We start from the raw sequence: 57,671 nt of genomic DNA, 5'->3' as shown, positions 1-57,671 counted from the left end.
GCAGGTCAGGAGACCTGATAATAATGCTTTGCCGCCGCGGCCCGATTTAGTCCCACCCGATCGGCCATAATTATTGAGGGCCAGTTGCTGTTGGTTACGCTCGTATTCGCCCCAACTAATGTAACCTTCGTGATGGTCCCGGATCATCACCTCCCAGGTACCGACGGGCTTGCCGTGCCCGTAACTGCGCCGAGCCCATCCATCGACGATGGCAGTCCGCTTCTCGCTCTTCCCATAGACGTAAACGCCGGCGTAGAAGGGGTTTTTGAGGATGCCGATCACATTGCGATAACGTACTGGCATCCATACGAAGTTGGTCATGCGCCCTTCATCCGACGGCCGAGGGAAGTGAATGTGATCTTTCGTCATCGACAGCAGCACCTGACGCGCGCTTCCAAGGTCGTGGAAGCGGGCGAAGATGGATCGAATTACCTCTTGCAGACGCAGATCAGGATCGAGCCCAAGCCCGGCCTCCCGATGCCAAATGTAGCCGAACGGAACAGAAAGTCGCAGTTCGCCACGGCGCGCCTTCGACCTGGCGGCATCGAGCATCCGGGCTCTCAGCACGCCCAGTTCGAACTCGCTGATACTGCCCTTCATTCCCAGCAGCAGCCGATCGTTGGGTCGACATGGATTGTAGACGCCGTCATGGTCAATGACGCGGGCTTCGACCAGGCCGCACAGTTCGAGCAGGTGATGCCAGTCCCGACCGTTGCGCGCAAGCCGTGAAGCATCGAAGCAGAAAACGGCACCAACTTTGCCGGCGCACAGTAGGGCGACGAGACGATCGAAGCCCGGACGGGCGACGGTTCCGCTGGCAGAGCGCCCGAGGTCGTCGTCGATCACCTCGACGTGGCTGAAGCCGTGGTGTCGCGCAATGTCAACAAGATCATACTGCCGTCGCTGGCTTTCCAGATTGGTTATAACCTGCGACTGAGTGGATTGCCGCACATAAACGACGGCCTTGCGCGCGAGCAGCGCTGTCGGAATCAAATCAGTGATGGTCATCGTTGAGCTCCTCGAATATCAGGTCGAGCTGCCGGCCCGACGCCGGCACCAGCGTATTGCGAGATCTCATCATGGTCCTCCTGAGTGATTCTACGTCCACTTCGGAAGGGTGCCGCTTTGCTGCCGCCAGAGACCAGCCTGTTCAATTCGATTAGCGTCGCAAGATCGACGCGTGGCGTTCCCATGGTCATGCCGCGGCAGACCACGGGATCGATCATCCACCCTGAGATCGCGATGACGACACCTGTCGGCCCCAGAACCTTCAAAAACCGGCCTGTCGCTCGTTCTTCGACGCGACGAATGGAAACCTTCTGGCCAAAATATGGATGCCAGCAATAGTGAACCTCGACTTCATCGCCGACATGGGCAGAATGAACAGGGCATTGCTCTCGGAAGAAAGGCATGGCTATTCGCCGGTTCCCAGCGCGGAGGCGAGCGTGCTGCCTTCATGTATTCCCTAATCGTCACGGCAAAGACGAACGATATCGATCCGCAGGCCTGGTTGGCGGACGTGCTCGCCCGCATGCCTGGCATTCCCGTATCACGGCTGCCGGAACTGCTGCCGTGGAACTGGCCCGCCGGAAGCGCCCGGCAGATGGCGGCCTGATGGCGCGCCCGACGCATGTCTACACGATCAACTACGTCGCCACGCTGATTGGCGAGAACCTCGAACTCATCCAGGAGGTCGCCAGCAACTCCGACAACATCGACTATGGTGAGATGATCCATGCCCATGACGGCAGCGAAGAGGGCATCACGACCTTCACCGACCGGGGCATCGAAAGCTTGAAGGAGTTCCTCGCCGATATCCGCACCTGGGAAGGAGGTGTTCGGCAGTTCCTTGTCGACGAGCAATGCGATCGCGACAAGATTCGAACGCATCATGGCAGACGAGCCGAAATCATAAGTGCCGCGGCCTTCGCCGGATGGATACTCTTGTACTGGACGTTGACCTTGCGGCTCAGATGGAGCGCCGCCATGCCCTTGGCGGCCGTGATTCCTCCCAGATTGCCATGATGATCTTCTTGAATGAAAGCTTGCGGTCGGCGAAAACCGAAAATTCGGCGCGGCATTCCGGCTCCGAGCATCAGAACGACGACGCCGTACGGCGCCAGGCAGCCACAGCGAGGGCAATATGGCTTCCCGACGTTCTTGGGCCAACGGAAGTCGACGAACAGGCCGTAGGTGTCGTCCTCGGCTGCCCGAAGCCTCTCTCGGGTCAGGCCAGGCGCACTGGTCGTATTTCGAACCTCCGGTCTCCTGCGGAGAAAGCGTCGTAGGAATTCGGTCTCAGGATGGAATTCGCTCCTGCAGCATGTTCAGGCTTCCGGTCCATACGCGAGACATAAGCAGACAACTCCGTCGTAAGGACGGAAGCGAAAGGTCAGTGCTCTATTCGTATCGATTTGAACATGAAAGGACCCTTACCAGGAGAACGAAACCACGTTCAGGGGTTAGCACTTTCGTAAGGTTGTCAAACCCGTGCCCTTATATCGGGAGAAAATTCAATGTCTCAGAGCCAGACTACCCAGCGCAATCTATAATCCAGTTCAGTGAATGGGTCCAGATCGTGAGAGCTGTCTTCGGGTGACCGCGCCTCATGACGACTATTAACGACTCGTTCCCAACAATCGAACATCCGCAAGGTAGATTCACGTTCGAGCATCTTGTGCCTACCTCTGTATGCCTTACTGGGCAGGTAACATTGCCGTTTCAGGCCCTGTCCTGACCTCTGGCCTTAATGATCTTGTTGTTTATTACCTTTTCCCGAGCAGATCAGACGAACACAACGTAGAACTGGTGGTAAAAAGCGCTGATCAGAAAGAAATTAATTTCAGCCGCATCAAGCGAAGGTGTAACGTCTGCCAACTCGTAAAAAAGGCTCATTTCCAGCAAATAAGGGTGCCCTAGAAACAAAAAAGGCCCCCTAAAGGAGCCTTCCCATGGCGTTTCCGCCGAACGCGTGTGCCCTACCGCGGTGTACCGACCTCTAAGGGTGCACCTGCAACAGCGACCTTTCGGAAGCCTCGTTGTCTGCTGCTCACAAAGATATAACCCTCACGGTCGACTATTTCAAGCCCTTTGTGTGGATGCGATAAGGTGGCGGCTTCGTTTAGCAAAGTTCACGTTTGTGGCACTTGCTCCATGATGCCGGAATTTTCAGAGAGCATCGAACCTACACGCTAGCGGGAGCGGTAACCGATATGGGTTCTTGGCTGAGTGATTTCCAGCACGGCGGAGCTTTCCCAGCTAGCCAAATGGGATATCGTGGGACGGGGAAATGGATCGGTTTTCGAGGATTATGTCTTATCGTCCTCAACGAAGACCGCTTAGAAGATGTTGAGCATTGAATGTGAATTTTCGCTCAAATTCGACGCAACCTAGATGTTTCAGTCGCGGGTGCGGCCATAGCCGACTCATCTTTCATGGAACTGGGCCACCGGTCTAGCGAGACTGTTTTGAATGCATTCATGAAGCAATTTGGCTAAACTCTCAAATATTTGCTATAACGCAAAAAATGCCCAAAATGGGTATTTAAAACGGTTGTAGTGTGGCGATGACAAGTGGTTCAAATCGGTTCAGGTTGGCTCAAGCCTACAACGAGTGGCAGGAAAACAGGGACGTGCGGTGACGGAAGATCTAGCAAGCTACAGAAGTTCGAGAGGCCTCGTCAGCACCGCCGATCCGGAGGTTGACAAGGCGATCTATCGAAAGCCAGGTTTCGGCGGCGAAATTACATCGTTGGGTCACATGGAGGAATTGATCAGCGCGTTCCTGAAAAAGACACGCGAAGCGCAGGGCCTGTCTCGCGCAGACGTTGCTCCAATGCTTGGTCTGTCCATCCCTGTATACGGACGCTACGAGCGGGCATTTTCCAAAATGACTGTTACTCGGATGATCCATCTGTGTGAGATTCTTGGCTTCATGCCTATCGATATGATCTTTGAAGCTGCGCCACATCTTTGGGGCCGCACATCGGAGGAGGCCGAGGATTGTCTCACACTGGCGAGGATTCTTAGGAGACTTCCGAACGGCACGACGCGCGATCTTATTCGGCTCCTGCAGCGAATGATCCCCGATGACGACGAGAGCGACAGAGGTATCAGTGATGTAGCGGAGCCCGTGAAGTGAGCTGGGTTTGTCTATGACGCCCCGACCAGTAGTTAGCAGTATTGGTGATAGCTGTCGCAGCCGACGCGCTGTCGTCGGTGTGCAGACACCCGCAATCTCACAACTTAGTTTTTCACTCGAATTTCCGTCTGATCAACAATACGCGCCGATTGCGCAATTTTTCGATGTTTGGTTGGCGTTGATCTCGCTCGATGCTCGAGCGATTCGTCGGCGAGCGACGCCAAGTCTATTTGCATGCGCTTTGCTTCGACAGTAGGGTCTGTGTTAAACTCCCTCGTTGGGTTTTCCCGCTCAATGCCATGTGGGTATTCGAGCTGCCGGCGCGCATGCTTTGATTTCGATTGCTGAATCTAAGCGCGTCCTCTCCGCGCCTCCGTTCCATCGCGCCGATCCTTTTTGCCATTCGGCTCGGAAACAGTCTTTTGACATCACGATCAGGTTCCGCGAAAACGGGGTCGAGTCGCTGAGACTGGAAACGCTGTTCATGGCTGTCGCCGTTCAGAGGTAAGGGCATCGCCTAGGTGTTTAGTCCCGGCATTTGATGGATGGGGTCGATGATGAATCGATCCGGCTCCAAAGTCCATCGTCTACAGATGAACTCGTAAGGCGTAAGGCCCTTTAACGTCTTGAGCCGGCGCCCGAAATTGTAGGCGTCGATAAAGTCGGCCAGATGTTTTTTCAACTGCGCATGATCGTCGTAGTGGAAGCGCTTGACGGTCGCCTCCTTGATCGTTCGGTTCATCCGTTCGACCTGTCCGTTGGTCCAGGGATGCTTCACCTTGGTCAGGCGATGCTCGATGCTGTGATCGTCGCAGACCCAATCGAAGATGTGCTGGAAGGCATTTCGATCACAAGCTCGGTTGGTGAACTGAATGCCATTGTCGGTCAAAACGGTGTGAATGGTGTAGGGCACTGCCGCGATCAGATTGCGCAAGAACTGAGCGGCATTCATCTTGCCGGCTTTGGTGTAGAGTTCCGCGAACGCGAACTTGGATGTTCGGTCAATTGCGACAAAGAGATAGAGCTTGCCCTCAGCCGTCTGCACCTCGTCAATATCGATGTGGAAGTAAGCGATCGGATAGCTTTTGAACTTCTTCTTCGGCTCCTTGTCGCCTCTGACCTCCGGCAGACGTGAAATGCCGTGGCGCTGCAAACACCTGTGCAACGACGAACGCGTCAGATGTGAAATGGTCGGCTGAAGAGCGTAGAGGCAATCATCGAGCGGCAGCAACGTGTGCCGGCGGAAGGCGACGATAGCGGCCTCTTCTTCGAGGGAAAGGGTCGTCGAGTGCGGGTCCTTTGGGCCTGTAGGAAGGTCGACCAACGATGTCCGCTTCTTCCATTTCGCCACGGTTTTCTGGTTGATCCCGTATCGCTTCGAAAGCGTTTTCAGGCTCTCTTCACTATTGCTCGACGGATTGCCTCTGTCGTCGTGGCGCTCCCGTGTAGAACCTGGCCCATAGTGCTTCCCTCCATGCCAAGGAAAATATTGCACCATCAAATGCCGGAACCAAACACCAGAGCAGCCAGCGCGCGGAGCCGTGATTGGTCTGCCGTGAACCGAGAGCTCCACGTGCAGGACAAAAGGCCACCATGCCCGCACACGACGTCCCGGGAGCTAGACGAGGAAATGAAGCGACCGTTATCACCAAAATCACTGAGGGTCATAGCCAATTTGGCGCAAGTGGATAATCCTTGCGTGAAGCGATTTCGGTATGATCTATGTCTATGTACTTGCGATCACTTATATATTTTGGTGAACGATAGCTATCGGGTGAGGTCCGCGTGGCCCAAAATGCGCCAAATTAGATCGAAACGAAACATTGGTGGTTCCAAGCACATCACTTTCCGTATAAAGAGCTTTGGCGCATTTACCTCAGTCGGAGCAATGTCAGGACCACCATTGAAGCAATGGATTAATGAACTCGGTTTGCAACAAGTCGATGATCCAGGCATAGACAAGCCGGTCTATCGAAAACCTTTTGACGGACGGATTGCACTTAGCGCCGAACTCGAAAACTTGATCAGCATCAGCCTTCGCGAAGCCCGCGATAAGCGAAAACTCCCGCGCTCGAAACTGGCGCCCTTGCTTGGCATCACTAAGCAGGTCTACGGCCGGTACGAAAATGGAGTATCCCGCTTGACCGTGAGCCGACTGATTCATCTGTGTGAGGTTTTGGATGCCACTCCGGAAGAGATTATCGCCCCGGCGGCACCTTATCTTTGGGGCGAAACTGAAACCAAAGCGGTTCTGCTGCTGGCTACTATCGTGAAGTTGCGGACTTTCGATGAAGAGATCTTGCAAGATATTTTCAGCTTACTAAGCCGCATAGACGAGACCGGTAGCGATAGCGGCGATCGTGCCATGAAAGTCGCGTCTACCAGCGCCACTGCAGACGATCGCGAATAGGACGTAGATCGCTAGCTTCAATAAACAGAACGTGCGTCCCTGATGAAGTTCCATCAGAAACCGCGAAGGACTAGCTGGCGACCGTTCATCGCCACTCCGGGACATAGGTGGGTAAACCGGGGAGGGCGCAGTTGGGTCAACTGGTCCAACGCATCCCTGCTTTCGGCCGCTGGAGGGGACGCGCGGTCGTCTTTACGCCGCGAGTGCCAGGGAGGTCACGTCAAAGTCTAAGAAACCCGTATATTCGACATACAAAGCATCGATAATTCCATTCATACAATCCATTTTACCAATCTCCCGTGATGATGCACTAGGAATGATCTCAGACGCGAGTGACGGCGAAACATTTGACGATCCGGACTGGCTATAGCGCGAACCCGAGCAACGGCGCCGACATGCATCGGGGCGGCCACTGCTTCGATCGCACAGTGCGGGCTTCAAAAACAGCAGCAGGAAATACCAAAGGAGGTCTTTGCATGCGTTCTGAGGTGCGGTGGAAGCTGTGCTGGGAAAACGAGCTGGAACTCATCGACCACGTCGATCCTCCCGAGCTCTTTCGCAAAGCCCAAGGGCCGACCGGGGTCTTCAATTTCAGTGGCAGCCAAAGCTGGGCAAGGCGCGCCGACAACCTGCATTGGCAGGCGACCGACGCTGACAAGGGCGCGCGCGGCGATGAAGAGTCAGCAGCCAGCCGTCCTTTTGTTCACTGGACTTTCCGGCTCCGGCAAGTCGACAATCGCCAATGCGCTCGACCGGCTGCTGCATGCCCACGGGAAGCACACCTACATCCTCGACGGCGACAACGTGCGCCACGGGCTCAATCGCGACCTGGCTTCAATCAACCCGATCGCGTCGAGAACATCCGCCGCGTTGCCGAGGTCGCCGAGCTGATGGAGGAGGGGAGCTTATTGAAATCCTCGTCGACACGCCGCTTGAGGAATGCGCGCGACGCGATCCGAAGGGGCTTTATCGGAAGGCGCTCGCCGGCAAGATCGCCAATTTCACCGGCGTTTCCTCGCCGTACGAAATCCCTGAGGGCGCTGAATTACATCTCGAAACGGTTGGCCACGACCCTGCGGCGTTGGCGTTTGAGATCGAACAGTTCCTCGAAAGGCGAATGGAGCAAGTGACGCATGAGTGTGAGAGTGGGGAGGCTTGACCATTGGCGGCTTGAAGCGGCCGCGGCGGTCCTTGGCCTATTAACTACGCGGCGACCGTAGCAGCCCGCAGGCGGCCCGCGCCAACGTCCGATGTGGCTTCAACAGGAGACGGCCGATCACGCGCTCACGACTCGGCTTACTGAAACGGAGAAAAGATATGGCTGATGCAAAGCTGCAAGCCGTGCTTTCGGCTCTTTCGCCGATGGCGAGACAGCTAAATGCGCTACCCTCCAATCAACCGGGGCGAGATGCGAACTGCGTTAAACTAAACACGAATGAGAATCCGTTTCCGTTGCCGATGATGGTGTTGCAAAGTGCGCTGGCGGCCCTCGAACGGCATTATCTGTATCCCGAAGATGACAATCTGAGCTTGCGCGACGCAGCCGCCAGCGCGTATGGCCTCTCCCAGGATCAGGTGGTCGCCGGGAACGGCTCGTCGGAGCTGCTTGGGCTCATCTACAGAGCATTCCTCGACCCGGGAGATAGCGTTGCGATGATATCGCCAGGTTTTTCCTTTAACCGCAAACTGGCCAAGTTGCAGGGTGCCAGATTTCTCGAAATCGAATGGGGCGAGTCTTATTCTCTGCCAATCGAGCAGCTGCTTCTTGGTCCAGCAAAAGATGCAAAATTCATACTGCTGGCCAATCCGAACAATCCAACGGGAACATTCGTTCCGGTGGCTGAAATCGACCGCCTCGTCGCGCAATCGGACCAGTTGATAGTGGTGGATGAAGCGTATGTCGACTTTGCACCCGATGATGCCCTGCGCCTAGTCGATCGTCATCCAAACCTTCTAGTATTGAGAACACTTTCGAAAGGCTTTGCAGCCGCGGGAATTCGCGTCGGTTTCGGCTTTGGTCATCCCGAACTTATTGGGAGGCTACGCAACCTGCAAAATGTCTTTAACATGAACGTGATCGGCCATGCGGTGGGCATTAGTATCCTTTCGCACCGCGCCGACTACGACGAGAACCACAGATATATTAAACATGAAAGACACAGAACGACCACTGCCTTGTCTCAATTGGGCTTTTCTGTCATTCCCTCCCACACAAACTTTTTGCTAGCTCGGGTGCCACCCGGACGAGATGGCAAATGGTGGCAAGCGTCTTTGGATAGGCAGAACATACTTGTAGCCGTCTTTCCCGATGCCGGTTTGGAAAATTTTATCCGCGTCAGCATCGGCACCAGAACCCAAATGGACGCGTTCCTTTCAGCCGCCAGGGACATCATTTCTGGAAGTATGAAGACGCAGAGCTAGGCGGTTAGAATTATTGGCCACACTGCTTGTCACTTGGAAACACCAAGTATCGAAGTCCATATTGTGGGATAAAGATCACAAATAAGCGCAAGACCGTAAAGCGTGTGCCGTCTCGATCCCGTTGATTACGCGTGTTATTGGCGCACGAGTGGAGCACCCGGTGGCCGATGCGAGGCTTATTTCTGGCGATTCGGCCGCGGCTCTGCCGCTGTATTGGGAATGGTTTAGGTTTCTTCATAATCGGTCCTTCGCATTGACATTGAGCGAACAGTAATCTGCGGTCGTCGCCGATCTTCCGTCGATCACCTGCGACAGAACCTCGATCCGCTAAAGATCACGCTCGCTCATCGCCATTGATCCCACCCGCAATCCCCTACGCCAGCAAACGTGGGCAGTATGGCATTCGAACTTGGCAGAAACAGAACTTTTTCAATCTGCGGCACTCTAGCCGCTACAGAGATTCGAAGCGGGAGCCGTGCGGCCATGGTCACCATCCGCCTTGCTACCAAATGGTACAAGCAGAGCCGCGGCTTCGCCGATCGGCAGGTCGACCACCGTGATTCCGCTTGCTGCAAGGAAACGGCGCTCGTTTTTGGTAAGGCCTTCCGCATCAAGTACTGCAAAGTGGGGGCCGTGAGAGCGCTTGATGATCTGTCGAGCGTAGATCCGGAGCATCTGATCGTTGAAGCGGCAGCCAATGAAAAGAAAACCGCGATCTATACGCCGTTCTTTCACCATTCCAGGTATTGGCGTCTGGATATCGATTTCGGTTAGGACTTCCACGTAATCGGAATCGGACACCAGAAAGTTCGAAGCTGGTATAACACTGCCGTACGGCGCATAGAGGACCGTCTTTGGCGCTGCGACGCATTCGACGTCTCTCCCGGACAGATCGTAAGTTTTTGTCCAAATGTCGCCGCCGCCGTTTGCACGCGTGACGCCCTGAATCTCGACGACATCCGTTCGACCGGTCTTCGCGAAAGCCGCACGCATTGTCCCGTCGTACCAACCGTCGACGATAAGGGAGAGCGGCAGCGTTGCGAGCCAGTCGTGGAGGGCGGTCGGCGCCACGGGTGCTCCAAATATTTCTGCCATCCAGGCCTGAAGCGTCCGGCGATGCCGTCGCTGTTCAATAAACTGCGCGACTGACCACATATTGCTGCGTATCCTGGAAGGGGCAGGTGTGCGTTCGTTGAGTGCCGCGGAGACGGCTTCCGGGGTGTCCGGTACAGGTGGTTCCGTGGATTGCAGCCGAAGGAGATCCGGACCGAGATAGGGAACGATCCGATCCGCAGCGAGCGCTTCCTGAAGCAGCCTAAGTCTTTCTTCGGCGTCACCGTTGCGAATGATCAGGAGACGGTCCGAGGTCAAAATTTTATTCATGCTGTTTTCTCTTACCTCTCGTTTGCAGCATCAGTCCTCGTCAGGAATCTTCCTTGCGTGGACGGTGATCGGCAGAGGCGTATCCCGCGATAGCTTGGGCAAGACGAGTCTCCAGCCGTTCCTGAGAGTGATCGTGCCGCCCCACATGTCATCAGCCTCGACATCTACGATCGGCTCTTCGAGATCTTTCTTTGGTACGTAAGCCGACAAGCCGGCGCTCGTTCTGCGAATCATTATCTTCATGTCGCTATTCCTTCGTTGGGGGCCCCGCGATTTCAGCAGCGCCGCAAGCAGCGGCGTTGTCTAGACTCGTCAGTTCACGGGCACGCATGCCGACGATAGTGCCACGTTCGACCCATTCGACGGCATAGATGTAAAACTGCTGGAGAAAGGTGCCGATGTCGCGCACATAGCCTTCGTCGCCCTTCCGCACCAAACTTTCCCCAATTTTTTTGCCAGCATAGGTGCCGTCATTCTTTACGTGAAGTCTGGCCCGCACCCGCTCGCCGGGTGTAAATCGTGGAGGCCTGTGGATTTCGACCTCCTGTTCACGTCCAAGGCCCATGGGCATTCCTCCTTGCAGGATATCATTGAAGGCTTCTCCGCAGGAGCCCCGACCATGCTGAAGGTCAAATCGCAGGTGCGGCGAGGACGCAGGTCTTCGGCACGGGGCAAACCTCCGCGCATTGCTGCGTTTCGAAGGTACCCTTGCATTCGGTGCATTTTTCCGGGTCGATAACGTAGATCTCACCTTTGAACCTGATCGCACCGGAGGGGCATTCGAACTCGCAGGCACCGCACTGGGTGCATTGGGACGCTATGATCCTGAAGGCCATTTTTAAACTCCTGAAGATGTTGGATTAAGAGCGCTCACGCCGTCGCCGCTTGTGGTTCGACGCCAAACTTGGCGGCGTAGAGGGTGCCGATGGCGGTCTCGATGTAGTCATAGCAATAAGCATCCGTTGCCCGAACCCCGGCCTCCATGAGCTTAGTCTTAGGGCACTCCCCGATCTTGGCGCATAGCACGACGTCAATACCGACCAGCGCAGTTATGATGCCGTCGAGGGTGGCTTCCTCGCCCCTGCCTCCGAGGCAATACTGTTCGATCTTGCGATGCCCGACGTAGGTGATGCCTCTCGACGAAGCTTCGTATACTTGGAACTCCTTCGCATGGCCGAAGTGCTCGTTGATGCGACCGCCACCCTTTGTCGCGACCGCGACGTGGAGGGACCCATCGCCGGCTGCTTTGACTGTCTCGATTGCCTCGCTCTTGGCGGTCGCGTGATCGCCGCGTTCGCGGGCGATCACTTCCCGATAGGCCTCGCGCTTACGGGCGTCATAGGTGATCTCTCCGGGAAGCTGGTCGAGTGCGAACTCCTGGCCCCGATCATCCCCAAGCAGGCCGACGGCATCGGCCCTACACTGCCGGCAATGGCGCATTAGCTTTGCGCCGCCTTCGAGACGATCCTGGAGCGCCTTCAATTCGAGCGCCCGCGGGCCGCGCTGTCCGGTCAAGCCGTAGTAGGTGCCATGGGCCGGATCGGAAATAAGCGGCATGACGTTGTGCAGGAACGCCCCCCGCTCCTTGACCCATTTATTTACCTCGACCAGGTGTTCGTCGTTGACACCAGGAATCATCACCGAATTGACTTTGGTGATGATGCCGCACGCGGTCAGCATCTCCAGGCCCACCATTTGCCGCTCGTGCAGAATTCTCGCAGCTTCGATGCCGGTGTAACGACGGTTGCGGTAAAAGATCCAGGGATAGATCTTTGCGCCGATTTCAGGGTCAACCATGTTGATCGTAATTGTCACGTGATCGACATTCATGTCGACAAGTTCGGCGACGTGATCCGGCAGCGCAAGCCCGTTGGTGGAGATGCACAGCTTGATGTCGTGGATCTCCCCCGCAACTCGTTCGAACGTTTCCTTTGTCTTCTTCCAGTCGTAACAGGCATCGCCCGGTCCGGCGACACCCAGCACGGAAAGCTGCGGCACTTCGTTGGCGACGGCAATGACCTTGCGCAGCGCCTGGTCTGGCGTCAACTTTTCCGAGACGACCCCAGGGCGGCTTTCGTTGGCGCAGTCATATTTACGATTGCAATAGTTGCACTGGATATTGCAGGCTGGTGCGACCGCGACATGCATGCGCGCGAAATAATGGTGAGCCTCTTCTGAATAGCAGGGGTGGTTTTTGATCTTCGCCCAGATAGCCTGGTCCACGTCGGCCGGTTTTGTGGACACGCCACATGACGAGGATGTGCAGCCACTCGGTTTCGCGGTCGCCAGCAATTGATACAAGGATGTCGTGCTGGTCGCACTTTCAAGCGAAATCATCGGTGCGGACATTGAGTGCTCCGTTGCTAGTTGACGTCGCCTTTCAAAACGCAAAAGCCATGCCATCCCAAGGACGGGATTTGCTTTAAGAATTTGCATTTATTGCCCGATTCCGACCGTGTTCGGACACAGACTTGTCAAGCTTCCGACAGTCGACAAAAGAGTTGTCCGTAAGCCACCAAACCAGGCATTGGAGATCGAGAAGGTCCAACATCACCCAGGCGCTTAAAGCTTTTTCACCTCGATGCGATGCTGGCGTAGAGCATAGCCGACCTGACGAGGCGTAAGGCCGAGAATACGAGCCGCTTTGGCCTGAACCCATCCGGCCTTTTCCATCGCCTCGATCAACCGGTCCCGTTGCGTGAGGCGCGACTCCATTGCGGGACAACCGGAACCGTGCGGATCACAAGCCTTGACGGAAGATACCTCGTCCGACGCACCGATGCTCCCGCCCGAGCGCGGCGATGAAGTCGGCATCACATTGCTCCGGGCATGCCCATCGACGGTGATGCCGCCGGGCGACCCGTCGGTTTTCCAGAGGAGCGACGAAAGGCACTGGCTGTTCTTGCAGGCAAAATCAGACGAAACGATCGAGCTTGAACGCGCAAGGGTGGCAGTCCTTCGCACGCAGTTTTCGAGTTCCCGGACGTTACCTGGGAAATAGCATTGCGACATCACCTCGATCGCCGACGACGAAAACGTCAGCTCGCGTTGGTTCTCCTTGTTGAATCGGTCAAGAAGAGCGTTCGCAAGGCGTGGAATATCGCCGGGTCGCTCTCGAAGCGGCGGCAGGACAATTGGAACTACGCTGATGCGGTAATACAGGTCGGCCCTGAATTCGGCGTTTGCAACAGCCATCTCGAGGTTCTTATTCGTGGCGCATATGAGCCGGACGTCGACCGCAAGCGTCTTGGTTCCGCCCACCCTCTCCAGTTCGCCTTCCTGCAGGACGCGCAGCAGTTTGGCTTGAAAGGCGGGCGAAATCTCGCCAATCTCGTCAAGTAGAAGCGTTCCGCCATTTGCCAGTTCGAAGCGTCCGGCGCGCTGCGCGATGGCCCCGGTGAAAGCCCCTTTTTCATGCCCAAACAGCTCCGATTCCAGGACGCCTTCGGGCAGCGCGGCGCAGTTCAATTTGACGAACGGCTTGTTTTTACGAGGGGAAAGTTCATGGATCGCCTGTGCAAAAAATTCCTTGCCGGTGCCGCTTTCGCCCCGCAGAAGCACGGTGGAATTCGTCCTCGCCACCACCGAGACGGTTTCAACCACCTGCTGGAGAGCCGGGCTATCCCCGATAATCCCGTCGATTTTGACGGGTGGATGTCGGCCCGGCGCGCCCCTTTGCGCGATGATCGGCTTCTCCGGTCTCTCTTGTTCGCCGATAGGTCGCCGACCCTCCAGGTTCAGGAAACGATGAAGCCTGATCGTCCGACTGACCAGATTGGCGACCATGGTCAGAAAGCGAACGTCCTCGTCGGCGGGGAAGGGGGCGGCGTCGTTCCTGACGCGATCGATCGATATTGTGCCAAGTATTTTATTATCGGCTTTTACCGGAACGCCAATAAAAGAAATTGGGACGGTGCCGCTGCTCCAAGGCGGTTGCGGCTCAGCCTGAAATAATTCGGACTTGCTGACATCCTTTACGATTAAGGGCATACCGGTCGTCGCGATATGGTCGATTACGGCCTTAGGTATAACGCCTCGAGCGGCTGATTGAGAGGATGGGGGGATGTCGCCAGTTGCGGCAATCTCGGGCTGACCTTCAGCGTCTAGAACAACGATTGCTCCGCATCGAATCTGCAGAAAGGAAGAGAGGACGTTCACGACGTTGGCAAGCGTAATCTCTAGCCGGGCGGGGGCAGTCAGTACCTTTGATATCTCGTAGATTCCGCTGCGCTGCGTGCCCGCTTGGCGCATAGGTCCAGCAGGTAGCGCAGATAGGGGTTCCGCTCCATCGACCGGTCGGGCGGGCATGTGGGTCATTATATGGCCTTGGGTTGTCTAACGTTTCTTATCACCCTTGCTTGCATGTATATATAGTAATTTCTAATACCAATCTGCAACGCGCACCTCTGCAAGTTTCCGATGCGCCCGTCTGCAAACCCAAGTTGGTTCTGAATCGTGGAGTTGCAAACCTTTATCCGAACTTGAAGAGAACGCCGAAACCGCCTCTCGGATAGTTCCACTCGATATCTCCACTTGCCTCGCAGAGTACGCGGCACGTGCCGCACTCCATGCACCCGTCGGCGATAACCTCCACTTGGCCCTGGTCATTCAATTCGTAGCACTTGGCCGGACAGACACTTGTGAGGGCATACAGATTTACGCTTGGCCAATCGTGTGGACGCACCCTAATATGCGGGCGTCCGGCATCGACCACGTATCGATTTTGGTAAAGCTTGTCCTCTACGCGTATGTTCGTCACTGCAACCGTCATCTCATCTCTCCTTTATCGCCACGCGCGCGCCAAGCGAACCGCGTCACCAAACAGCCCCCAGCGGGAGCGTGCCTTGATGAAGGTGCCCGTGGTCGCCCGTTCCTTGTCGATCTTCGGGGTGCCATCGACTCGCACAAAGTTCTGTGCGGCCTGCGACAGCAACCTTGGATAAGTCGTGAAGAAATTGCGGGAATTGGTGTGCAGCAGGGCAGGCATGTCCTTGTATTTCCGCAAGTCTTTGATAACGAACGACTTTTCAAGCATCGACTTGTAAAGGGAGAGGTTCTCCTTGACCATCGGCTTTTTGCGATTCTTGATCTGGACGATTGCTTCGCCGGCGATGCGCCCCGACGTCATGGCGAGGTTGGACCCCTCGCGGTGCACCGCATTATTAAGTTGTGCCGCGTCGCCGACGACGACCCAGCCGTCACCAAAAAGCTGCGGAATTGCCTTGTAACCACCTTCTGGAATGAGATGCGCCGCATATTCCTTGACTTCCGCTCCTGCGATCAGCGGCTTTACCGACGGATGGCTTTTGAATTTTTCGAGCAGATCATAAGGACTTTCCATTGTTGCCGCGAATTCGGAGACAAGGCAGCCAATGCCGATCGAGATCGATTCTTTGTTGGTGTAGAGGAAGGCAAGCCCGGCCATGTTGCGAGAGATCGTGCCAACTGCCTCGATGACGCAGCCTTCATTGGCCTGGAGGCCGAACCGCTGGTCAATTACCTCTTCGGCCAGGAAATGCATTTCCTTGACGGCGAGCGCGACAGTTTCCGGTTTTGGCGTGTCACGCAATCCAGCACGCGTGCCGAGCAGCCCATTGACGCCCTCTGCGAGAACGACCACGTCAGCAAGAATCACGTCGCCGGCGCGGTCGGTGCGAACGCCAATCACCTTGCCCTTTGGATCACGAACGAGTTCCGTCACGGTCGTCTCGCATAGAAGCGTCGCTCCGGCCTCGCGCACCTTGCGTGAAAACCATTTGTCGAATTGGGCGCGAATGACCGTGTAGCGATTGTGTCTCGACTCGTTGAAGTCGTCCGACCGGTATTGCATACCGATGTGGGACGAGTCGTCCATCATCCAGAAGCGCTGCTCGACTAAGTGCCGCTCCAGAGGCGCATCATCCCGGAAATCCGGCAGGATTTTCTCCAGCATGTCCGCGTACATGATGGCGCCCTGCACATTCTTGGAGCCCGGATACTCGCCACGCTCCAACTGCAGCACCTTCATGCCGCGGTTCGACATCGTGTAAGCAGCTGCGTTTCCGGCCATGCCGGCCCCGATAACTATGGCGTCGAAGTTTTCCTCAGTCATGGGGCGCCCTCAGTTTGCAAGCTTATCGCGACTGTGCGGCGACAGTCGATGGGTGAAGAGTTCCGTTAATGACGGCAGTAAACGGATCGCATCGGTGACGACGCCGAGGTGGGCGAAATCAAAAATCGGCGCGTTAGGATCGGTGTTAATGGCTAAAATAAGATCAGCTCCCTCGACGCCAACGCGATGCTGGATGGCGCCGGAAATGCCGGCTGCTATGTAAAGCTTCGGCCGGATAGTTTTGCCAGTTTGGCCGATCTGCCGATCAGCAGGCATCCAGCCCTTTTGGACGAGGGGGCGCGAACAGCCATAATCGGCCCCGATCGTCCGCGCGAGTTTCTTCATAAGCTTCACGTTCTCCACCGCGCCGAGACCGAGGCCTCCAGCAACCACGACGTCCGCATAGGCGAGATTCGCCGTCGCCGACTGGCCATCGGACAAGAAACCGAGGACCTTAGTGACGATCTCTTCCTCGATCATCGACACTTTGTGTTGAATGACGCGTCCGATCTTATTATTCCCGCGCGGAGGCATGGCCATGACCCTCGGCCGGACCGTTGCCATCTGCGGCCGGCAGTTGAGCGTGTAGATCGTGCAAAGCAAGGAGCCGCCGAAAGTCGGCCGGGTCGCCGCAAGCGAGCCGTCCGCATCCACATCAAGTTCGGTGCAATCCGCCGTGAGCCCTGTCAACAAGGTCGTCGCCACGGAACCGGCAAGGTCGCGCCCGAGCGTCGTTGCCCCTAAAAGAAGGATTTCCGGTTTGTAGTTAGTAACCAGATCCGTCAATGCTTTGGTGAAAGGCTCATTTCGGTAGTCGGCGAGCAGTGGGGCCTCGACGAGGTAGGCCAGGTCGGCGCCATAAGCAAAAGCCTCGGCGATGGCAAACCACGTGGCCTCTCCCGGTGGTCCGAGAACGACGCCGGCAAGCTGGACGCCCAGCTTGTCGGCGAGCTTGCGGCCTTCGCCGAGCAGCTCGAAGGAGACGGGATGCACCTGATCGCGCTCCAGCTCCATGAAGACCCAAACGTGCCGATGGTCCTTAAACTGATCGGGCAGCTCTTTCTTCATGGCGGCACGGCCAGCGGCTGGAGGAGGGCTCTCTCGATTCGTGCTCAACATCGTCGCTCCTTGCCTTCATTCGCCGTCAAAGGCGAGTTCGCTTTCGAGCGCCGGCTGGCGCAAAAAGATCCCAGCGATCAACTCCTCCGCGAGATCGCGCGGTGTTTTTTCCGCGGTGTCGATCTGCTCCGCCTTTTCCGCCCGCTCAGGAGGGGCAAAGACCCTCTTAACGACGGTTGGCGAGCCACGCAGGCCGCACTTGGTGAGGTCCTCTATGCCAGCGTCGGCCGCATTCCACTTCACGATCTGGCTGCGCGCGGCCCGTAGCGCGTCATCGAGCGAGCCGCGGCGGATTTCGTTTGTGCCTTCGAGCATTGTAATTAGGCAAGGGAGCTTGCTCATCAGCGTCTGCGTGCCCCCTTCCGAGCGGCGCTCCACCGTAATCTCGCGCCCATTGATGTCGACAGAGACGATTTTGGCAACGTAGGTGAGCTGCAGGAGGTCGAGGCGCTTGGCGATGCCAGGCCCAACCTGGGCGGTATCGCCGTCGATGGTCTGTTTGCCCGTAAAGACGATATCGGGCGTACCGAAGGCCTCTCCGATCTTCGCGATGGCTCGCGAAAGAGCAAACGAGGTCGCCAGAGTGTCGGAGCCGGCAAAATGACGGTCGGTCAAGAGTACGGCGCGGTCGGCGCCGTAGGTGAGCGCCTTGCGCAACGCGTCCTCTGCCATGGGCGGCCCCATGGTGAGCACGGTCACCTCGCCGCCATGGCGGTCGCGCAACTGGAGCGCCTCTTCAAGGGCGAACAGATCATAGGGGTTGATGATGGTTGGCACTCCCTGACGCATGATTGTGTTCGTCACCGGATGCACTCGTATTTGTGCGGAGTCCGGTACCTGTTTGATACAGATAACTATGTGCATGGCGGTTTCTTACTCCCTCCCTCTATGGGTGGCGGGCTTGTCAGTACACATGCTTGCGTGCATCATTCGTGCCAACCGTTTGGCGTTCTCTATCACATTGAAATGGCTTCGATTCCGACGTTGCTAGCATATGACTGAATTGTAAGCTTCCCGACATTGTCGTGTCGCAACCGTGCTCACTTCTTTTCGAACGGCTTCAGGAAAGAGTCTAACGGGACAACGGTGCGGCCGGGTGTGACAGGTCTGTTCGGATTGTGGTCCTTGAGCACCTTGAAGACCCGGTGCGAGAGCGGCGCGGAGGTCGCGAAATCACAGTAGGCCCTTTCCAGTATGGCACGGGCACGAGCAGCGATTACCCGGTCTGGGAGATGGGAGAAGTCCTCTGCCGCGAGGTATTGGCCCATACGCTTCATGATATGGAGTCGTGAGACATCGAGAACCTTAGGGTCATAGGGGACCCCTAGGGCTGCGAAGAACTCCTCCGCAGCCGAGAGAGATTTCAGCCGATTGAGGATGTCTTTGACATCGACGGGACTGCTGTCAGCGGAGCAACGGCACATAAGATTCCCCCTGGTCGTGAGCGGTGATCGCGAGATCGTTCTCCCGTAGCTTAAGCTGCAACGTACGGAATGCGTGGTTCGACGCGGCTAGGCGCAAGGCAGTCGCGTTGCAACTGGAGTCGGCATAGGCTGGTGGTCGGATGCGATCCACCGATGGTGTCGAGAGATTGATTAAGATGATATGGCGCTGGGCCCCCTCCACGAACACGCATGGGCGGTGAACCGGCGATCTATGTGACTGAGAGCCCCGGCTTTTACCTGATCGTTCATACGATGCCGGTGCCGTCATGCAGGTCGTATCGGTGAAAAGGAATTGCCGTTTCATGAGCGTGCCTGCTCCTACTCCCCTGAACGAACCCGGCTGCTCGTGTCGGCCACGTGGCCGGAACGGCATTGGCTCCGGAGCCTTTCAACGATGCCCGGTAAAACTTCGAGCACCCGGTCGACATCCTCGTCACAGTTATCGCGCGAGAACGAGAAGCGGATTGTTCCGTGCGCCATAGCATGAGGGATATCCATTGCCCTCAAGACATGGCTCGGCTCCAGCGAACCGGAGGAGCAAGCAGAGCCGGAAGAGCAGGCGATGCCATAGCGGTTGAGAAGAAGGAGCATACTGTCTCCTTCGACACGTTGAAAGGCGATGTTCGCCGTGTTCGGCAACCTCTTAAGCCTATCGCCGGTTACGAAGGCGCCTGGAACACGCTGGACAATGCCGTTCTCCAATCGATCTCGGAGCGACTTTAATCGGGTGCTCTCGTCGTCTATTGATTTCAGGGCGAGTTCGGCAGCCTTGCCTAAACCGACAATCCCGGCCGTATTTTCTGTCCCTGCGCGTCGGTCGCGCTCCTGATGACCTCCCTTGATCAGTGAGGAGAAAGATAAGCCCCGCCTGAGATAGAGTGCACCAATGCCTTTTGGTCCATGGAATTTGTGTCCGGACAACGAAAGCATGTCGATTGCAGTAGGTTGGAGGTCCATTGGAACCTTGCCGACCGCCTGGACCGCGTCGGTGTGGAAAAGTGCACCGATTCTCTTGGCCATCTCGGCAAGCTTAGCGACCGGGAAAATGGTTCCCGTCTCGTTGTTCGCCCACATGATCGAAGCAATCGCTACACGATGAGTGAGGGCGGTCTCATAGGCGTCAAGATCGAGACGTCCATGTCGATCCACTGGGATCCTGTGTACCTTAATGCCGCGCGTCTTCTCCAGATGGCCGCAGAGTGTCAGCACCGCTGAATGCTCGACTGCGGAAGTCACGATCTCTGTGCGCTCAGGCATCACCTCCAGCGCCGAAAGGATCGCCGCATTGTCGCTTTCCGTCCCCCCCGAGGTGAACACGATCTCATGATCGAACTCGGCGCCGATCAGCGCTTGCAATTGCCGGCGCGCCTTCCTCACCGCCTCGCGGATGGAGGAGCCAAAAGCGTGCGTCGACGAAGGGTTTCCAAACTGATCCGCAAAGAACGGCAGCATGGCTTCAACCACTTCAGGATCGACTCTGGTCGTTGCATTATTGTCGAGATAGATCGCTCTCATGGGTGGATCTCGACTGAGGGGAAGCGGTGACAATGCTGCGGCGTCTTGCACATGCTGTTGTTTGATAGCCTCGGGCAAGCAGCGCGGGGTGGAGTCGTGCGATGGCGCGTCACGCGATCTTGTTGGCATCGATAACGTCGCATAGCCGCCATCAGTAGGAAGGGAAGAACGTTGTGCGCTCGCGCCTTTTCCAACGGTTGGATTCGCCGCGGCTGCTTAACTAGATGGGTCGCCAGCTTAGCTTGTCGCTGAGAACTGAACTGTTGCAGGCTGCGGCGATTTTTAGACCCTGTCCTACGCGATTGCCGGCTACAACATCCATTTCGACCCTGCCAATTTCTCCAGGCCTCAGATTTCTGTTGTGACGGTCTGATCGTCCTCCTCTGCCGGAACGAGGCTTTCGACGACCAGTATTGTATAAACCGCTGACACGTCTTCGACGGCTTGAACGAGTGTCGTCCGTCTACTGCCAGATCTAGCGAAGTGAGCGACTTGGTCATGAAATCAAGCCTCTTGACACGCACGCGTCTTCGCTCACCTTTCCTCGGCGCGGAACTGCTTGCAGAGGGGGCGTCTCCTTTGGAATCCTGGCCCGGATGCCCGCCAAAAAATTTTGCTGCCTCAGGATAATCCGTTGATGAGCAGACCTTTCTCTCCGGCAGCAAACCGCTTAAAAAGCCTGCTGTCTCCTGACGGACGGTTTGAGGCGCTTCGGCGGGCTTTAGGGTTATGAGTTCGGCCAGCGCTGGCGAGAAGGCGGTCGCTGGGTTGGAACGCAAGGACGACGGCGTCACCAGAAACGCTTCCACCGTTGGATCGACTCCAATTATCAATTCAGGCCCTCTACCGTAGGAAACTGCCCCGGTCTCGCTGAGGGGATTTTCCTGCACGCCGTCGTTCTTCGGATTGAAAAAGGAAACCATGACCTTTTCGCAATAATTCCGCATGGCTCTCTCGCTTTCTCGGTGATCAGCCGAAGGATTTGCCGCAAGTGCAGTTCTGGTGCGCATTGGGATTGTCGAAGACAAAACCGGAGGTTTCTGGTCCCGTCACGAAGTCGATCGTCATGCCGTTGATGTGTGCTTGCGAGTCTGCGTCAACGAACACCTTGACCCCATTTGTTTCGATCACCGCGTCGCCCTGGCCCTGGACGCTTTCTAGCCCCACCAGGTATTTGTAGCCGGCGCATCCACCTGCCTCGACCGCGATGCGAAAGCCTTCCGCCTGCTCGGCTCGGGAAAGCGTTACGTTCATGATGGCGGCGGCATTCTCTGTGAGCTTGATCATGGGATGATTCCTTTTTGTTCGATGGCGCATTTTCGGATTACCGTGCATGCGTCGTGCCAAGCGGTGAGGAAGGCCAAGAGTTCGATCAGCCCGCGTGTTGTATTCCTGCGTCGTCGAACATCGGAGATCTCGAAAGCGCGCCAACTCCAGAACGTCTGCCCGCGTATCTCCGTCTATCATTTTCGGTTGAGGCTCTCGTTGCCGCCGCACCGAAATCCCAGCGGTTCGGCGAAAATGAATGGGAGGCGACAACTGCTTCTAGATTTGTCGCTTGCGCGACATAAAAATTCTGCACGAGTTTTCGTGATTAACCGCTTAGCCCCTAAGCGCTTGGGCTATGGAACAGACATCTAATCTTTTCTGGAACGTCAGCTTAAGCGGCCGGAACAACTTTTGAAGCTCCCGTGACGAGGCTGCGGTCGCCAGCCCATATGAAGTCGATCCTCCATGGAGAGGACTAAGCACAATGTCACATGTGCCTCAGTTCCGCGGTTTTTGGGAAAAGGGCATCACCTACGGTACAAAGGACTTATCCCTCCGCGGCCGCCAGTACAAACCGTTTCTCCCGCCGGCGTTGCGCGGACGAGGGGATGTTCATCGCCTCGCGATATTTGGCGACTGTGCGGCGAGCAATGTCGACGCCTGTTTCCTTGAGCTTGGCAACGATGCCATCGTCGGACAGCACATCATGGAGCGTCTCTGCGGCAATAAGTGCCCTTATCTGATGGCGCACAGCTTCGGCCGAGTGCGCGTCACCGCCTTGTGAGGACGGGATCGCGACGGTGAAAAAATACTTGAGCTCGAACACGCCGCGGGGCGTGAGAATGTATTTGTTCGACGTTACCCGACTTACAGTGGACTCGTGCATGTCGATCGCGTCAGCGATGGTCTTAAGATTGAGAGGGCGAAGATGAGCAATGCCATCTTCCAAAAAGACATCCTGGTGGCGCACGATTTCGGTCGCCACCTTAAGGATCGTCGTGGCGCGCTGATCGAGACTCCGAACCAACCAGCTCGCGCTCTGGAAGCATTCGTTCAGGAATGACTGATCTTTCGAGCTTTGGGCGGTTAGGCGAGTAACTTGCGCAAAATAGGTTTGGTTGATCAGTACCTTGGGCAAAATCTCCCGATTAAGCTCGACGTGCCATCCGCCTCCCGGCGAGGGTAGGACGAAGACGTCGGGTATGATGGATTCCGACCTTGCGGACTGGAACTGGTTTCCAGGCTTTGGGTCAAGTGCACGAATTTCGTTCAACATATCGAGAAGGTCGTCTTCATCGACCCGGCAACGTCGCTTCAGTGCTCGAAAATCGCGTCGCGCAAGCAACTCGAGATTTGCGACCAGAGCTGCCATGGCCGGGTCGAACCGGTCTCGTTGGCGCAACTGAATCTCGAGGCATTCGCCCAGACTTCGCGCAAATATGCCCGGCGGGTCAAATAGCTGCAAAGCCTCAAGAACCCGCTTCACTCCAGCCTCAGGGCTATTTAGCCTCTCTGCTAGCTCCAGAAGGTTCACTTGCAGATACCCAGTGTCATCCAGATGGTCGGCAAGCGCGCCAGCAATCAGCCGCTCCTGGGGTGTGAAGGCAGTGAGGGCGATCTGATGGGCGACATGTTCGTGCAATGTCTCAGTTGAGGCGGCGAACTCATCCAGGGAAGGCCTTTCCCCCGGCGAAAGGTTGCCTGTGTCACGGATTGATTTCCAGGGACTAGACAGCTCAGGCATGTCCGTCCTGGCCGGTCCATCAACGTGGTCTTCGCGTGCGCTGATATTTGGATCATCCGCCGCAGTTGGCGATACGCCAGAAGCCCCGCCGTCATTCGACGCCAGGTCGAGAAATGGGTTCTTCTCGATTTCCTGTTCCACGAACTGATTCAGTTCGGTGTGCGCCAGCTGCAGCAAGCGAATAGACGCGATGAGCTGGGGCGTAATAACCAGCGATTGCTGCTGACGCTGATGAAGGCTTGTAAAGGACTTCATGGTTCGAGCAAAACTCCTATCATTCGGCGCAGGTGTGCACGACAAGTCGTAGCTGCTGGTCGTTGGCTTCAATGCTCATACGAAGGCTGGGGCCTTAAGGCATTTCAAAATGTTTTGCGGCGAAGAAACGCCATACGGATCGGTCGCGCAGTTGTCGCCAAAGCCTTCTTCCTCGAACCACCCCTCCACGACGCCATTATTGATCACGGCAGCGTAGCGCCAGGAGCGCAGACCGAAACCGAGATTGTCCTTGGCGACGAGCATACCCATTTTCCGAGTGAATTCTCCCGAACCGTCCGGGATAAGCTTGACATTTTTCAACCCCTGAGACTTGCCCCAAGCATTCATGACGAAGGCATCGTTGACGGAGAGACAGTAGATGTCGTCAATGCCATTCTTCTTAAACTCGACATAAAGACTTTCGAAATCAGGCAGTTGGAAGGTGGAGCAGATTGGCGTGAAGGCGCCCGGCAGCGAAAAAAGGATTACCCGCTTACCGCTGAAATAGTCGTCGGTCGTCTTGTCTTCCCAGCGGTAGGGGTTGGGACCGGATATAGACTCGTCGCGAACCCGCGTGCGAAAGGTGACAATAGGGACCTGCTTTTCCATGGTCATCAATGAAGCTCCTCTAGGAAAATTTATTTGCGGCCTCTCAGTCACGGCTAACACGAATCCGACCTCGGCCCACACGCCAGGGCAAGCAAGCGTCATGCCATTTGGCCTGAAGGAGATGGACTTGCGGTCAGCACAGGGCCTTCGTCGCCGCACTCGTGCGCTGCTCGTGCGGGCGAGCGAATTGTGAAGCCGTTGTGCCGCGCTGACGGCCGGGCGCTGTTTCGGCTACTTCCGACCGCATCTCGATCAAGGTTTCTCTGCCGCCTTTTAGAACCTTAGCATACTGCCCGCCAGTCCGGTCGCGGCGGGAAGGCGCGGGTCACGAGGTTTGAGGTTCTGCTCGTGCGTATGTCTACCCGCGCACGTTTTCTTGTTTGAAACTGCACAAGAAAGTTTGAGGTCCGACAAAAAGGGGGCGCCAGGCTCGGACCGCGCATCGAAAAATGGTGAAACGCAAACGGCTCCGATAATTTCGTCACAGAAGACGACGATGGCGGATATCCGCAGGTTGGGGGCGTGAAGAGCTCGCAGCCGCCAATATCGATCGGCTGATGCCGACCGGCACCCGGGTCGCGCTATGTAGCCTTTGGCCTACGAGCATTTGTTGCTCGGCTGACGTCGCCGCGGAGCTGATATTTTGTTCCTCTCACCGCTCACCGCTCAGCTCGCTGGCGACCTGCTGGGCGCCCGGCGCCGATGGCGACGCCACCCACCTGCCCGGCGGCTATCCCGAGCTGCAAGCCGGCGGCTCCGGGACTAGAAGTTTTCTCGCCCGGAATGCTCGATAGCGCCCGGCACGTCCGTCTGCATCCCGACAATGCCGCCTAGTTCTTTACGCTGGCGCGCCAGGCTGGCCTTTCCAATACGCGGGTGGTAATTACCCGCTGATTTTCTTTGCGAGCGCATCCATGTCGGGCACGGTGATATGCCGGATGTTCTCGATGCGGATGACGCCCTCTTTGCGAAGCCGGGTCAACTGGCGGCTGACGGTTTCGATCGTCAGCCCGAGAAAGTCGGCAATCTCGGCACGCGATAGCGGCAGATCGAAGGCAGTGCTCGTCGCCGTCTCGGCGTGGGCGGCAATGAGGTGGAGCAGGCTTGCGACCTTCTCCTCGGCGGTCCGCCGGCCGAGCGTCAGCATCCATTCGCGCGCGGCATCCAGCTCGTTCAGCGCCTGAGCGTGCAGGCTACGCTGCAATTCCCTAGTCTCCAATATCATGCGTTCGAGCAAATTGCGGGGGAACACGCAGATCTCCGCATCGGTCGCGGCCTCGGCCGACAGCGTGCTTTCGCGCACGAAGGGGCGGCCGACGAAATCGGGGGCGAATTGCAGGCCAACGATCTGCTGGCGCCCGTCCGACATCACCTTGCAGAGCTTCACCACGCCGCGCGTGATGTTCGAATAGAAAGAGTTTTCCGATCCTTGTGCAATGATCTCGCAGCCTGCGTCGACCTTGCGGCGCAGCGAGTGGCGGCCAAGTTCGCTAAGCTGGCCAGCCGACAAGGCGCCGCAAACGACGCCGTGCCGCGCCTGGCAGGAACGGCAAGCGACGGAAGTGCCAATCACGAGAACCTCACTGCGTGCGACGTCCATGTCCTGATCCCTTCGAAAACCGCCTATGCCGGACATGCCCGAGACGACCACGCGGCCGTTGCGACTTCGGCTATCCCTATTTCTTCCAGCGCGTCTTTGATGGCTATCAATTTCATCGGGATTGCGATTTGATCCAGATCAAATCTCCGTACCCACGCTCTTGCCGTGCCAGGCAGGGTAGTTTGTGGATTTGTTTCGGACGGCATTTTCGGCCCGCCGCTTGAGCGGGCTTTCTGCGGCCATCGCCTTCCGTCTCGGCGGACGGTAGGCCACCATACCCATTGCTGTCAGGCAACACCCAATCGGCAGATTGCCGCCGACTCTTAGGGTGGTGTCGTCGGGCTGGTAGAACTGACATTCAGGACAAAGGAGTAGCACGCTTCGAGCTGTTCCCGGAATTCCGCCGCTAGCTCGATGCCACAATTCAAAGCTACCCACCCTCAAGCTATCCCACTGCATCGCAGTACATCAGGACATTCGTTACTCGTCGCGCTGTCTCTGGCCCCCGGCTGTGGTGGCTGGAAAAAAGTCGCACCTGAATAGATGGCATCCGGCACCTGATGTCGGGTTTTGTTAGATACGCGACACGGCCTTGATCAGCCAATCTTTAGTTCTGCCTTGAGCCAAAGCGCTGAAAGGCAATTGAAAAATTTCTTTCCGGCCAAATCAATCAAATTGGCATGAACTTTGAAGTTCTTCTTGCGGGGCGGCAAGGACTGTCGGCCGGTTTCTTTGGTGACCGCCATGGAGCGGAGGAAATCAAAATGCATCTGTGCTCAGAACGCATTTACCGGAAGAGAGGTACCCGTGAAAATCCGATGTCGACCGGAAGGGCGGGCGAGGCATCCAAGAAATTTCGACTTCGGCCAACAAAGCAGCGTGGATTTCGAGCCGCACGGCGATCTGATCGCTGCATCGCATGTCATTGGCGCCTCGCGCTGCTGAGATTGGAAATCTGGCGCTCAACGATTTTGCTCGCTCCCTCTCCGAGGAGAATTCGTTCTCGGCGAAGGGGCTTTGATGACAGGAGAAAAGCAGTGGCTACCATTAGGGTTCCAGAACATGTCCCTCCCGAAATGGTGAAGGACTTCAGCCTGTTCACGTCGCCCGGCATGGAGCGCATGCCAAATGGGGATCCGCACGCAGCTGTCGCTTGCCTCCATAATGGACCGAGAATCTTTTATTCTCCCTGCAATACGCGCGATGGCCGAGGTACCTGGGTCATCGTTCGCGCTCAGGACCAACGCAAATTGCTGCAGGACACCGGAACCTTTTCCAGCCATCGGAGCCTTTTCGCCTCGGCGCTTGGCGAAAACTGGCCGCTGATCCCGCTTGAACTCGACCCCCCGGCTCACAGCGTGTTTCGCTCACTTCTCAATCCGCTGCTTTCGCCCAGGCGGATAATGGAGCTTGAACCGGCGGTCCGTGATCGGGCGATTGCGTTGATTTCCAAGATTTCCGCGTCGAGCACAAGCTGCGACATCTTGACGGACTTCGCCTTTCCTTTTGCGGTTAGTATCTTCCTCCGTTTGCTCGGCTTATCCGATGAGCGCCTCAATACATTCGTGGGCTGGGGGAAGGACCTGCTCCACGGCGACGGCATCAGACGAACCGCAGCCGCCCGAACAATTTTGGCGTTCATCGATGAACTTGCAGCGATGCGCCGCAAAGAACCGGCCGACGATTTCATGACCTTCGTCGTGCAGGCAAAGGTCGACGGCCGCCTGTTGAGAGACCAGGAAATCCATGGAATAGGCGTGCTTCTATTCGTCGCGGGACTGGACACCGTGGCAACGGCGATCGGCTTTGACCTGGCCTATCTCGCGCGCAATCCGACAGAACAGGAATTGCTGCGGAGCAAACCGGATCGAATTGTGCTCGCAGCCGAAGAACTGCTTCGCGCCTATTCGACCGTGCAGATGATCCGTGTGGCGACGAAAGATATCAATTTCGAAGGCGCGCCGATCCGTAAGGGGGACTACATTTCCTGCGCCACGATGATTGCCAATCGTGATCCGGTGGAATTCGAAAATCCGAACACGATCGATTTGGCACGAGAAGACAATCGCCACACCGCTTTTGCGTACGGTCCCCATCGCTGTCTTGGATCACACCTTGCCCGGCGAGAGATCGTCATCGGCCTGGAGGAGTGGCTGTCGCGCATCCCTGACTTCCGTATCAAGGATGGTACGGCGCCCATCACCTATGGGGGCCACGTGTTTGGAATGGAGAATCTGATCCTGGACTGGTCCTGATAATTGAGAGGAGGAAAGACATGGAGTACCGTATGCGCGTCATAGTGCACACTTCCAAATGCCAAGGTCATGCAAGATGCTGGGCCCAAGCGCCCGAAATATTCAATCTTGACGACGAGGGATACATACTGCCCGGTGCAATCGATGTCGAGGAGAGGGACGAACTGTTCGCGTCGCGAGGCGCTCGATCCTGCCCTGAACGTGCGCTGGAGATAGATTGCGTTTCGGATGCGTTGCTCGATCGCCTTTTGTTCAACCAACATTGTGGGGGTTGAAACGCAACGCAACTGGTGCATGACGGCGCCGTCGCTGTCCAAACACCTTACCCGCAGCTCTCCCATTGATGTCTACTTCTAAGGGCAGTTGTTTACATGCATGCCTAAGCAGAGGGAGGGTTTTTCCTTACGTCAGCCGAGCAGTTGAAAGCTGGCTGCGTCACTGGATGGGTAAGCGCCCCGATATCAGATGTGCGACAAGCGATGAAACACAAAAAAATTACCGAATTGCTCGACCGCGAGGCGCTCCGCGACTGCCTCTATCGGTATTGCCGCGGGATAGACCGCGCCGATGAAAGGGCGCTGCGCAGTTCCTACTGGCCCGATGCACGTGACAATCACGGGACCTATTCCGGTTCGGCCGAGGGCTTCATCGAGTTCGCCCTTGGTGTCTTCAAGACGGGACCGCGCAACATCCATCAAATCACGAACATTCTGATTGAGTTCAAAGCCGACTGATAATGCTTTCATCGAAGCGTTCAATGGCCGCTTCCGTGCAGAATGCCTGAACCAGCATTGGTTCCTGACCCTTGCGGATGCCCGCGAAAAGATGGAGGATTGGCGTAGATACTACAATGAGGAAAGACCTCATGGTGCGATCGGCAACAAGGCGCCGATCTCGTTGGTGAATTCGGGAGGCGCAACCAGCCCGCCTCCCTGAATGAAGCCGGAAAACTCTAGCATCCGGTGGTCCAACGTTTGGGAGCGGTTCAAGACCGCCGAGGCTCTAATCGCCGTCAGCGGCAGGTCAGGATCGAAAGCTTCAACATTTTTCGATTGGGAGCTGGGTGCGATTGTCTCCAGTTTTCGGATCCGTTGTCCTGCTGATAGTCGCGGTCGACCTAGCGGTGCAAGTGATGCCATCACGACACCGTCTGTCGGCTTTGTCTGATCGGCGACATTAGGTTTGTTTGGCAGTTTCCTGTGGTGGTTCGGAGTAACTTTCTGAAACCCAACAAAAAGATCTTTCCTTTGGCTCGATCGGCCCACATGGCACGGGTTTTGAAGATTGCCATGCGAGGCGGCGCGAGCTGCCTGCCTTTTACTCAGCGATGGATGGAACGAAAGAAGGAAGGCGATATGTCAGATTTGCGTCAAATCGCATTTTACGGCAAAGGGGGGATCGGCAAGTCCACCACCTCCCAAAATACGCTCGCAGCGCTTGTCGACCTCGGGCAGAAGATCCTGATCGTCGGATGCGACCCGAAAGCCGACTCCACCCGGCTGATCCTGAACGCCAAAGCACAGGACACGGTTCTGCATCTGGCAGCGCAGGAAGGTTCGGTGGAAGACCTTGAGCTCGAGGACGTGCTCAAGGCCGGCTACAAAGGCATCAAGTGCGTGGAGTCCGGCGGTCCGGAACCGGGCGTCGGCTGCGCCGGGCGCGGCGTCATCACCTCGATCAATTTCCTTGAAGAGAACGGTGCATATGACGATGTCGACTACGTCTCCTATGACGTGCTCGGCGATGTGGTGTGCGGTGGCTTTGCGATGCCGATCCGTGAGAACAAGGCCCAGGAGATCTACATCGTGATGTCCGGCGAGATGATGGCGCTCTATGCCGCCAACAACATCGCCAAGGGCATCCTGAAATATGCCCATTCCGGCGGCGTGCGGCTCGGCGGCCTGATCTGTAACGAGCGCCAGACGGACCGCGAGCTCGACCTCTCCGAGGCGCTGGCTGCCAGGCTCAATTCCAAGCTCATCCACTTTGTGCCGCGTGACAACATCGTCCAGCACGCCGAGCTCAGGAAGATGACGGTGATCCAGTACGCGCCGGACTCCAAGCAGGCCGGGGAATATCGGGCGCTAGCCGAGAAGATCCATGCCAATTCGGGCCAAGGGACCATTCCGACCCCGATTACCATGGAAGAGCTCGAAGACATGCTGCTCGACTTCGGCATCATGAAGAGCGACGAGCAGATGCTGGCCGAACTACAGGCCAAGGAGTCAGCGGTGGTTGCGGCTCAATAACTGCCGCTGTCGACAGGACGCGCTGGCCCTTGCGCCAGCGCGTCCTTCCAAGAAAGCCGCTTCGGCGACGACGACCTAACCCGAACCTTGAAAGGGGGCAGGGGCCCATGAGCCTTGATTACGAGAATGACAGCGTTTTGCATGAACAGCTCATTGCGGAAGTATTAGCGCAATATCCAGACAAGGCGGCGAAGCGCCGCAAGAAGCACCTCAGCGTCGCAACGAGCGGCGACGAGCCTGGCGATGAGCCGAAGGCCCTTTCCGAATGCGACGTCAAATCGAACATCAAGTCCATTCCGGGCGTGATGACGATCCGCGGCTGCGCCTATGCCGGTTCCAAAGGCGTGGTATGGGGGCCGGTCAAGGACATGGTCCACATCTCGCACGGGCCGGTCGGTTGCGGTCATTATTCCTGGTCGCAACGCCGCAACTACTACGTCGGCCTGACGGGCATCGACACGTTCGTGACGCTGCAGTTCACCTCAGACTTCCAGGAAAAGGACATCGTGTTCGGCGGCGACAAGAAGCTTGAACAGGTCATCGACGAGATCGAGGAGCTTTTCCCCCTCAACAACGGCATCAGCGTGCAGTCGGAATGCCCGATCGGGCTGATTGGCGACGACATTGAGGCGGTGTCGCGCAAGAAGGCCAAGGAGCACGAAAAGACGATCGTGCCGGTGCGCTGCGAGGGCTTCCGCGGCGTCTCGCAATCGCTCGGCCACCACATCGCCAACGACGCCATCCGTGACTGGGTTTTCGACAAGAACGAAGTCGAGTTTGAGACCGGCCCTTACGATGTCAACGTCGTCGGCGACTACAATATCGGTGGCGACGCGTGGGCTACGCGCATTCTATTGGAGGAGGTGGGGCTGCGCGTGGTCGGCAACTGGTCGGGTGATGCCACGCTCGCTGAGGTCGAGCGCGCGCCAAAGGCCAAGCTGAACCTCATCCACTGCTACCGCTCGATGAACTACATCTGTCGGCACATGGAGGAAAAATACGGCATCCCGTGGATGGAATACAATTTCTTTGGTCCGTCCCAGATCGAAACCTCCCTGCGCGAAATAGCCAAGCACTTCGGTCCGGAAATCGTCGACAAGACCGAGGCTGTCATCACCAAGTACCGGCCCCTGGTCGATGCTGTCGTCGATAAGTACCGGCCGCGCCTCGAAGGCAAGACGGTGATGCTCTATGTCGGCGGCCTGCGTCCTCGCCACGTCATCACGGCCTATGAGGACCTCGGCATGCGGATCGTCGGCACCGGCTACGAGTTCGCCCACAACGACGACTATCAGCGCACCGGCCATTATGTGAACAAGGGTACGCTGATCTATGACGACGTGACCGGTTACGAGCTGGAAAAGTTCATCGAAGGCATCCGCCCCGACCTTGTTGGGTCCGGCATTAAAGAGAAGTATCCGGTGCAGAAGATGGGCATCCCCTTCCGCCAGATGCACTCCTGGGATTATTCCGGCCCGTATCACGGCTATGACGGCTTCGCCATATTCGCCCGCGACATGGATCTGGCCATCAATAATCCGGTGTGGGATCTCTACGACGTCCCCTGGAAAAAAGAGGCCGCGCCAGCTGAGGCGGTTGCGGCCGAATGAGAGCCTGGCCTGTCTTGGGAAGGGGCAGGCCAGGCTCTTCCCATCGGACTTGATCCGCACTCGTGACAGATGACATCCCATTGCCGCCACCGGTGCGGCGCGATGAAAAGAAAGGTGCTTACTATGCCGCAGTCGGCGGAAAAAGTTCTCGACCATGCTCCCCTGTTCCGCGAGCCGGAATACAGGCAGATGCTCGCCGAGAAGAAAGCCAATTTCGAATGCCCCCACCCGGATCAGGTCGTTGCCGATCAAAACGACTTCACGAAGACCTGGGAGTATCGCGAAAAGAACCTGGGCCGCGAAGCCCTGGTCGTGAACCCGGCCAAAGCCTGCCAGCCGCTCGGTGCCGTCTTCGCAGCCGCAGGCTTTGAGCAAACGATGTCCTTCGTCCATGGCAGCCAGGGCTGCGTCGCTTATTACCGTTCGCATCTGTCGCGTCACTTCAAGGAGCCTTCATCGGCGGTCTCGTCCTCGATGACGGAGGACGCGGCAGTGTTCGGCGGGTTGAAGAACATGGTCGACGGGCTCGCCAATACATACAAGCTCTACGATCCGAAGATGATCGCCGTCTCGACCACCTGCATGGCCGAAGTCATTGGAGACGACCTCCACGGCTTCATCGAAAACGCAAAGAACGAAGGGTCGGTCCCGCACGACTTCGATGTTCCTTTCGCCCACACGCCTGCCTTCGTCGGCAGCCACGTCGATGGCTATGACGGCATGATCAAGGGCATTCTGGAGAACTTCTGGAAAGGCAACGAGCGGAAGGAGGTTGCTCAAGCCATCAACATCATTCCCGGCTTCGACGGCTTCTGCGTCGGCAACAACCGCGAACTGAAGCGCCTGCTCGACATGATGGGCGTATCCTACATCTTCATCCAGGATGCCTCCGACCAGTTCGACACGCCGTCTGACGGTACGTACCGCATGTATGACGGCGGCACGAAGATCGAGGACTTGAAAACGGCGTTGAATGCCGAAGCGACCCTGTCGCTGCAGCACTATAACACGCGCAAAACGCTGGAATATTGCAAGGAGGTCGGTCAGGTTACGGCTTCGTTCCATTATCCGCTGGGTGTTCAGGCGACCGACGAATTCCTGATGAAGGTCTCGGAGATTACCGGCAAGGAAATTCCTCCGGCAATCGGCCTGGAACGCGGCCGTCTCGTCGACGCTATGGCAGATAGCCAAGCCTGGCTGCACGGGAAGAAATACGCGATCTACGGCGATCCTGACTTCGTCTACGCCGTTGCCCGGTTCGTCTTGGAAACCGGCGGTGAGCCGACCCACTGCCTTGCTACCAACGGCACGTCGGCCTGGGAAGCCGAGATGAAGGCGTTGCTCGCATCCTCGCCCTTCGGCAAGGATGCCCAGGTCTGGGCGGGCAAGGACCTGTGGGCGTTGCGCTCGCTGCTCTTTACCGAGCCGGTTGATCTTATGATCGGCAATTCCTATGGCAAGTATCTCGAGCGCGACACCGGCACCCCATTGATCCGGCTGACCTTTCCGATATTCGACCGGCACCATCACCACCGTTTCCCGCTCATGGGCTACCAGGGCGGCCTGCGCGTCCTGACGACGATCCTCGACAAGATCTTCGACAAGCTCGATCGCGAGACGAGCGAGCCGGGTGTGACGGACTATTCTTACGACCTGACCCGCTAGGAGCGGCGGCGGTCGGCCTTGTGAGGCCGGCCGCCTTCATCTGAACTTGGAGACCGCAATGCCCTTGCTCAATGCTAAAGTCCAGGATGTCTTTGACGAGCCTGCCTGCGAGAAGAACCGCAGCAAGGATTCCAAGGCGCGCAAAAACGGCTGTTCGAAGCCGCTGATCCCCGGGGCGGCAGCCGGCGGATGCGCTTTCGATGGCGCCAAGATCGTGCTGCAGCCGATCACCGACGTCGCGCACCTGATCCATGGGCCTCTCGGCTGTGAGGGCAATTCCTGGGACAACCGCGGATCGGCTTCCTCAGGTCCAACGCTCTGGCGCACCAGTTTCACGACCGACCTCACTGAAACCGAAGTGGTGATGGGGCACGGCGAGCGGAAACTTTTTAAAGCAATCCGCGAGATCAAGGAGGCCTATGCTCCACCGGCGATTTTCGTCTATTCGACCTGTGTGACAGCATTGATCGGCGACGACATCGAGGCCGTCTGCAAGCGGGCCGCGGAAAAATTCGGCCTTCCGGTGGTGCCGGTCAACGCACCGGGCTTTGCCGGCTCCAAGAACCTTGGCAATAAGCTCGCCGGTGAAGCGTTGCTCGATCATGTGATCGGCAGCGTAGAGCCGAACGACGTGACCGCCTACGACATCAATATCATTGGTGAGTTCAACCTATCCGGCGAGTTTTGGCTGGTAAAGCCGCTTCTTGACCGGCTGGGGATCAGAGTAAGGGCCTGCATTCCAGGAGACGCCCGATATCTTGACATTGCTTCTGCGCATCGCGCCAAGGCGTCCATGTTGGTGTGCTCGACAGCACTCATCAACCTCGCCCGCAAAATGGAGGAGCTCTGGGATATCCCGTTCTTCGAAGGCTCCTTTTACGGAATTACCGACACCTCGGAAGCACTCAGACAGATCGCCAAGCTGCTCGTGATGCAGGGGGCGGATCCCGAAATCCTCGAGCGCACCGAGGCATTGATCGCGGAGGAGGAGGCGATTGCCTGGATGAAACTCGCAGCATATCGACCAAGGCTTGAAGGCAAGCGCGTGTTGCTCAACACCGGCGGCGTCAAGTCCTGGTCGGTTGTCCATGCGCTGATGGAGGTGGGCATCGAGATCGTGGGCACCTCGGTCAAGAAATCCACGCCTGAAGACAAGGAACGTATCAAGCAACTCCTGAAAGACGAAAAACACCTGTTCGAGTCGATGGCGCCGCGCGAGCTTTATAACATGCTCGCCGACGGTAAAGCCGACATCATGTTGTCTGGCGGGCGCACGCAATTCATCGCGCTGAAGGCCAAGACACCTTGGCTCGATATCAACCAGGAACGCCACCACCCCTATGCCGGCTATGACGGCATGGTGGAGCTCGTTCGCCAGATCGATCTTGCTATTCACAATCCGATCTGGATGGAGGTGCGGGAGCCGGCACCGTGGGAATGCCAGCATGCGGTGGAAGAAGAACTGACGAATACCAAGAGCGAGAACGAGACTGGGTACGTCTTGCAAAACTTTGTCGGCGCGGTCGCCGGCAGCTTCGGCAAGCGTTGAGGAAAGCCGATGGTTCAAGTCTTTCCCCAGACCAAATCAGCTGCGGTCAATCCGCTGAAATCGTCGCAGCCGCTCGGCGCCGCGCTCGCCTTTCTTGGCGTCGAGCGTGCCGTGCCGCTGTTCCACGGCAGCCAGGGCTGCACCAGCTTGGCGCTGGTACTTTTAGTCCGGCACTTTAAGGAAGCCATTCCCTTGCAGACAACGGCATTGGACGCAGTGGCGACCATTCTTGGCGGCGCAGGCAATCTGGAAGAGGCGATCCTAAATCTCAAGAGGCGCGCAAAACCCAAGCTGATCGGAATTTGCACGACAGCCCTGGTGGAAACCCGCGGCGAAGATTTCGCAGGCGATCTCGCCAACATCAAGCGGGATCGTGCCGATGAGCTCGCGGGTACGGAGGTTGTGCTGGCGAATACCCCGGATTTCGAGGGAGCGATCGAAGAGGGATGGGCGAAGGCCGTCATCTCTATGGTCGAGCGCATCACCACTCCAGGCGAGCAGAGCCGCCACCAAAAGAAGATTGCGATCCTACCAGGATGGCATCTGACAGTCGCTGACATCGAGCTTCTGCGCGAAACGGTCGAAAGCTTCGGTCTGAAGCCGGTGATCCTGCCGGACATTTCCGGCTCTCTCGACGGCACGGTGCCCGGCGATCGTTGGGTTCCGACCACCTATGGCGGTACTCCCGTCGACGAGATACAAGAGCTTGGCACGGCGGCGCAATGTATCGCGATCGGCGAGCATATGCGCCGCCCCGCAGAGCTACTGCGGACCCGGACGGGAGTCCCTTACGCATTGTTCCAGTCGCTGACAGGATTGAAACGAGCCGACCGGTTCGTCTCGTTTCTTTCTGAGATTTCTGGTGCGCCGGTGCCAGCAAACATCCGCCGTCGCCGAGCACAGCTGCAGGACGCCCTGCTCGACGGACATTTCCATTTCGGAGGCAAGAAAATCGCAATTGCTGTGGAGCCGGACCAGCTCTACCAATTCGCTACCTTCTTCACCGGCATGGGCGCCGAAATCGCGGCAGCGGTCACCACGACCGGCACCTCAAAAATACTCGCGGAAATGCCGGCCGAATCGCTCCAGGTCGGTGATCTTGGCGATCTCGAAGAACTTGCCGTCGGCGCTGATCTTCTCGTCACGCATTCGCATGGACGACAAGCGGCGGAGCGCCTTGGGATTCCGCTCATGCGGGTGGGCTTCCCGATATACGACCGACTCGGCAGCCAGCATAAGCTCACAAGTCTCTATCAGGGAACGCGCGACCTGATCTTCGATGTTTCCAACATCTTCCAGGCCAATCAGCGCGCGCCGTGTCCTGGATCGCTTGATCCCTCCCGCAAAGGAGAACTGCCTAGATGATCGCCGCTCGTCGCCTTTCCCTCGTCCCTGACGGGGTTCACTCGTCAGCTCCAAAACGGAAGGCTGGCGCGTTGCGCGTCGCAATCGCCACTCAAGATATGAAATCTCTCGACGCCCATTTCGGATCGGCAAAACGTTTCGTCGTCTATGATGTGAGTCCCGACGACTGGAAACTGGTGGAAGTCCTGGACTTCGAAGACGTTTCCGACCAGAGCGGAAAGCATCGGAACGAGGACGTCGATCGTATTAACCCGAAGGTGAAGGCGTTGGAAGGTTGTCACTTATTGTTCTGTCTGGCGATCGGTGGGCCATCGGCAGCCCGAGTTGTTTCGGCCAAAATCCACCCAATTAAAGTATCCGATCCTCAACTGATCGAAGATGTTTTGTCGCGAACTCGGGCGATGCTCAGGACTACTCCGCCACCCTGGTTACGCAAGGTGCTAACCGAAGCAGGCGCCATTGAAAAGAAGCCTTTCGATGAGGAGGACTAAGAAATGGGTACATTGACAGGAAGTACGGATGGCCCTGCTGTCAACGAGGATGGGGATCTCGCCACCCCTTTTCTCAGATGCCTGATAAGGCTCATTCGCGCTCAGGATGCCCATGGGGCGTGGGAAGGCAAATCGGACACTGACCTGCTGGCCGACTTCATCCTCACCAAGGAGCAGCGCCGTAAGATCCCGATCATAGGCGATCCGGATCCGTATGTGCTGTGGAGGCTACAGAACTTTTACAGTTGCGTGGGGCTTGTGATCGAAGAGTGCACAGGCCTGTTGGCATCGCCGATCATGACGATCGGCCATGAGGGCTTCGGCCGCTTGCTTTTCACGACTGGACGGTTGGTCGTTCTGTCGAAGACCCTGCGCGATGTCCACCGGTTCGGCTTTGAGACGCTAGGCAAGCTCGCCGAGACCGGCACGAAAATGGTCGATGACGCTATTGAAGTTATCGAAACCTATCCCGACGTGGCGCGGGCATCATGAAATCAATTTTCGAGGAAAGAGATCATGTCAGACATTGTGGAGCAGCTGAAGAAGGTCCGCAAGCTGCAGTCCCGCGCCGCCGCTGCCAAAATCTCAGCATTTGCAATGGCCAGAACGAGAGTTCGATGGTGAGCTCACTGGCATGATCATGGCTCTCAACCACGCGGCGGTTGCCGCCTGAAGAACTGCCAGACTCTCGTTGCCGCAGACGACATTGCTGCGCAATCTCGCGAACAAATCAGGAGAACGGTGTTGCGTTTCACAATCTTTTGCGGCCTCCTGCTGCTCGTCGTCTGGGCGAAGGCACTAACGAGTTACTTCGTCTGGCATTCCATCCACGAAGTCATCGTTGCAATGGTGGCTAGTTTGTTGCTTCTTCAGTGGGCGTATATCGCAAGCCTGCTCTTTTCCATCTGGCAATCCAGCCGTAATTACAGGAGTCGCCAAAGGGCTCGACGATCCGATCATCGCTAGACTAGAACGTGGTGTCAGCCACAGCCTATCATGAGGGCGAAAACCTCGGCGTTCTTTGGAACGCCTCTCATCAAATCAGATCCAACCATGAGTCAACGGAATTCGAACCTGCCGGATGACGTGGATGCGTCGAGAGCCCTATCGCCGCGCAAGCTCTGCAACCTCGGCCGTGCCATGATGACGTGTAACAGGTGGCCTGCTCATGCCCTATCTGTGGTGGCTCCGACTTCATTCGCGGCGGCGAGACCGTCAGCGAAGTGCTGGACTATGTTCATGCGTCCTTCCGTGTCGTGCATCATGTCCAGCCGTAAGCCCACGGTGAAGGCCGTCTTGCGATAGAGGGCTTCTGACTGCCAGTCCTAGTGGTAACACTAGGAGTAGTCATATGACGAAGCATCCAATTGAGGTGATCACGTCTGTAGAGCGCCGTCGGCGCTGGTCACGCGAAGATAAAGAGCGCCTTGTCGCTGCGTGCTTTGAGCCAGACGCGGTCATCTCCGAGATTGCCCGCGCGGCCGGCATCCATGTCAGCCAGTTGTTCCGTTGGCGCAAAGAGCTTTGCCGGATCGACGAGCCAAGGTCTGATACGGCGACTTTGGTGCCGGTGATCGTATCCGAGGCCGCTTCGACAGTCTCTCCCGTTCAACCGGAATCGCCCACCACATCCCACCCTCGTCGGAAGCGTAGCGATGTGACAATCGAGCTTGGACGGGGTCGGCGCGTGCGCGTGGATAGCGACATCGATACGGATGCCCTTGGCCGGATTCTCGATTGCGTGCTGGGGCTGCGATGATTCCGGTTCCGAGTGGCGTGAAGGTCTGGCTGGCGACAGGCCACACCGATATGCGAAAAGGCTTCCCCGGTTTGTCGTTGATGGTGCAGGAGGCGCTGAAGCGCGACCCGATGTGTGGACACCTGTTCGTATTCCGCGGCCGCGGTGGCGGTCTGATCAAGGTGATCTGGCATGACGGCCAGGGCGCTTGCCTGTTCACGAAGAAGCTGGAGCGCGGCCGCTTCATCTGGCCATCAGCGGCCGATGGCACGGTGGTGATCACGCCTGCGCAGCTCGGTTATCTGCTGGAAGGTATCGACTGGCGGATGCCGCAAAAGACCTGGCGGCCGACGTCGGCCGGATAAGCAAAAACACTGGAATGACAGGGTCGAATATGATTCCATCCTGTCATGAGCAATGCGACCGAAGAGCTTCCGGACGACCTTGCCAGTGCGCTTGCACTGCTGGCCCAGGAACGCGCTCGACGTGTCGCAGCCGAAGCAGAAGCAGCGACCGCCAAGGCAGAAGCCGCCAGCGCAAAGGCACTCGTATCGCATTCCGAGGCGCTGATCGCGCGGCTGAAGCTGGAGATCGACAAGGTTCGCCGTGCACTCTACGGCAGCCGGTCCGAGCGCAAGGCGCGGCTCCTGGAGCAGATGGAACTGCAGCTCGAGGAGTTGGAAGCGGACGCCGGTGAAGATGAACTGGCGGCGGAGATCGCAGCCAAAGCTTCAGCCGTCAAAGCCTTCGAGCGCAAGCGTCCGTCACGCAAGCCCTTTCCCGAACACCTGCCGCGTGAGCGCGTCGTAATCGCCGCTCCCACGAATTGCGCCTGTTGTGGATCGGTTAAACTGTCGAAGCTTGGTGAAGACATTACCGAGACCTTGGAAGTCATCCCGCGTCAGTGGAAGGTCATCCAGACGGTGCGGGAGAAGTTCACCTGCCGCGAGTGTGAGAAGATCACGCAGTCACCCGCACCCTTCCATGTGACACCCCGCGGTTTTGCCGGGCCGAACCTGCTGGCGATGATCCTGTTTGAGAAGTTCGCCCAGCACCAGCCGCTCAATCGCCAGAGCGAGCGCTACGCCCGCGAGGGCGTCGACCTCAGCTTGTCGACGCTGGCCGATCAGGTTGGAGCATGTGCCGCGGCGTTGAAGCCCATTCACTCCCTGATCGAGGCGCATGTCCTTGCTGCCGAACGTCTGCACGGCGACGACACGACCGTGCCGATCCTGGCCAAGGGAAAGACCGATACGGGCCGCATCTGGACCTATGTCCGGGACGATCGGCCGTTCGGAGGGCTCTCTCCGCCGGCGGCCCTTTACTATGCCTCGCGGGACCGACGGCAGGAGCATCCGGAGCGCCACCTGAAGACCTTCAACGGCATTCTGCAGGCGGACGCCTATGGCGGCTACAATCCGCTGTTCAAGGTTGATCGCGATCCAAATCCTCTAAGGCAGGCGTTTTGTTGGGCACACTCGCGGCGTAAGTTCTTCGTGCTCGCCGACATTGCCGCAAATGCCAAGCGTGGAAAGAACGCCGCGCCGATCTCGCCTATGGCGCTCGAAGCCGTCAAACGGATCGACCGCCTGTTCGATATTGAGCGCGAGATCAACGGGCTTACGGCCGATCAACGCCTGGAGCGTCGCCGGAGAGACTGTCTGCCACTCGTCGATGATCTGCAGGTCTGGCTTCAAACCGAGCGGGCAAAGCTCTCACGCAGTTCTCCGGTGGCGGAGGCGATCGACTACATGCTCAAGCGCTGGGATGGCTTCACATCATTTCTGCAGGACGGCCGGATTTGCCTGACGAATAATGCGGCAGAGCGAGCGCTCAGAGGCTTTGCGCTCGGCAGAAAATCCTGGCTCTTCGCCGGATCAGACCGCGGTGCAGATCGTGCGGCCTTCATGGCCACATTGATTATGACGGCAAAACTCAACGACATCGATCCGCAGGTGTGGCTGGCCGACGTTCTTGCCCGCATCGCTGATACGTCGATTACCAGGCTGGAGCAGTTGCTTCCGTGGAATTGGACGCCGCCGACCGTCAACGCTCAAGCGGCCTGACCTGCGGCCTTCACCGGAGCCTTACGTCCAGCCCCGCTTTACCTGCAAAGCAAAATTGGCCCTTGTTTAGATAGTCGAGGCCGCACTGCCAGAACACAGCGAGGCGATTTTGTCTTGTGGCCAGGTATGTGAAAGACGCTCATGCGAGCCCACTGGACAGGAGAGGTCAGCATTTGAATTTAAAAAGGTACCTTGATCCAAAAGTGGATGTGCTCGCTTCAGTAGCTGAATTGGATGGTCTGTACCGCGTCCAGAGGACCATAAAGAAACGTAAGTTATAAGGCTGAGCCTATGAATTTCATGAGAACGGAGCAGGGGCTTCTCTGCGTTTCAATTGCCGTTACCATCCTCCTTGCCTGCATCGGCATTTTGTTCGGGATCATTTCAGGTTCGTTCGCAATCATATTCGATGGTGTCTACGCATTGACGGACGCTGCTATGACTGTCGTAGCTCTGCTTGTTACAAAGCTCATCGCGTCATCCGAAGCGCCCTCCAGCAAAGGAAAACTTATCGAGCATTTCACGATGGGGTTCTGGCATCTTGAGCCCATAGTCTTGGCTCTCAACGGCATTCTCATAACCGGGTCGGCTGTTTACGCACTTGTCAACGCAATCGGCAGCATTTTGCATGGGGGACGTCCGCTCAACTTTAGTCAAGCGATCGTCTACTCCGTCGTAACACTCGGTGTGACAGCCACCATGGGGGTTATTGGTGATCGAGCTAATCGTAAGATCAAATCTGATTTCGTTGCCCTGGATACGAAAGCTTGGCTGATGTCCGCCGGGCTAACGATCGGGTTACTCGTCGCGTTTGCCATCGGATATTTCATTCAGGGGTCTTCTTACGAATGGATCTCGCCGTTTATTGACCCGGTCGCGCTGGCATTAATCTGCATTGTGATCATTCCCATTCCGGCGGGCACGGTTCGGCGAGCGCTCGCCGACATACTGCTTGTTACGCCATTAGATCTCAAACAACAAGTTGACGCGGTCGCCAAAACAATCATCGAACGACATGGATTCATATCCCACCGGGCTTATGTGGCCCGGGTCGGCCGAGGCCGGCAAATCGAGCTACATTTCGTTGTCTCAGAGGACCTCCCGGCGAGGAAATTGCAGGAATGGGATAAGATCCGTGACGAAATCGGGCTCGCGATTGGTAACGAGGGTCCGAGTCGTCGGCTCACCATCGCCTTTACAACCGATCCTGAGTGGGCGGATTAGGATTTTGAACCGAATTTGGAGCCCTGTATCGCAGGCATTCCATAGCGGGCGTGATCCTCGAACCGGATGCATAGCTCGGCGTTTTTTCCAGCCACCATGCGTCAATTTGTAAGCGACAAGCCGTGGCCGTTCAGGCGGCGTAGTTCCATGGCATGAGCGCGTCGATTTCACTGCTGGGCCATCCATTCGCAAGGCGCTCAAGCGTCTGGGTCAACCAAGCTTGCGGATCGACTGCATTCATCTTTGCCGTTTGCAGGAGCGTCGCGATGGTCGCCCAAGTCCGGCCGCCACCGTCGCTTCCAGCGAATAGACTATTTTTTCTCGTGATCGCTTGGGGTCTGATTGCTCGCTCGACTATGTTGGAGTCGAGTTCGATGCGGCCGTCGGTCAGGAAGCGCTCGAAGATGTCTCGACGCGAGATGGCATACCGCAGAGCTTCGGCGAGTTTGGATTTTCCAGAGACCCGTGGCAGGGTCGCCTGCCAGAGAGTGAAGAGGTCACGGACGATCGCTGCGGAGATCTCCTGGCGTGCAGCGACACGAGCTTCAGGGCTTTGGCCGCGCACACGCTCCTCGATCTCCCATAACCTCGCCATACGCTCGACGGTGTCTGTAGCGACCTTCGAGCTCTTTGCGACATGCAACTCGTAGAACTTTCTCCGGCTGTGCGACCAACAGCCGGCCAGGATGGCGCTGTCATTGCCTCCATCTTTCCGGACGAGCTTGTTATAAGCGGCATATCCGTCGACCTGCAGGATTCCACGATAGCCGCTCAGGTGTCGTGCGACACACTCGGTGGCTCGACTGTCCTCGAAGCGATAGGCTACCATCGGTGGACCGCTGCCCCCAAAAGTCCGGTCATCCCTGGCATACGCCCATAGCCATGCCGTCTTCGCTGATCCGGAACCAGGTGCAAGTGTGGGCAAGGTCGTTTCGTCGGCAAAGATCCGTTCGGCCTTCTTGATCTCATCGAGGATGTAGTCGGCGAGGATATTGAGCTCGAACCCCAGCTTGCCCATCCATTGAGCCATCAGCTTGCGGTCGAGTTCGACCTTGTCGCGTGCGTAGATGGCTTCCTGGCGATAGAGTGGCAGCCCGTCGGCATATTTGGAAACGGCGATCTGGGCCAGAAGTGCTTCCGTTGGAATGCCACCTTCGATGATATGTGCCGGAGCCGCCGCCTGGACGACACCATCCTCGTTCCTAAAGGCATACTTCGGCCGACGGGTGACGATGACACGGAACTTCGCTGCCACGACATCCAGCCGCTCGGAGACGTCTTCTCCAATCAGGATTTTGGTCTTACCTGCATGTTCTGGAAGCTCTTCCGGTTCGATCACGACCTCGACGCGCTCAAGATGAGGCGCAAAGCCCTTGCGTGGCCGCGGAGCGCGTTTGCTGTCCGCGCTACCGCGGCCTTTCGTGACCTGAGCCTTGATCGTCGCAATGCCGGTCTCGATCTCTTCGAAGACAAAGGCGTGCTGCTCGTCATCGACGGTGGATGATGCAAGCCTTTCCGAGCGTCGGCCAAATCGGGCGCGATCGAAAGCCTTCAGGATCTGCGTCAGCCGCTCGATGCGCTCATCGGCGTCCGCGTTGCGGGCCTCTAGATCGTCAACCTGCTTCTCCAAAGCCTCGACGCGGGCTGCTTTTGCGGCCATGGCAAGAACCATGGCTTTGAGAGCCTCTACATCATCCGGGAGCTCAATCTCGGGCCGCGTCATGGGTATGATCAGAGCATATTTTGCCGCGCTCCGCCCATGCTTTCAGGGACCTGATTCACTTCGCCGCAGCGGTTTTACCCAACAATCTCGGGAGGCTTCACCGGCGTGGATCGAACCCGCTTCCAGTCCATTCCGTCGACTAAAGCCAGAAGCTGGGCATGATTGAGCTGGACGCGATGATGGCCGATCCGGGGCCAGCAGAACTGGGCTTTTTCCAGCCGCTTCGCATAGAGGCAAACGCCGGAGCCATCCCACCACACGATCTTGACTCGGTCTGCTCTCTTGGCCCGAAAGACATAAAGTGCACCGTTGAACGGATCACTGCCAGCATCCCGTACCAGCGAAAGCAAGCTGTCCGGCCCCTTTCGGAAGTCGATGGGATGGCTCGCAAGAAAGACCTTCACGCCGGACGGGATCATGCCGACCGCACCGCTCGGATCACCCGCTGCAGGTGTGCTTCGCCGATATCTGCGTCGGCCCGGATAACGACGTCGCCGATGATAAGCTCGATCATCGCACGTGTGCCAATCGTCCCAGTCTCCGTCTGACCAGCCCGATTTGCGAGGAAGATCGTTGTCCGTCACGAGCATCACGACGCCAGCCAAATAGCTGCGAGGGATGTATGCCGATGCGATGCGCAATGGCTGAGACGCTTGCGCCGGGCTCCATTGCCTCAGCCACAGCCCGCGCTTTAAAATCATCGGACCAGCGGCGCCGAAATTGCCGTGGGGCGCCCTCAAGCCGTTCCGGAACAGCCTCGATCATATGGAAGTTTCTAGTTCCAGAGCTAGGCGCAGACATAGAAGCTCACAGTTTGTGAATCGTCTGTCCGCAATACAGCGGCCAACGCTACTGACGCCAGATGGGGTCAGCTTGTCGCTTACGTCAATTTCACGGTTCGTACCAATCTTCGATCAATGCGGCCAGTTTCGATGCCGTAGTTTTCCGTTATGCCTCCAGGCGCGATACTCGATTCAGCGAATAGGGTTGGCTGAACCCAGATCGCGCCTTTGCGTTCAAGCTCCACAGGCGGTTTCGCCGTCTTGATCTTGTTGAGATCCTGCCGGAGGCCGATTGTCTCGCGTTCTTTGAAACGAGCGACGCCTATGTCCTTGTACTGGCTCAGGAGGGCGCGGCCCAGCTGCCCAGGTTCCGATAGATGTCATCGCGCAGCTGTCGGACCTGTCGATTGAGCTCACCAAATTGCGCAGGCGTATGGTCGGAAATTTCCAGAAGAGCGTCGCCCAGGCAGCCAGCTCGCGACCTCAGCTCCGGCCCGCGTAACCCGCCGGGTGATGCTGCGGGCGGCAAGGGTCATCAGCGACTATGGTTCCGCGAACGCGACGAGGCGCCCGCGGATAGCCGTCGGCAACATGAAGTCGCCTCGTAGGTCAGACCTTGTGCAGAAAATCGACCACGCCGGTATCGAGATCATAATAGGCGGGCACGATCTTCACCTTGCCTTCCTCGACCAGGCGAGAAACAATCGCACTTTCGGTGAGGATGCGCTCGGCGCCGTTGAAGGCATTGGCATGGACGGTCTTGTCGACAAAATTGTCGCCGCGATCGGTCTCCGCCAAAGCCACGGGCAGGATCGGCTGGGTCATCTTGCCGATTGAGCCATCGAGCTTGGTGCCCTTGGACACGACCTCGCAGGCGGCGGAGACCGCCCCGCAACGCTTGTGGCCCATGACGACGATCAGCGGCGCATGCAGATGTTCGGTGCCATATTCGATCGTGCCGAGCACATCGGTGTCGACCACGTTTCCGGCATTGCGGGCGACGAAGAGTTCGCCGAGCGTCACCCCGCCGAATACAAGTTCCGGCACGACACGGCTGTCGGAACAGGTCAGCACGATCGCCCAAGGTGCCTGGCTCTTGGCGACGTCCTGCCGGCGCTTGGAAATATTGGCGGCGCAGGCTTCCGTGTCGGTGACGAATTTCTTGTTGCCTTCCTGGAGTTTTGCCAGTGCTTCATCCGGCAGGAGGGCGGGAGCGTTCGAGGCGAATGCCGGCATGGTCATGTCAAAGCCTGCAGTCATGACGGCCACGCCTCCGATGCCGGCAAATTTCAGCAGGGAGCGACGGCTGAGTGGGGAGGAATTGCATTCAAAGCACATGGTATCGGTCCTTTTGCAATATCCGGGATGGCTGCGGAGAAATGGCACCTGCTCCAAGTCATGTCCGGCAATTCTCCGGGAATCGGAGAATGGCCGATTGGTTATGCCTTGATATGGCACTCATCAAGCGGAATTTTGACGCATCGGAGGAGCTAAGCCAATCCTGGAGTATTGCCCCGGCCGTACGGTAGATCAACCCGGCCCTGACGGGTTCTGGCGAGGGATGCTCATGCGCGGCATATTGGGTTGCAAGGGACCCTTTGGGCGCTGCCTTCTGCTTCTTTAGTGGCTCCGCTGCCGCCGGCGGGATCGCATTCATTAACTCACTCGGGAACCTAGGAGCATTTGTGGGGCCGTTCGTTATAGGGTATCTCCGTAGTCAGCCCGGAGGTTTTTCTACAGGCCTATACGCTTTGGCAATCATGGGCCTAGCCGCGACAGTCATGTTGATTTTCCTCCTGCGCCTCCTGCGCCAAACTTGATAGAAACAACCAGATGTTCTTGTGTTTGTTGTCACGTGAGCCGAGCCGGTTAGGTGCACAACGAGATGCGGCTCGGGTCCGCGAGGAACCAACAGCAAGAGCTCGCAAAATTCCTCAGCGTCACCGGCCGCCGTCTTCGCACCCAAGGCCGAACCCGGCAATGCCGCTCATGTCGGCGCACCGATGCCGGGCGCCATCTCGCGCGTCTTTATGTCGCCCGGACAGGCGATCAATGCCGACGATGTGCTGGTGTCGACCGAAGCGATGAAGGTGGAAACGGCAATTCACGCCGAGGAGAACGGCACGATCGCCGAAGTTCTCGTCAAAGCCGGCGACCAGATCGATGCCAAGGACCTGCTTGTAACTATCGCGGCCGGTTCAGCGTAAAGTTCCATAACATGCATTATGCTATTTGGTGTTGTAGCCGCAAAGTTGAAGTGTCCTGTTTCTGCAAAGTTGGAATGTCACTCTCCCCGCGTTTGATGGCGCGGGAGACAAGCGGATGGGACTGATTGCGATGAGCGAGCGTGACCTGCAGCGGATCGAGGTTTTGTCGAAGGTTGCCGACGGGCGGATGACGATGGTGTCGGCGTCACATGTGCTTGCTCTCAGCGAGCGCCAGGTGCGGCGGCTGTTGGATCGCATCAGAACGACCGGTGCGGCATCGATCCGCCACAAGGCGATCGGCCGGCCGTCGAACAACCGGATCAGCGATGGTGTTCGCGATTATGCGGTGACGCTGGTTCGTGAACGTTATGCGGATTTCGGTCCGACGCTGGCGGCCGAGAAGCTTGCCGAGCGCGATGGATTGCGTGTGTCGCGCGAGACGTTGCGCGGCTGGATGACGCAGGCCGGATTGTGGCTGTCACGCAAGCAGCGGCGGACGTTTCATCAGCCGCGCTTGCGGCGCGAAGCCTATGGCGAGCTGGTGCAGATCGACGGGTCCGAGCATCGCTGGTTCGAGGATCGTGGAGATCCGTGCTCGCTCCTGGTGTTTGTCGACGATGCGACGGGCCGGTTGATGCAGTTGCGGTTCGTGCGCTCGGAAAGCGCCTTCAGCTATTTCGACGCACTTGAGCTTTATCTGAAGCAGCACGGGGCGCCGATCGCCTTTTATTCCGACAAGCACTCGGTCTTCCGGGTGACGAAGAAGGAGGCCAAGGGTGGTCAGGGCATGACCTAGTTCGGACGGGCACTCTCGGAGCTAAATATCGAGATTCTCTGTGCAAACTCCAGCCAGGCCAAAGGCCGTGTCGAGCGGATGAACCGGACGCTGCAGGATCGTCTGGTCAAGGAATTGCGACTGGCAGGCATCGACACCATGGAGGCAGGCAATGCGTTTCTGCCGGGCTTCATGGTGGACTACAATGGGCGGTTTGCGATTGTCCCTGCCCGATCCGATGACCTGCACCGGCCGGTAAATCTTGCACCGGATCGGTTGAAGGAGATCCTGTGCAAACGCGAGCAGCGCTATGTCGGGTCGCAGCTGACGTTTTCGTTCGAGCGTAAGCGGATCATGCTGGAGGAGAGCGACGTGACGCGCGGATTGGCCGGCCGCTATGTCGAGACCTATGCCTATGCCGATGGCCGCCTCGATGTACGATGGAAGGGACATTCCCTGCCCTACAAAACCTTCGACAAGGACCAGCGGGTGACGCATGCGGCGATCACCGAGAACAAACGGCTCGGCGACGTTCTGACTTATATCAAGGAGCGTCAGGAGCAGCCGTCGAAGCCGGTGGTGATGACCAACAGCGAGAAGAACGGCTATGTGCGACGTGCTCACGGTCCGGGGCGACGGAAGGATTTTACGAACGATCCGGCCGTCATCGAACGCCATAAAGCTGCGCTGGCAAAGCGCGATGCTGCCGAGTGAGGCGTCGATCGCATCGTCTTAAAGCTAAAGCCGATGGTGCCACAAACCCGCCCCGATCTGATCTTGCAACCCGGACCAGCCGCTCAGATCGGGGCTGGTCGGCCTGCCGTGCGGCTGCCGCCAGTGACATTTCTACTTTGCGCAACCGCGGACATTTCAACCTGACCGCCACAGGTGTTGTAGCCGGGTGGGTTCAAGGATGAAGTGCGACTTGCGATAGATACCAATGGTTATCACTCGCAAGGAATGGCTGATGAGACGCACCTACTCCCAGATCGACATGGATGAACGTCGCAGGATCGCTCGCTGGCGGGCGGCTGGCCTGAGCGCCACCGTCATTGCCGAGAAGCTCGGCCGGCACCGCTCGACGATTTTCCGCGAGCTCAAGCGGAATGCTTTTGAAGACCGGCAGATGCCGGATCTGAGCGGCTACTATTGCGTGACTGCCCAGGAGATGACGCGTGAGCGTAGAGCCAAGCTGCGCAAGCTCGCCCGGTTCTCTGATGTGCGCCAATCGGTGATCGAACGGATCATGCATGGGTGGTCGCCACAACAAATCGCCGGCCGCATGCGGCTGGAGCGCCATCCAATCTGCGTCAGTTACGAGACGATCTACAAGTTCGCCTATTCCGCAGACGGTCAGGCCATCAAACTGTGGCGGCACCTGCCGGAGCGTCGTGCGAGACGCAGACCGCGGCATGCCCGCCGGCGTCACGGTCGCCGCTTCAGCCCGGAACTCAACATCCTTCATCGTCCCGATACTGTCGCCGAGCGCAAGCAGTTCGGCCACTGGGAGTGCGATCTCATTCAGTTTCGTAAGAAGTTCGGCAAGGCCAACGTGACCTCATTGGTCGAGCGGGTCAGCCGATTTGCTGTCTTCCTGCGCAACAACGACCGGCAGTCGAAGCCGATCATGGACGGGTTGATCAAGGTGCTCCAACCCCTGCCCCGCGCTGCTCGACGCTCAATCACCTTCGACCGAGGCACTGAGTTCAGCGAATGGCCCTATCTGCAGGCTGGCATCGGAACGCAGACTTGGTTCTGCGACCCGCAGTCGCCCTGGCAGAAAGGCACGGTCGAGAACACCAATGGTCGCGTTCGCAAATGGCTTTCGAGAGAGGTGGATCCGCTGTCGATCACCGACGGCGAGCTGAAGGACATCTGCGATCGGCTCAACTCGACACCGCGGAAGTGCTTGGGCTACCGAACCCCGGCGGAGGTCTTTCGCAAGAAACTACTCGCGCAAATCCGACGTGTCGGCTAGCGTCAAACGCGCAAGTCGCAGTTCGGCATGAACTCACACCGCAAAGTTAGAATGTCCTGATTCTGCAAAGTAAGAATGTCACTCTCTCCCCGTTTTCGATGACGGCGGAGATTTGCGGATGGGATTGATTGCGATGAGCGAGCGTGATCTGCAGCGGATCGAGGTTCTGTCGAAGGTGATCGCCGGCCGGATGACGCTGGTGTCTGCGGCGCATGTGCTTGATTTGAGCGAGCGCCAGGTGCGGCGGCTGTTGGATCGCATCAGCACCGACGGCGCGGCCTCGATCCGCCATAAGGCGATTGGCCGGCCGTCGAACAACCGGATCAGCGACGGTGTTCGGGATTACGCGGTGACGCTGGTTCGTGAACGATATGCGGATTTCGGTCCGACGTTGGCCGCCGAGAAGCTTGCCGAGCGCGATGGATTGCGTGTGTCGCGCGAGACGTTGCGCAGTTGGATGTCGGAGGCCGGCCTGTGGCTGTCACGCAAGCAGCGGCGGACGTTTCATCAGCCGCGGTTGCGGCGAGAAGCCTATGGCGAGCTGGTACAGATCGACGGGTCCGAGCATCGCTGGTTTGAAGATCGTGGAGATCCGTGCTCGCTCTTGGTGTTCGTCGACGATGCCACGGGCAAGTTGATGCAGTTGCGGTTCGTGCGCTCTGCCTTTTATTCCGACAAGCACTCGGTCTTCCGGGTGACGAAGAAGGAGGCCAAGGGTGGTCAGGGCATGACCCAGTTCGGGCACTCTCGGAGCTAAATATCGAGATTCTCTGTGCAAACTCCAGCCAGGCCAAAGGCCGTGTCGAGCGGATGAACCGGACGCTGCAGGATCGTCTGGTCAAGGAATTGCGACTGGCAGGCAATGCATTTCTGCCGGGCTTCATGGTGGACTACAATGGGCGGTTTGCGATTGTCCCTGCCCGATCCGATGACCTGCACCGGCCGGTAAATCTTGCACCGGATCGGTTGAAAGAGATCCTGTGCAAACGCGAGCAGCGCTATGTCGGATCGCAGCTGACGTTTTCGTTTGAGCGCAAGCGGATCATGCTGGTGGAAAGCGAGGTGACGCGCGGATTGGCTGGTCGCTATGTCGAGACCTATGCCTATGCGGACGGCCGGCTCGATGTGCGGTGGAAGGGACACTCCCTGCCCTACAAGGTGTTCGACAAGGACCAGCGGGTGACGCATGCGGCGATCGTCGAGAACAAGCGGCTCGGCGATGTTCTGGCCTATATCAAGGAGCGGCAGGAGCAGCAATCGAAGCCTGTGGTAAAGAGCAATAGCGAGATGAACGGCTATGTGCGACGTGCTCACGGTCCGGGACGGCGGAAGGATTTTACGAACGATCCGGCCGTCATCGAACGCCATAAAGCTGCGCTGGCAAAGCGCGATGCTGCCGAGTGAGGCGTCGATCGCATCGTCTTAAAGCTCACATGAGGATTTTGCCGTCAAGATCAATCATAGTTTCATAGCTTGTTCCCTTCAATTTCGTTTCGAACCCATGGTCTGAGCCACTTTGCTTGACGCGGCACGTTTCCGTCACCGGTTCAAACTCACATACGGTCGCCGTTTTGTCCGGCAGCACCATTATCCCGCTTGCGTAGCGGCAAGGCTCAGGAGAACGGGACCAATCTAAAGCGCGGCATTTAAAGCCCGACTTTGAGGCGGTTCGCTCACCTGGATCCGCCAGGAGTGATCAGTCCTGGAAGATTTGTGTATTCGGCAATCTTTTGGGGTCGTCAGGCGGTCTTCATGACAGCCCCCTCGATGACAACACCCGCGGTGACAAACTTCCACAGTGCGATAAGGAGTTTGCGCGCCAGGGCCACTATCGCGGCTTTTTTTAAGCGTCCACCATTCGACTGAACCCGATCCACAAACCAACGGCTAAGCGCTGATGCTGGCTGATTGCGTAGCCACAACCAAGACAGTTGGATCATCGTGGTGCGCAGCCGAGGGTTTCCTGCCTTTGAGACACCCTGTTCGTGGTCGATGGTCCCGCTCATCCATGGGGTTGGTGTCAAACCTGCATAGGCGGCAATCTGCCGCCGATTATCAAAATGCCGGGACAGGGCTTCGGTCCAAAGAACGGCGGCAAATTCAGCGCCAACACCCTTCAAGGACAGCAGCATCGCTGCGGGCGAGGTTGCCTCAACCGCTGGCTGCTCGTCCATCGATAGGAGAGAATTACGCTCGCTCTCCACTGCAGCGATCTGTTCTAGCAGCAACTCGAGACGGTCGAGTTCGCGATTGATTTGAGCCTTCAGGTGTTTCGGTAACTCGCGCCCATCTCCGGTCTGGAGTTCCTCCAGCCGCTGACGGCGATCCTTACGGAGCGGTTGATAGCCGCTGACGCCTTGAGCGAAGAGTAGCCCCTTCACGCGATTGACATGCCTGACCCGCTCAGCAATCAAAACTTTGCGTTCCCGGCAAATCCGACGTCGATCTTCGTCCTTCGGATCTGGCGCTCTGACCATCGCACATACGCGAGGCTCGCCGCGCTTGAATGCAAGCAATGTGCGCGTCAGAGCCTCTCCATCGATCTTGTCGGTCTTGGCACGCCGACGTCGACGGGAAGTCGCGATCGAAGCTGCGTCGACGACGTAACTTTCGATGCCGTGAGTCTCCAGCACGCGGTGTATCCAGAAGCCGTCCAATCCTGCCTCCTGGATCGTCACGATGGGAAATAACTTCCCTGTTCTCAACCGCGCCTTCTGTTGTAGCTGCTCAAATCGATCCAGCAGCTCGGCTACATTGCCACCGGCCACTACGTGCTTCGACATCTTCTCGCCACTGCCAGGCGACAGCGAAGTGATCAACCAGGTCGATCGGCTCAGTTCCAATGATACAAAAATTGCGCCAAGATCAATGCGGACAGCGGTCGGATGAATGGATGCAGGTTCCATAAACTGCTCCTCCTGAGCGAGTGTTTTGATGCAACCTCACTCTGCCAGAGCGGCGGCCGCTGTTCACTCCTCATGGGATCTAAAGCCGATGGGCGCCCCTCACCCGCCCCCGCTCCGCCCTTTCAACCCGGCCCAGCCGGTCGGATCGGGGCTGATCATCAGAGCCAGCGTCGCGTTTCTAACTGGCTGACAATGTCGCCCCTCTAATCAGCTTTGACAGCAATTGTAACCGCAAAGTTAGAATGTAAGAACGACTGGCATCTATTGCTCGATCCATCTCCACCCTATTGCAGGAAAAGGTAAATGTCGCTCTGCATGCCTGATGGCCCCAGAGTGGCCGTGTAGGGCACACCATGGATACTGAAGTTGGTGGGTTTGTCCGCGCTCGGCAGCAAGTCAAACAAGTACATTGCAGGCAGAAGGTCATCTGGTACCGGTTGATTGCCGTGTTGCCAGCTCGGAGGGACAAATCCTCCCAAGTCGTCCACAGGCAGCGTGTACTGTGGGGTGCCGAAGATCGATGCCCCCAAGCTTTGCTCCCATGGTGCGTCTGGCGGATTGACGCTTTGCACCGGTGAATAGGCAGCTGACGGCAAATCCTGCCGGAAGGTCGCTGTATTCCAGCTATCGGGAAGCTGGCCGGGTTGACCCACTCCATGCCAAAACTCTGCGGGATCGGCGATCTGTGTGGAGGACTCCGGTTCAGCCGCCGCAGCCCCCGCTCGAGCACTGTTGGTCGCGGTGCTCAGACGTCGTTGGAGTTGCTCCCGATCGGCGACGAGGTTGTCGAGGTGCAGCACGGCTGGCCGGTCTCTTCGCGCCAGACGTCTAACGAGCGCCCGCGTGCCGTCAACCACGAAGACTCCGCAATCATAGCCGTTCCGCTGTTGGGTCATGCGGACGGGCTCCAGACGGGTACCCAACCTTTGTGCGAGCATTGCTGCAAACTCGTCGTTCTGGCCCCGGAAGGAGTCATAGTGATAGGCAGCCGGCCCCTCGCGGTTGCGACGGTCAACGAGTAGCAGCGACCAATGGGTGCCGCGGTGATCAGGATCCGAAGCACTGGCATCGCTCACTGGAAGGAACAGGAAGTCGGCTGTATCTCTTCCATTCTGATCATTAACGATGCGCTGGAAAGCGCTCAGCGCGGTGCTCTCATCGCCCAGGCGCAGATGATAATGGGCTATCAGGGGATCGATAAGCCGCGTCCTGGCTGCGAGATCCGGATCGTTTCGCTGCAAGTCCTGCATTAGCAGCTCATAATCCGTCTGGATATGCTGGTCGCCCAGCCATTCGATATGGTCGAGCGACAATCCGCTGCGGCTTTCGATCGATGGATCAACCTGCTGCAGCGGCGAAGTTGATCTGAACTCGGCACGTGAATCCGAACGGCCGTCCAGACCGGCCGGTTCGCGGCCACTTGCCGGCTCAGGGGACAACCCCGACGCTGCGTTCGCCTCAACGACTTGCTGGTACTGCCGAAGCCGCTTGAAAGAGATAGTGTGTTTTCCCATGTCTTCGGTGAAGTCTTGGTAATCTTTTTTCAACGACCATTGCTGCTGATCACTGCCGTTGAGCCGGCTCGCTATGCTCTCCCTACCCCTGGTTTGCAGCCAATCACTAAACTTTCGTTGATTGCTGGCCAGTCTCCAGACGACTCTCCTCTTGGAAGTCGAGGCCGATCCGAGCTTGCTCAGCTCTTCGTTGGCCAAGGCATCAATCATGAGGGCGTCGTCGGGATAAGGATGATGCTGTTTCAACTGCGACTCAGCGCCTAGATACTGCCGCAGCCGATCGAGACTCACGTTTATTTTTACTTCAACGTTAGTAGTAAATTCCCTAAAATCGTCCTTCAACGACCGTTGCTGCTCATCACTGCCAGTCAGGCGACTGCTTATGCTCCCCCGACCATTCTTTCGGAGCCAATTACTAAACCTCCGTTGATTGCTGGCCAGATTCAAGACGCCTTTCCTCTTGGAAGTCGAGTCCGGTCCGAGCTTGCTCAGCTCTTCATTGGCGAAGCCATCAATCATGCGGGTGTCGTCGGGATAAGGATCATGCTGTTTCAACTGCGACTCGGCGCCTAGATACTGTCGCAGCCGATCGAAACCCACGCTTATTTTTACTTCAACGTTAGTAGTAAATTCCCTAAAATCGTCCTTCAACGACCGTTGCTGCTCATCACTGCCAGTCAGGCGACTGCTTATGCTCCCCCGACCATTCTTTTGGAGCCAATCACTAAACCTCCGTTGATTTATCGCCATATTCTGGACAACTTTCCTCTTGGAAGTCGAGTCCGGTCCGAGCTTGCTCAGCTCTTCGTTGGCCAAGCCATCAATCATGAGGGCGTCGTCGGGATAAGGATTATGCTGTTTCAACTGGGACTCGGCGCCTAGATACTGCCGCAGCCGATCTAAACTCACGACCACTTTTCCCTCGGCCTCGGTAAATTTCCTAAAATCCTCCTGCAACGACCGTTGCTGCTGATCAGTACCCGTGAGTCGGCTGACTATGCTCCCCCTACCCTCCCTTTTGAGCCAATCGCTAAACTTTCGTTGGTTACTGGCATTTTTCTGAGAAATCGAGACCGGTCCGAACTTACTCAGCTCTTCCTTGGCCAAGCTATCAATGACGCGGGCGTCATCGGGATAGGGATCATGAATTCGGCGGCCCATCAGGCGCGGCCCAGCTCCAACGGCTTGGAGTTCTTGCCCCTCAGGTCCGAGCCTCCTGAAATGAGACAGCGCTGAGTTAAGACGGTTCTGATCGTCCTCACCGCTTGCCCAATAATCCGCGATATCAACGGCTAGTGAATCTGGATCGTTTAAAAACCGAGAAGCCATCGAATCTCTGTTTGCTGCTCGGAGCCAACGAGCGAACCTCCTAAGAATCCCTAAATTGTTCTCGACGGTAGCCTCGGGAACCCTTCCGTCCCCTCGGCCGATGCTACCGTCGGGTAGAATTTCATAGCCTCGGACTGCTTCCGCGAACTGGTTGATGCGGGTCTCGTCATCGGGATGCATGTCCCGGTCGGCGGGGCGACCACGCTTGGCGCCGACGCGAACCTTGGTTGAGGCCACGTGAGTCTCCGTTGCGGCATCGACGTCTTGCTGCCCCGAACCCCTCTCCGGCGCCAGCGACTGCGGCGTCACTCGCATCGAACCGCCCACGGATCTGCGACGCGGCACACGGTCGCCGGCGTCACTATCGTGCGAACCGAGGCGTAAGTCGCTCGGATCCTGTTCCATGTCTCGGCTCTCTGAATAGTAGTCCTCGATCCAGGCGTCCGTATCGAAAGCTCCGGTCACGCCTTCGATCCACCCACTTACTTCGCGAGAATCGTCATCGCGCGGCTGGTTCCGTCTTGGGTACATCGATGCCGGTCCTCCGGAAATTCAAATTTGGAACCTCGATCCTAATGCCTGCCGACCGCCGCCCAGCATGCTAAAGCCAGATCCAATCATGCCCTCAAGGCATGGCCGAACACCATATGGCGACGGCTTGCCGACAATCGTCTGCACTCGACCATCAGGCCGGCACATGGCTTGAGAGGCTCGCCAGCAGTTTCGGGTGATGTGTGGAACATGCAGCGCGAAGGGTGCCGTCAGAATTTCCGATTCCAACCAATCTTTCCGCCGGCCTTTCTGATTTCGCCGCCTCAGGCAACGGAACCATTGCGGTGTAGCTGCTGACAGAACCCGTTGCGCGCCTGATAGTTATGCGACCTATGGGGCGGCGATCAGGATGAGACGCGCGCGACAATCTGGATGAGATTCTTATGTCGCGGTCGGGATGAAGTTATCATGTTGATTGTCGCTGGCAAGAGCTTCATCGTGGTCTGATTGCCGCTCCGCGACAAACTGTGCGGTGCCTTTGATTGTCGCGAATGAGGCTGGCCTGCCGCGCCGGCGTTTGACCCCCATGGGTGGAACGTCGTCGATAGCTTTCAACGTTCATTTCGAATGATCGTTGCGTGATGAACAAGTCGGTCCACCGCGGCACCCGCCCGCAGGCATTAGTTGCAGGATACGGGGTCGGCATCGAGTACCCAACTCACACGTTGGCTCATGATCGCCGCATGAAATGCATCCGGCGCCATGGGGGGGTCGTCCGGGCCTGAAGCCATAGTAGAACCCGCAAAGGATAGGCCGTCATCGACGGCACTAAGCACTTCAGCGACCGCGCCAGCATCCTTCGCACCCGAGGCTCTTCCCGCATCCGTATCTGTCTACACTTCAGATGCGACAGCCGTCGCCTCTTGGGATGCTGGCCAAACGTCACGTTTTGAAGGAAGACGGACGACGTGCACATTCGATGTTGCCCCGGCACTGGGGATCGTCTCATCTGGGTTGGCGCGCTGCACGTGGCCGCGTAAAAACGGATTCTCTCTCAACGGTTTGGTGCTTTTTCAAGAACCACTGGCATCTATTGCTCGATCCATCTCCACCCTATTGCAGGAAAAGGTAAATGTCGTTCTCCATGCCTGATGGCCCCAGAGTGGCCGTGTAGGGCACACCATGGATAGTGATGCTGGTCTGGGGTTTGTCCGCGCTCGGCAGCAACTCAAGCCAGGACATCGCAAGCCGAAGGCCAGCCTGTGCCGGTTGATTGCGGTGTTGCCAGCTCGGAGGGACAGCTCCTCCCAAGTCGTCCACAGGCAGCGTGTACTGTGGGGTGCCGAAGATCGATGCCCCCAAGCTTTGCTCCCATGGTGCGTCTGGCGGATTGACGCTTTGCACCGGTGAATAGGCGGCTGACGGCAAATCCTGCCGGAAGGTCGCTGTATTCCAGCTATCGGGAAGCTGGCCGGGTTGACCCACTCCATGCCAAAACTCTGCGGGATCGGCGATCTGTGTGGAGGACTCCGGTTCAGCCGCCGCAGCCCCCGCTCGAGCACTGTTGGTCGCGGTGCTCAGACGTCGTTGGAGTTGCTCCCGATCGGCGACGAGGTTGTCGAGGTGCAGCACGGCTGGCCGGTCTCTTCGCGCCAGACGTCTAACGAGCGCCCGCGTGCCGTCAACCACGAAGACTCCGCAATCATAGCCGTTCCGCTGTTGGGTCATGCGGACGGGCTCCAGACGGGTACC

General features: G+C 57.5%; 44 protein-coding genes and 13 pseudogenes (2 of these 57 cut by a window edge). 29 read left to right on the top strand and 28 right to left on the bottom strand.

Features of this window, described 5'->3' with window-relative positions:
• Together QMO80_RS27885 and QMO80_RS27880 are read right to left on the bottom strand one after the other, a co-directional pair.
• Nucleotides 1–1,008, bottom strand: a pseudogene (locus QMO80_RS27885) (recombinase family protein) (its annotated part extends 90 nt beyond the left edge of the window); the annotation flags it as partial.
• The gene (locus QMO80_RS27880; RefSeq protein ID WP_012489556.1) at nt 1,005–1,412 is read right to left on the bottom strand and encodes a hypothetical protein; all 408 of its coding nucleotides are present in this window, start codon (nt 1,410–1,412) and stop codon (nt 1,005–1,007) included. The gene QMO80_RS27880 and the pseudogene QMO80_RS27885, both read right to left, overlap by 4 nt.
• On the opposite strand from QMO80_RS27880, the pseudogene QMO80_RS27875 reads away from it, so the two are divergent.
• Both QMO80_RS27875 and QMO80_RS27870 read left to right on the top strand, forming a co-directional pair.
• Nucleotides 1,388–1,615: pseudogene (locus QMO80_RS27875) on the top strand (transposase domain-containing protein); the annotation flags it as partial. The gene QMO80_RS27880 and the pseudogene QMO80_RS27875 sit on opposite strands and share 25 nt — an antisense overlap.
• Nucleotides 1,615–1,915, top strand: a pseudogene (locus QMO80_RS27870) (hypothetical protein). The pseudogenes QMO80_RS27875 and QMO80_RS27870, both read left to right, overlap by 1 nt.
• On the opposite strand, the gene QMO80_RS27865 reads toward QMO80_RS27870, so the two are convergent.
• Complete coding sequence (locus tag QMO80_RS27865) at nt 1,890–2,081, bottom strand: hypothetical protein (RefSeq protein WP_170965075.1); 192 nt, start codon at nt 2,079–2,081, stop codon at nt 1,890–1,892. The pseudogene QMO80_RS27870 and the gene QMO80_RS27865 sit on opposite strands and share 26 nt — an antisense overlap.
• 1,555 nt (nt 2,082–3,636) lie before the next feature.
• Between QMO80_RS27865 and QMO80_RS27860 the strand changes: the two genes are divergently transcribed.
• Entirely contained in the window at nt 3,637–4,140 is a 504-nt protein-coding gene (locus tag QMO80_RS27860; protein WP_010069248.1) for a helix-turn-helix transcriptional regulator, read from the top strand.
• Between the two features lie 517 nt (nt 4,141–4,657).
• Here QMO80_RS27860 and QMO80_RS27855 read toward each other — a convergent pair.
• Nucleotides 4,658–5,601: pseudogene (locus QMO80_RS27855) on the bottom strand (IS481 family transposase).
• A 442-nt stretch (nt 5,602–6,043) separates the two neighbouring features.
• On the opposite strand from QMO80_RS27855, the gene QMO80_RS27850 reads away from it, so the two are divergent.
• The 4 genes and pseudogenes from QMO80_RS27850 (at nt 6,044) to hisC (ending at nt 8,971) form a co-directional block, all read left to right on the top strand.
• The gene (locus QMO80_RS27850) at nt 6,044–6,550 is read left to right on the top strand and encodes a helix-turn-helix domain-containing protein (RefSeq protein WP_004671987.1); all 507 of its coding nucleotides are present in this window, start codon (nt 6,044–6,046) and stop codon (nt 6,548–6,550) included.
• A gap of 395 nt (nt 6,551–6,945) precedes the next feature.
• Nucleotides 6,946–7,125: pseudogene (locus QMO80_RS33075) on the top strand (hypothetical protein); the annotation flags it as partial.
• A gap of 39 nt (nt 7,126–7,164) precedes the next feature.
• Nucleotides 7,165–7,709: pseudogene (locus QMO80_RS27840) on the top strand (adenylyl-sulfate kinase); the annotation flags it as partial.
• 158 nt (nt 7,710–7,867) lie between these two features.
• Nucleotides 7,868–8,971 (top strand): histidinol-phosphate transaminase, encoded by a 1,104-nt coding sequence (gene hisC, locus QMO80_RS27835; RefSeq protein WP_008536542.1) that lies wholly within the window; start codon nt 7,868–7,870, stop codon nt 8,969–8,971.
• A 444-nt stretch (nt 8,972–9,415) separates the two neighbouring features.
• On the opposite strand, the gene QMO80_RS27830 is transcribed toward hisC, so the two are convergent.
• The 15 genes from QMO80_RS27830 to QMO80_RS27760 all read right to left on the bottom strand — a co-directional run bounded on the left by QMO80_RS27830 (nt 9,416) and on the right by QMO80_RS27760 (nt 24,407).
• The gene (locus QMO80_RS27830; protein WP_012489553.1) at nt 9,416–10,354 is read right to left on the bottom strand and encodes an SIR2 family protein; all 939 of its coding nucleotides are present in this window, start codon (nt 10,352–10,354) and stop codon (nt 9,416–9,418) included.
• A 30-nt stretch (nt 10,355–10,384) separates the two neighbouring features.
• The gene (gene nifT, locus QMO80_RS27825; protein ID WP_004678514.1) at nt 10,385–10,597 is read right to left on the bottom strand and encodes a putative nitrogen fixation protein NifT; all 213 of its coding nucleotides are present in this window, start codon (nt 10,595–10,597) and stop codon (nt 10,385–10,387) included.
• Nucleotides 10,598–10,601: 4 nt separating this feature from the next.
• Nucleotides 10,602–10,919 (bottom strand): nitrogen fixation protein NifZ, encoded by a 318-nt coding sequence (locus QMO80_RS27820; RefSeq protein WP_012489552.1) that lies wholly within the window; start codon nt 10,917–10,919, stop codon nt 10,602–10,604.
• Between the two features lie 64 nt (nt 10,920–10,983).
• Nucleotides 10,984–11,190 (bottom strand): 4Fe-4S binding protein, encoded by a 207-nt coding sequence (locus tag QMO80_RS27815; protein ID WP_012489551.1) that lies wholly within the window; start codon nt 11,188–11,190, stop codon nt 10,984–10,986.
• Between the two features lie 34 nt (nt 11,191–11,224).
• Nucleotides 11,225–12,703 (bottom strand): nitrogenase cofactor biosynthesis protein NifB, encoded by a 1,479-nt coding sequence (nifB, locus tag QMO80_RS27810; protein ID WP_012489550.1) that lies wholly within the window; start codon nt 12,701–12,703, stop codon nt 11,225–11,227.
• Between the two features lie 213 nt (nt 12,704–12,916).
• Entirely contained in the window at nt 12,917–14,605 is a 1,689-nt protein-coding gene (gene nifA / locus QMO80_RS27805; protein WP_011053431.1) for a nif-specific transcriptional activator NifA, read from the bottom strand.
• Between the two features lie 220 nt (nt 14,606–14,825).
• Nucleotides 14,826–15,125, bottom strand: coding sequence for a ferredoxin family protein (locus QMO80_RS27800; RefSeq protein WP_004678523.1), 300 nt, complete (start codon nt 15,123–15,125; stop codon nt 14,826–14,828).
• A 12-nt stretch (nt 15,126–15,137) separates the two neighbouring features.
• Entirely contained in the window at nt 15,138–16,445 is a 1,308-nt protein-coding gene (locus QMO80_RS27795) for an FAD-binding protein (RefSeq protein WP_008536548.1), read from the bottom strand.
• 9 nt (nt 16,446–16,454) lie between these two features.
• On the bottom strand, nt 16,455–17,564 hold the full coding sequence (locus tag QMO80_RS27790) for an electron transfer flavoprotein subunit alpha/FixB family protein (protein ID WP_008536549.1): 1,110 nt from the start codon (nt 17,562–17,564) through the stop codon (nt 16,455–16,457).
• A gap of 15 nt (nt 17,565–17,579) precedes the next feature.
• On the bottom strand, nt 17,580–18,428 hold the full coding sequence (locus QMO80_RS27785) for an electron transfer flavoprotein subunit beta/FixA family protein (protein ID WP_004678528.1): 849 nt from the start codon (nt 18,426–18,428) through the stop codon (nt 17,580–17,582).
• Nucleotides 18,429–18,604: 176 nt separating this feature from the next.
• The gene (nifW, locus tag QMO80_RS27780) at nt 18,605–18,988 is read right to left on the bottom strand and encodes a nitrogenase stabilizing/protective protein NifW (RefSeq protein ID WP_008536550.1); all 384 of its coding nucleotides are present in this window, start codon (nt 18,986–18,988) and stop codon (nt 18,605–18,607) included.
• A 339-nt stretch (nt 18,989–19,327) separates the two neighbouring features.
• Nucleotides 19,328–20,524, bottom strand: coding sequence for a cysteine desulfurase NifS (gene nifS, locus QMO80_RS27775; RefSeq protein WP_012489549.1), 1,197 nt, complete (start codon nt 20,522–20,524; stop codon nt 19,328–19,330).
• Nucleotides 20,525–21,493: 969 nt separating this feature from the next.
• Entirely contained in the window at nt 21,494–21,811 is a 318-nt protein-coding gene (locus QMO80_RS27770; protein WP_009995752.1) for an iron-sulfur cluster assembly accessory protein, read from the bottom strand.
• A 529-nt stretch (nt 21,812–22,340) separates the two neighbouring features.
• Nucleotides 22,341–23,792, bottom strand: coding sequence for an RNA polymerase factor sigma-54 (gene rpoN / locus QMO80_RS27765; protein WP_011053429.1), 1,452 nt, complete (start codon nt 23,790–23,792; stop codon nt 22,341–22,343).
• 75 nt (nt 23,793–23,867) lie between these two features.
• The gene (locus QMO80_RS27760; RefSeq protein ID WP_004678566.1) at nt 23,868–24,407 is read right to left on the bottom strand and encodes a peroxiredoxin; all 540 of its coding nucleotides are present in this window, start codon (nt 24,405–24,407) and stop codon (nt 23,868–23,870) included.
• A 527-nt stretch (nt 24,408–24,934) separates the two neighbouring features.
• Here QMO80_RS27760 and QMO80_RS27755 point away from each other — a divergent pair.
• Together QMO80_RS27755 and QMO80_RS27750 are read left to right on the top strand one after the other, a co-directional pair.
• Nucleotides 24,935–25,153: pseudogene (locus QMO80_RS27755) on the top strand (cobyrinic acid a,c-diamide synthase); the annotation flags it as partial.
• A 52-nt stretch (nt 25,154–25,205) separates the two neighbouring features.
• A pseudogene (locus QMO80_RS27750) lies at nt 25,206–25,295 on the top strand (L,D-transpeptidase); the annotation flags it as partial.
• Here the strand turns inward: QMO80_RS27750 and QMO80_RS27745 are convergent.
• The gene (locus QMO80_RS27745; protein ID WP_010009905.1) at nt 25,285–26,001 is read right to left on the bottom strand and encodes a Crp/Fnr family transcriptional regulator; all 717 of its coding nucleotides are present in this window, start codon (nt 25,999–26,001) and stop codon (nt 25,285–25,287) included. The pseudogene QMO80_RS27750 and the gene QMO80_RS27745 overlap by 11 nt on opposite strands.
• Before the next feature lie 596 nt (nt 26,002–26,597).
• Nucleotides 26,598–26,771, bottom strand: coding sequence for a hypothetical protein (locus QMO80_RS27740; protein ID WP_010009909.1), 174 nt, complete (start codon nt 26,769–26,771; stop codon nt 26,598–26,600).
• A 306-nt stretch (nt 26,772–27,077) separates the two neighbouring features.
• On the opposite strand from QMO80_RS27740, the gene QMO80_RS27735 reads away from it, so the two are divergent.
• The 16 genes and pseudogenes from QMO80_RS27735 to QMO80_RS27665 all read left to right on the top strand — a co-directional run bounded on the left by QMO80_RS27735 (nt 27,078) and on the right by QMO80_RS27665 (nt 42,213).
• Nucleotides 27,078–28,256 (top strand): cytochrome P450, encoded by a 1,179-nt coding sequence (locus tag QMO80_RS27735; RefSeq protein WP_010009913.1) that lies wholly within the window; start codon nt 27,078–27,080, stop codon nt 28,254–28,256.
• A gap of 20 nt (nt 28,257–28,276) precedes the next feature.
• Nucleotides 28,277–28,531: a ferredoxin gene (locus tag QMO80_RS27730; protein WP_004678571.1), complete on the top strand. Its 255-nt coding sequence runs from the start codon at nt 28,277–28,279 to the stop codon at nt 28,529–28,531.
• Between the two features lie 204 nt (nt 28,532–28,735).
• A pseudogene (locus QMO80_RS27725) lies at nt 28,736–28,978 on the top strand (nuclear transport factor 2 family protein); the annotation flags it as partial.
• A 1-nt stretch (nt 28,979) separates the two neighbouring features.
• Nucleotides 28,980–29,192: pseudogene (locus tag QMO80_RS27720) on the top strand (transposase); the annotation flags it as partial.
• A 419-nt stretch (nt 29,193–29,611) separates the two neighbouring features.
• A complete protein-coding gene (nifH, locus tag QMO80_RS27715; protein WP_004675840.1) occupies nt 29,612–30,505 on the top strand; it encodes a nitrogenase iron protein in 894 nt (297 codons plus the stop codon).
• A 107-nt stretch (nt 30,506–30,612) separates the two neighbouring features.
• Complete coding sequence (gene nifD / locus QMO80_RS27710; RefSeq protein ID WP_010023084.1) at nt 30,613–32,115, top strand: nitrogenase molybdenum-iron protein alpha chain; 1,503 nt, start codon at nt 30,613–30,615, stop codon at nt 32,113–32,115.
• Nucleotides 32,116–32,238: 123 nt separating this feature from the next.
• Nucleotides 32,239–33,780, top strand: coding sequence for a nitrogenase molybdenum-iron protein subunit beta (gene nifK, locus QMO80_RS27705; RefSeq protein ID WP_004677342.1), 1,542 nt, complete (start codon nt 32,239–32,241; stop codon nt 33,778–33,780).
• A 58-nt stretch (nt 33,781–33,838) separates the two neighbouring features.
• Complete coding sequence (nifE, locus tag QMO80_RS27700) at nt 33,839–35,329, top strand: nitrogenase iron-molybdenum cofactor biosynthesis protein NifE (RefSeq protein WP_012489544.1); 1,491 nt, start codon at nt 33,839–33,841, stop codon at nt 35,327–35,329.
• Between the two features lie 9 nt (nt 35,330–35,338).
• Entirely contained in the window at nt 35,339–36,694 is a 1,356-nt protein-coding gene (gene nifN, locus QMO80_RS27695) for a nitrogenase iron-molybdenum cofactor biosynthesis protein NifN (protein ID WP_012489543.1), read from the top strand.
• Nucleotides 36,691–37,185 (top strand): nitrogen fixation protein NifX, encoded by a 495-nt coding sequence (gene nifX / locus QMO80_RS27690; RefSeq protein WP_008536565.1) that lies wholly within the window; start codon nt 36,691–36,693, stop codon nt 37,183–37,185. Before nifN ends, nifX begins: the two co-directional genes overlap by 4 nt.
• Before the next feature lie 3 nt (nt 37,186–37,188).
• Complete coding sequence (locus QMO80_RS27685; RefSeq protein ID WP_012489542.1) at nt 37,189–37,677, top strand: NifX-associated nitrogen fixation protein; 489 nt, start codon at nt 37,189–37,191, stop codon at nt 37,675–37,677.
• A 665-nt stretch (nt 37,678–38,342) separates the two neighbouring features.
• On the top strand, nt 38,343–38,462 hold the full coding sequence (locus tag QMO80_RS33070) for an IS66 family transposase zinc-finger binding domain-containing protein (protein ID WP_369685953.1): 120 nt from the start codon (nt 38,343–38,345) through the stop codon (nt 38,460–38,462).
• Nucleotides 38,463–38,536: 74 nt separating this feature from the next.
• Nucleotides 38,537–38,944: a transposase gene (locus QMO80_RS27680; RefSeq protein WP_080956205.1), complete on the top strand. Its 408-nt coding sequence runs from the start codon at nt 38,537–38,539 to the stop codon at nt 38,942–38,944.
• Nucleotides 38,941–39,288, top strand: a complete 348-nt coding sequence (tnpB, locus tag QMO80_RS27675; RefSeq protein ID WP_008536653.1) for an IS66 family insertion sequence element accessory protein TnpB — start codon at nt 38,941–38,943, stop codon at nt 39,286–39,288. Before QMO80_RS27680 ends, tnpB (QMO80_RS27675) begins: the two co-directional genes overlap by 4 nt.
• A gap of 45 nt (nt 39,289–39,333) precedes the next feature.
• Nucleotides 39,334–40,989, top strand: coding sequence for an IS66 family transposase (locus tag QMO80_RS27670; protein ID WP_016736070.1), 1,656 nt, complete (start codon nt 39,334–39,336; stop codon nt 40,987–40,989).
• Between the two features lie 291 nt (nt 40,990–41,280).
• Nucleotides 41,281–42,213: a cation diffusion facilitator family transporter gene (locus QMO80_RS27665; protein ID WP_012489540.1), complete on the top strand. Its 933-nt coding sequence runs from the start codon at nt 41,281–41,283 to the stop codon at nt 42,211–42,213.
• 130 nt (nt 42,214–42,343) lie between these two features.
• Here QMO80_RS27665 and QMO80_RS27660 read toward each other — a convergent pair whose 3' ends face one another.
• The 4 genes from QMO80_RS27660 to QMO80_RS27650 all read right to left on the bottom strand — a co-directional run bounded on the left by QMO80_RS27660 (nt 42,344) and on the right by QMO80_RS27650 (nt 46,056).
• A complete protein-coding gene (locus QMO80_RS27660) occupies nt 42,344–43,936 on the bottom strand; it encodes an IS66-like element ISRle3 family transposase (protein WP_016737534.1) in 1,593 nt (530 codons plus the stop codon).
• Nucleotides 43,937–44,010: 74 nt separating this feature from the next.
• A complete protein-coding gene (gene tnpB / locus QMO80_RS27655) occupies nt 44,011–44,355 on the bottom strand; it encodes an IS66 family insertion sequence element accessory protein TnpB (protein ID WP_003592504.1) in 345 nt (114 codons plus the stop codon).
• Nucleotides 44,356–44,446: 91 nt separating this feature from the next.
• Nucleotides 44,447–44,605 carry a transposase gene (locus tag QMO80_RS33065; RefSeq protein ID WP_369685954.1) on the bottom strand — a complete coding sequence of 53 codons (159 nt, stop codon included), beginning with the start codon at nt 44,603–44,605 and terminating at the stop codon, nt 44,447–44,449.
• A gap of 722 nt (nt 44,606–45,327) precedes the next feature.
• Nucleotides 45,328–46,056: a carbonic anhydrase gene (locus QMO80_RS27650; protein WP_029532496.1), complete on the bottom strand. Its 729-nt coding sequence runs from the start codon at nt 46,054–46,056 to the stop codon at nt 45,328–45,330.
• Between the two features lie 626 nt (nt 46,057–46,682).
• Here QMO80_RS27650 and QMO80_RS27645 point away from each other — a divergent pair.
• The 4 genes and pseudogenes from QMO80_RS27645 to QMO80_RS27630 form a co-directional block, all read left to right on the top strand.
• Nucleotides 46,683–46,925 (top strand): annotated as a pseudogene (locus QMO80_RS27645) (biotin/lipoyl-containing protein); the annotation flags it as partial.
• A 115-nt stretch (nt 46,926–47,040) separates the two neighbouring features.
• Nucleotides 47,041–48,414: pseudogene (locus QMO80_RS27640) on the top strand (ISNCY family transposase).
• Between the two features lie 253 nt (nt 48,415–48,667).
• Nucleotides 48,668–49,678 carry an IS30 family transposase gene (locus QMO80_RS27635; RefSeq protein WP_029531208.1) on the top strand — a complete coding sequence of 337 codons (1,011 nt, stop codon included), beginning with the start codon at nt 48,668–48,670 and terminating at the stop codon, nt 49,676–49,678.
• 118 nt (nt 49,679–49,796) lie between these two features.
• Nucleotides 49,797–51,082: pseudogene (locus QMO80_RS27630) on the top strand (helix-turn-helix domain-containing protein).
• A gap of 335 nt (nt 51,083–51,417) precedes the next feature.
• On the opposite strand, the gene QMO80_RS27625 reads toward QMO80_RS27630, so the two are convergent.
• The 3 genes from QMO80_RS27625 to QMO80_RS27615 form a co-directional block, all read right to left on the bottom strand.
• Nucleotides 51,418–52,584, bottom strand: coding sequence for an IS110-like element ISRel9 family transposase (locus QMO80_RS27625; protein ID WP_011053406.1), 1,167 nt, complete (start codon nt 52,582–52,584; stop codon nt 51,418–51,420).
• Between the two features lie 284 nt (nt 52,585–52,868).
• The gene (locus QMO80_RS27620) at nt 52,869–55,892 is read right to left on the bottom strand and encodes a Ulp1 family isopeptidase (protein WP_237351515.1); all 3,024 of its coding nucleotides are present in this window, start codon (nt 55,890–55,892) and stop codon (nt 52,869–52,871) included.
• Nucleotides 55,893–57,032: 1,140 nt separating this feature from the next.
• Nucleotides 57,033–57,671, bottom strand: partial view of a Ulp1 family isopeptidase gene (locus QMO80_RS27615; RefSeq protein WP_283201250.1) — the 3' portion only. The gene runs 1,842 nt beyond the window's last position; only the last 639 of its 2,481 coding nucleotides appear in the window; its start codon lies off the right edge, out of view — the gene reads right to left on this strand; it ends in the stop codon at nt 57,033–57,035.

Source organism: Rhizobium sp. BT03, assembly GCF_030053155.1.
In the GTDB taxonomy this organism is placed as follows: Bacteria; Pseudomonadota; Alphaproteobacteria; order Rhizobiales; family Rhizobiaceae; genus Rhizobium.
The sequence above is the reverse complement of the archived record's forward strand: the minus strand, read 5'-3'. Positions and strand labels throughout refer to the sequence as shown.

Coding starts and splice junctions, on each gene's coding strand:
- QMO80_RS27880 (WP_012489556.1), bottom strand. CDS start 1,412: ATGCCTTTCTTCCGAGAGCAATGCCCTGTTCATTCTGCCCATGTCGGC.
- QMO80_RS27865 (WP_170965075.1), bottom strand. CDS start 2,081: ATGCCGCGCCGAATTTTCGGTTTTCGCCGACCGCAAGCTTTCATTCAA.
- hisC (WP_008536542.1), top strand. CDS start 7,868: ATGGCTGATGCAAAGCTGCAAGCCGTGCTTTCGGCTCTTTCGCCGATG.
- QMO80_RS27830 (WP_012489553.1), bottom strand. CDS start 10,354: ATGAATAAAATTTTGACCTCGGACCGTCTCCTGATCATTCGCAACGGT.
- nifT (WP_004678514.1), bottom strand. CDS start 10,597: ATGAAGATAATGATTCGCAGAACGAGCGCCGGCTTGTCGGCTTACGTA.
- QMO80_RS27820 (WP_012489552.1), bottom strand. CDS start 10,919: ATGGGCCTTGGACGTGAACAGGAGGTCGAAATCCACAGGCCTCCACGA.
- QMO80_RS27815 (WP_012489551.1), bottom strand. CDS start 11,190: ATGGCCTTCAGGATCATAGCGTCCCAATGCACCCAGTGCGGTGCCTGC.
- nifB (WP_012489550.1), bottom strand. CDS start 12,703: ATGTCCGCACCGATGATTTCGCTTGAAAGTGCGACCAGCACGACATCC.
- nifA (WP_011053431.1), bottom strand. CDS start 14,605: ATGCGCCAAGCGGGCACGCAGCGCAGCGGAATCTACGAGATATCAAAG.
- QMO80_RS27800 (WP_004678523.1), bottom strand. CDS start 15,125: ATGACGGTTGCAGTGACGAACATACGCGTAGAGGACAAGCTTTACCAA.
- QMO80_RS27795 (WP_008536548.1), bottom strand. CDS start 16,445: ATGACTGAGGAAAACTTCGACGCCATAGTTATCGGGGCCGGCATGGCC.
- QMO80_RS27790 (WP_008536549.1), bottom strand. CDS start 17,564: ATGTTGAGCACGAATCGAGAGAGCCCTCCTCCAGCCGCTGGCCGTGCC.
- QMO80_RS27785 (WP_004678528.1), bottom strand. CDS start 18,428: ATGCACATAGTTATCTGTATCAAACAGGTACCGGACTCCGCACAAATA.
- nifW (WP_008536550.1), bottom strand. CDS start 18,988: ATGTGCCGTTGCTCCGCTGACAGCAGTCCCGTCGATGTCAAAGACATC.
- nifS (WP_012489549.1), bottom strand. CDS start 20,524: ATGAGAGCGATCTATCTCGACAATAATGCAACGACCAGAGTCGATCCT.
- QMO80_RS27770 (WP_009995752.1), bottom strand. CDS start 21,811: ATGATCAAGCTCACAGAGAATGCCGCCGCCATCATGAACGTAACGCTT.
- rpoN (WP_011053429.1), bottom strand. CDS start 23,792: ATGAAGTCCTTTACAAGCCTTCATCAGCGTCAGCAGCAATCGCTGGTT.
- QMO80_RS27760 (WP_004678566.1), bottom strand. CDS start 24,407: ATGACCATGGAAAAGCAGGTCCCTATTGTCACCTTTCGCACGCGGGTT.
- QMO80_RS27745 (WP_010009905.1), bottom strand. CDS start 26,001: ATGGACGTCGCACGCAGTGAGGTTCTCGTGATTGGCACTTCCGTCGCT.
- QMO80_RS27740 (WP_010009909.1), bottom strand. CDS start 26,771: ATGCATTTTGATTTCCTCCGCTCCATGGCGGTCACCAAAGAAACCGGC.
- QMO80_RS27735 (WP_010009913.1), top strand. CDS start 27,078: ATGGTGAAGGACTTCAGCCTGTTCACGTCGCCCGGCATGGAGCGCATG.
- QMO80_RS27730 (WP_004678571.1), top strand. CDS start 28,277: ATGGAGTACCGTATGCGCGTCATAGTGCACACTTCCAAATGCCAAGGT.
- nifH (WP_004675840.1), top strand. CDS start 29,612: ATGTCAGATTTGCGTCAAATCGCATTTTACGGCAAAGGGGGGATCGGC.
- nifD (WP_010023084.1), top strand. CDS start 30,613: ATGAGCCTTGATTACGAGAATGACAGCGTTTTGCATGAACAGCTCATT.
- nifK (WP_004677342.1), top strand. CDS start 32,239: ATGCCGCAGTCGGCGGAAAAAGTTCTCGACCATGCTCCCCTGTTCCGC.
- nifE (WP_012489544.1), top strand. CDS start 33,839: ATGCCCTTGCTCAATGCTAAAGTCCAGGATGTCTTTGACGAGCCTGCC.
- nifN (WP_012489543.1), top strand. CDS start 35,339: ATGGTTCAAGTCTTTCCCCAGACCAAATCAGCTGCGGTCAATCCGCTG.
- nifX (WP_008536565.1), top strand. CDS start 36,691: ATGATCGCCGCTCGTCGCCTTTCCCTCGTCCCTGACGGGGTTCACTCG.
- QMO80_RS27685 (WP_012489542.1), top strand. CDS start 37,189: ATGGGTACATTGACAGGAAGTACGGATGGCCCTGCTGTCAACGAGGAT.
- QMO80_RS27680 (WP_080956205.1), top strand. CDS start 38,537: ATGACGAAGCATCCAATTGAGGTGATCACGTCTGTAGAGCGCCGTCGG.
- tnpB (WP_008536653.1), top strand. CDS start 38,941: ATGATTCCGGTTCCGAGTGGCGTGAAGGTCTGGCTGGCGACAGGCCAC.
- QMO80_RS27670 (WP_016736070.1), top strand. CDS start 39,334: ATGAGCAATGCGACCGAAGAGCTTCCGGACGACCTTGCCAGTGCGCTT.
- QMO80_RS27665 (WP_012489540.1), top strand. CDS start 41,281: ATGAATTTCATGAGAACGGAGCAGGGGCTTCTCTGCGTTTCAATTGCC.
- QMO80_RS27660 (WP_016737534.1), bottom strand. CDS start 43,936: ATGACGCGGCCCGAGATTGAGCTCCCGGATGATGTAGAGGCTCTCAAA.
- tnpB (WP_003592504.1), bottom strand. CDS start 44,355: ATGATCCCGTCCGGCGTGAAGGTCTTTCTTGCGAGCCATCCCATCGAC.
- QMO80_RS33065 (WP_369685954.1), bottom strand. CDS start 44,605: ATGGAGCCCGGCGCAAGCGTCTCAGCCATTGCGCATCGCATCGGCATA.
- QMO80_RS27650 (WP_029532496.1), bottom strand. CDS start 46,056: ATGTGCTTTGAATGCAATTCCTCCCCACTCAGCCGTCGCTCCCTGCTG.
- QMO80_RS27635 (WP_029531208.1), top strand. CDS start 48,668: ATGAGACGCACCTACTCCCAGATCGACATGGATGAACGTCGCAGGATC.
- QMO80_RS27625 (WP_011053406.1), bottom strand. CDS start 52,584: ATGGAACCTGCATCCATTCATCCGACCGCTGTCCGCATTGATCTTGGC.